Annotated in this window: 53 protein-coding genes and 1 pseudogene (2 of these 54 running past the window's edge); 9 read left to right on the top strand and 45 right to left on the bottom strand. The window is 69.6% G+C overall.

Annotated elements, in window-relative coordinates:
• From uvrC to ACTWP6_RS00490, 5 genes are all read right to left on the bottom strand, one after another.
• Positions 1–590 carry the 5' portion of an excinuclease ABC subunit UvrC gene (uvrC, locus tag ACTWP6_RS00510; protein WP_443186555.1) on the bottom strand. The gene continues 1486 nt to the left of window position 1, outside the view, so only the first 590 of its 2076 coding nucleotides appear in the window; the start codon lies at positions 588–590; its stop codon lies beyond the left edge, outside the window.
• Positions 591–658: 68 nt separating this feature from the next.
• Entirely contained in the window at positions 659–1141 is a 483-nt protein-coding gene (locus ACTWP6_RS00505; RefSeq protein ID WP_260752157.1) for a PH domain-containing protein, read from the bottom strand.
• Complete coding sequence (ribH, locus tag ACTWP6_RS00500; RefSeq protein ID WP_260752155.1) at positions 1138–1620, bottom strand: 6,7-dimethyl-8-ribityllumazine synthase; 483 nt, start codon at positions 1618–1620, stop codon at positions 1138–1140. Before ribH ends, ACTWP6_RS00505 begins: the two co-directional genes overlap by 4 nt.
• The gene (locus tag ACTWP6_RS00495; RefSeq protein WP_260752154.1) at positions 1617–2888 is read right to left on the bottom strand and encodes a bifunctional 3,4-dihydroxy-2-butanone-4-phosphate synthase/GTP cyclohydrolase II; all 1272 of its coding nucleotides are present in this window, start codon (positions 2886–2888) and stop codon (positions 1617–1619) included. Before ACTWP6_RS00495 ends, ribH begins: the two co-directional genes overlap by 4 nt.
• Before the next feature lie 110 nt (positions 2889–2998).
• Positions 2999–3610 carry a riboflavin synthase gene (locus tag ACTWP6_RS00490; protein WP_260752153.1) on the bottom strand — a complete coding sequence of 204 codons (612 nt, stop codon included), beginning with the start codon at positions 3608–3610 and terminating at the stop codon, positions 2999–3001.
• Positions 3611–3917: 307 nt separating this feature from the next.
• Here ACTWP6_RS00490 and ACTWP6_RS00485 point away from each other — a divergent pair, with 307 nt between their 5' ends.
• On the top strand, positions 3918–4622 hold the full coding sequence (locus ACTWP6_RS00485; protein ID WP_260752151.1) for an LppX_LprAFG lipoprotein: 705 nt from the start codon (positions 3918–3920) through the stop codon (positions 4620–4622).
• Entirely contained in the window at positions 4622–6208 is a 1587-nt protein-coding gene (locus tag ACTWP6_RS00480; RefSeq protein WP_443186554.1) for an MFS transporter, read from the top strand. The genes ACTWP6_RS00485 and ACTWP6_RS00480 overlap by 1 nt, the downstream gene beginning before the upstream one ends.
• Here the strand turns inward: ACTWP6_RS00480 and ACTWP6_RS00475 are convergent.
• From ACTWP6_RS00475 to ACTWP6_RS00435, 9 genes are all read right to left on the bottom strand, one after another.
• Positions 6175–6321, bottom strand: a complete 147-nt coding sequence (locus ACTWP6_RS00475; protein ID WP_260752142.1) for a hypothetical protein — start codon at positions 6319–6321, stop codon at positions 6175–6177. The two genes, ACTWP6_RS00480 and ACTWP6_RS00475, sit on opposite strands and share 34 nt — an antisense overlap.
• 178 nt (positions 6322–6499) lie before the next feature.
• Positions 6500–7501 carry a bifunctional diaminohydroxyphosphoribosylaminopyrimidine deaminase/5-amino-6-(5-phosphoribosylamino)uracil reductase RibD gene (gene ribD / locus ACTWP6_RS00470; RefSeq protein WP_443186553.1) on the bottom strand — a complete coding sequence of 334 codons (1002 nt, stop codon included), beginning with the start codon at positions 7499–7501 and terminating at the stop codon, positions 6500–6502.
• Positions 7498–8202 carry a ribulose-phosphate 3-epimerase gene (gene rpe, locus ACTWP6_RS00465; protein ID WP_260752138.1) on the bottom strand — a complete coding sequence of 235 codons (705 nt, stop codon included), beginning with the start codon at positions 8200–8202 and terminating at the stop codon, positions 7498–7500. The genes ribD and rpe overlap by 4 nt, the downstream gene beginning before the upstream one ends.
• A 20-nt stretch (positions 8203–8222) precedes the next feature.
• Entirely contained in the window at positions 8223–9572 is a 1350-nt protein-coding gene (locus ACTWP6_RS00460) for an RsmB/NOP family class I SAM-dependent RNA methyltransferase (RefSeq protein WP_443186552.1), read from the bottom strand.
• Positions 9569–10501, bottom strand: a complete 933-nt coding sequence (gene fmt, locus ACTWP6_RS00455; protein ID WP_443186551.1) for a methionyl-tRNA formyltransferase — start codon at positions 10499–10501, stop codon at positions 9569–9571. The genes ACTWP6_RS00460 and fmt overlap by 4 nt, the downstream gene beginning before the upstream one ends.
• A gap of 19 nt (positions 10502–10520) precedes the next feature.
• Positions 10521–11063 (bottom strand): LemA family protein, encoded by a 543-nt coding sequence (locus tag ACTWP6_RS00450; protein WP_443186550.1) that lies wholly within the window; start codon positions 11061–11063, stop codon positions 10521–10523.
• On the bottom strand, positions 11057–12883 hold the full coding sequence (locus ACTWP6_RS00445; protein ID WP_443186549.1) for a DUF2207 domain-containing protein: 1827 nt from the start codon (positions 12881–12883) through the stop codon (positions 11057–11059). Before ACTWP6_RS00445 ends, ACTWP6_RS00450 begins: the two co-directional genes overlap by 7 nt.
• A gap of 5 nt (positions 12884–12888) precedes the next feature.
• Positions 12889–14835, bottom strand: coding sequence for a primosomal protein N' (locus tag ACTWP6_RS00440; RefSeq protein ID WP_443186651.1), 1947 nt, complete (start codon positions 14833–14835; stop codon positions 12889–12891).
• 50 nt (positions 14836–14885) lie between these two features.
• Complete coding sequence (locus tag ACTWP6_RS00435; protein WP_260752130.1) at positions 14886–15596, bottom strand: lysoplasmalogenase; 711 nt, start codon at positions 15594–15596, stop codon at positions 14886–14888.
• Between the two features lie 24 nt (positions 15597–15620).
• Here ACTWP6_RS00435 and ACTWP6_RS00430 point away from each other — a divergent pair, with 24 nt between their 5' ends.
• Positions 15621–16868: a hypothetical protein gene (locus ACTWP6_RS00430; protein ID WP_443186548.1), complete on the top strand. Its 1248-nt coding sequence runs from the start codon at positions 15621–15623 to the stop codon at positions 16866–16868.
• 4 nt (positions 16869–16872) lie between these two features.
• On the opposite strand, the gene ACTWP6_RS00425 is transcribed toward ACTWP6_RS00430, so the two are convergent.
• The 6 genes from ACTWP6_RS00425 to ACTWP6_RS00400 are packed head-to-tail and all read right to left on the bottom strand — an operon-like array spanning position 16873 to position 23623.
• Positions 16873–19047 carry a hypothetical protein gene (locus ACTWP6_RS00425; RefSeq protein ID WP_443186547.1) on the bottom strand — a complete coding sequence of 725 codons (2175 nt, stop codon included), beginning with the start codon at positions 19045–19047 and terminating at the stop codon, positions 16873–16875.
• A 17-nt stretch (positions 19048–19064) separates the two neighbouring features.
• Positions 19065–20348, bottom strand: a complete 1284-nt coding sequence (locus ACTWP6_RS00420) for a glycosyltransferase family 2 protein (RefSeq protein ID WP_443186546.1) — start codon at positions 20346–20348, stop codon at positions 19065–19067.
• Positions 20345–21142, bottom strand: coding sequence for a glycoside hydrolase family 16 protein (locus ACTWP6_RS00415; protein WP_443186545.1), 798 nt, complete (start codon positions 21140–21142; stop codon positions 20345–20347). Before ACTWP6_RS00415 ends, ACTWP6_RS00420 begins: the two co-directional genes overlap by 4 nt.
• 23 nt (positions 21143–21165) lie before the next feature.
• A complete protein-coding gene (locus ACTWP6_RS00410; protein WP_260752119.1) occupies positions 21166–21840 on the bottom strand; it encodes a hypothetical protein in 675 nt (224 codons plus the stop codon).
• Positions 21840–22796 carry a glycosyltransferase family 2 protein gene (locus ACTWP6_RS00405; RefSeq protein WP_443186544.1) on the bottom strand — a complete coding sequence of 319 codons (957 nt, stop codon included), beginning with the start codon at positions 22794–22796 and terminating at the stop codon, positions 21840–21842. Before ACTWP6_RS00405 ends, ACTWP6_RS00410 begins: the two co-directional genes overlap by 1 nt.
• The gene (locus ACTWP6_RS00400) at positions 22793–23623 is read right to left on the bottom strand and encodes a glycosyltransferase family 2 protein (protein ID WP_443186543.1); all 831 of its coding nucleotides are present in this window, start codon (positions 23621–23623) and stop codon (positions 22793–22795) included. The genes ACTWP6_RS00405 and ACTWP6_RS00400 overlap by 4 nt, the downstream gene beginning before the upstream one ends.
• Positions 23624–23904: 281 nt before the next feature.
• Here ACTWP6_RS00400 and ACTWP6_RS00395 point away from each other — a divergent pair, with 281 nt between their 5' ends.
• Complete coding sequence (locus tag ACTWP6_RS00395) at positions 23905–27738, top strand: alpha/beta fold hydrolase (protein WP_443186542.1); 3834 nt, start codon at positions 23905–23907, stop codon at positions 27736–27738.
• Between the two features lie 79 nt (positions 27739–27817).
• On the opposite strand, the gene ACTWP6_RS00390 is transcribed toward ACTWP6_RS00395, so the two are convergent.
• The gene (locus ACTWP6_RS00390) at positions 27818–28684 is read right to left on the bottom strand and encodes a sugar phosphate isomerase/epimerase family protein (protein ID WP_260752114.1); all 867 of its coding nucleotides are present in this window, start codon (positions 28682–28684) and stop codon (positions 27818–27820) included.
• A gap of 94 nt (positions 28685–28778) precedes the next feature.
• On the opposite strand from ACTWP6_RS00390, the gene ACTWP6_RS00385 reads away from it, so the two are divergent.
• Positions 28779–29696: an alpha/beta hydrolase gene (locus tag ACTWP6_RS00385; RefSeq protein ID WP_443186541.1), complete on the top strand. Its 918-nt coding sequence runs from the start codon at positions 28779–28781 to the stop codon at positions 29694–29696.
• Between the two features lie 60 nt (positions 29697–29756).
• Complete coding sequence (locus ACTWP6_RS00380) at positions 29757–31247, top strand: flavin-containing monooxygenase (protein ID WP_260752112.1); 1491 nt, start codon at positions 29757–29759, stop codon at positions 31245–31247.
• A 76-nt stretch (positions 31248–31323) separates the two neighbouring features.
• On the opposite strand, the gene metK is transcribed toward ACTWP6_RS00380, so the two are convergent.
• The 12 genes from metK to pyrR all read right to left on the bottom strand — a co-directional run bounded on the left by metK (position 31324) and on the right by pyrR (position 44351).
• Positions 31324–32532 (bottom strand): methionine adenosyltransferase, encoded by a 1209-nt coding sequence (metK, locus tag ACTWP6_RS00375; RefSeq protein WP_443186540.1) that lies wholly within the window; start codon positions 32530–32532, stop codon positions 31324–31326.
• A gap of 159 nt (positions 32533–32691) precedes the next feature.
• The gene (coaBC, locus tag ACTWP6_RS00370; protein WP_443186539.1) at positions 32692–33939 is read right to left on the bottom strand and encodes a bifunctional phosphopantothenoylcysteine decarboxylase/phosphopantothenate--cysteine ligase CoaBC; all 1248 of its coding nucleotides are present in this window, start codon (positions 33937–33939) and stop codon (positions 32692–32694) included.
• Positions 33940–33957: 18 nt separating this feature from the next.
• On the bottom strand, positions 33958–34269 hold the full coding sequence (rpoZ, locus tag ACTWP6_RS00365; RefSeq protein WP_443186650.1) for a DNA-directed RNA polymerase subunit omega: 312 nt from the start codon (positions 34267–34269) through the stop codon (positions 33958–33960).
• A 25-nt stretch (positions 34270–34294) separates the two neighbouring features.
• Positions 34295–34900, bottom strand: coding sequence for a guanylate kinase (gmk, locus tag ACTWP6_RS00360; protein WP_443186538.1), 606 nt, complete (start codon positions 34898–34900; stop codon positions 34295–34297).
• Between the two features lie 6 nt (positions 34901–34906).
• Positions 34907–35224, bottom strand: a complete 318-nt coding sequence (gene mihF, locus ACTWP6_RS00355) for an integration host factor, actinobacterial type (RefSeq protein ID WP_003932123.1) — start codon at positions 35222–35224, stop codon at positions 34907–34909.
• A gap of 382 nt (positions 35225–35606) precedes the next feature.
• Complete coding sequence (gene pyrF, locus ACTWP6_RS00350; protein WP_443186537.1) at positions 35607–36428, bottom strand: orotidine-5'-phosphate decarboxylase; 822 nt, start codon at positions 36426–36428, stop codon at positions 35607–35609.
• Positions 36425–39763: a carbamoyl-phosphate synthase large subunit gene (carB, locus tag ACTWP6_RS00345; RefSeq protein WP_443186536.1), complete on the bottom strand. Its 3339-nt coding sequence runs from the start codon at positions 39761–39763 to the stop codon at positions 36425–36427. The genes pyrF and carB overlap by 4 nt, the downstream gene beginning before the upstream one ends.
• A gap of 107 nt (positions 39764–39870) precedes the next feature.
• A complete protein-coding gene (carA, locus tag ACTWP6_RS00340; protein ID WP_443186535.1) occupies positions 39871–40995 on the bottom strand; it encodes a glutamine-hydrolyzing carbamoyl-phosphate synthase small subunit in 1125 nt (374 codons plus the stop codon).
• Positions 40992–41534, bottom strand: a complete 543-nt coding sequence (locus ACTWP6_RS00335; protein WP_443186534.1) for a PH-like domain-containing protein — start codon at positions 41532–41534, stop codon at positions 40992–40994. The genes carA and ACTWP6_RS00335 overlap by 4 nt, the downstream gene beginning before the upstream one ends.
• Positions 41531–42820 carry a dihydroorotase gene (locus tag ACTWP6_RS00330; protein ID WP_443186533.1) on the bottom strand — a complete coding sequence of 430 codons (1290 nt, stop codon included), beginning with the start codon at positions 42818–42820 and terminating at the stop codon, positions 41531–41533. Before ACTWP6_RS00330 ends, ACTWP6_RS00335 begins: the two co-directional genes overlap by 4 nt.
• A complete protein-coding gene (locus ACTWP6_RS00325; protein WP_260752086.1) occupies positions 42817–43773 on the bottom strand; it encodes an aspartate carbamoyltransferase catalytic subunit in 957 nt (318 codons plus the stop codon). Before ACTWP6_RS00325 ends, ACTWP6_RS00330 begins: the two co-directional genes overlap by 4 nt.
• A complete protein-coding gene (gene pyrR / locus ACTWP6_RS00320) occupies positions 43770–44351 on the bottom strand; it encodes a bifunctional pyr operon transcriptional regulator/uracil phosphoribosyltransferase PyrR (protein WP_396884537.1) in 582 nt (193 codons plus the stop codon). The genes ACTWP6_RS00325 and pyrR overlap by 4 nt, the downstream gene beginning before the upstream one ends.
• A 117-nt stretch (positions 44352–44468) precedes the next feature.
• On the opposite strand from pyrR, the gene ACTWP6_RS00315 reads away from it, so the two are divergent.
• Both ACTWP6_RS00315 and ACTWP6_RS00310 read left to right on the top strand, forming a co-directional pair.
• Positions 44469–45674 carry a serine hydrolase domain-containing protein gene (locus ACTWP6_RS00315; RefSeq protein WP_443186532.1) on the top strand — a complete coding sequence of 402 codons (1206 nt, stop codon included), beginning with the start codon at positions 44469–44471 and terminating at the stop codon, positions 45672–45674.
• Between the two features lie 50 nt (positions 45675–45724).
• Entirely contained in the window at positions 45725–47020 is a 1296-nt protein-coding gene (locus tag ACTWP6_RS00310) for an HNH endonuclease (protein WP_443186531.1), read from the top strand.
• A 12-nt stretch (positions 47021–47032) separates the two neighbouring features.
• On the opposite strand, the gene ACTWP6_RS00305 is transcribed toward ACTWP6_RS00310, so the two are convergent.
• The 5 genes from ACTWP6_RS00305 to ACTWP6_RS00285 form a co-directional block, all read right to left on the bottom strand.
• On the bottom strand, positions 47033–47779 hold the full coding sequence (locus tag ACTWP6_RS00305) for an HpcH/HpaI aldolase/citrate lyase family protein (protein WP_260752082.1): 747 nt from the start codon (positions 47777–47779) through the stop codon (positions 47033–47035).
• 67 nt (positions 47780–47846) lie between these two features.
• The gene (locus tag ACTWP6_RS00300; protein WP_260752081.1) at positions 47847–48392 is read right to left on the bottom strand and encodes a hypothetical protein; all 546 of its coding nucleotides are present in this window, start codon (positions 48390–48392) and stop codon (positions 47847–47849) included.
• Positions 48393–48884 carry a transcription antitermination factor NusB gene (gene nusB / locus ACTWP6_RS00295; RefSeq protein WP_260752080.1) on the bottom strand — a complete coding sequence of 164 codons (492 nt, stop codon included), beginning with the start codon at positions 48882–48884 and terminating at the stop codon, positions 48393–48395.
• 29 nt (positions 48885–48913) lie between these two features.
• Positions 48914–49477 carry an elongation factor P gene (gene efp, locus ACTWP6_RS00290; protein WP_260752079.1) on the bottom strand — a complete coding sequence of 188 codons (564 nt, stop codon included), beginning with the start codon at positions 49475–49477 and terminating at the stop codon, positions 48914–48916.
• A 20-nt stretch (positions 49478–49497) separates the two neighbouring features.
• On the bottom strand, positions 49498–50580 hold the full coding sequence (locus tag ACTWP6_RS00285) for a M24 family metallopeptidase (protein WP_260752077.1): 1083 nt from the start codon (positions 50578–50580) through the stop codon (positions 49498–49500).
• Between the two features lie 33 nt (positions 50581–50613).
• On the opposite strand from ACTWP6_RS00285, the gene ACTWP6_RS00280 reads away from it, so the two are divergent.
• Positions 50614–51210 (top strand): B-4DMT family transporter, encoded by a 597-nt coding sequence (locus ACTWP6_RS00280; protein WP_260752076.1) that lies wholly within the window; start codon positions 50614–50616, stop codon positions 51208–51210.
• On the opposite strand, the gene aroB is transcribed toward ACTWP6_RS00280, so the two are convergent.
• The 7 genes and pseudogenes from aroB to ruvX form a co-directional block, all read right to left on the bottom strand.
• A complete protein-coding gene (aroB, locus tag ACTWP6_RS00275; RefSeq protein ID WP_443186530.1) occupies positions 51207–52286 on the bottom strand; it encodes a 3-dehydroquinate synthase in 1080 nt (359 codons plus the stop codon). The genes ACTWP6_RS00280 and aroB overlap by 4 nt on opposite strands.
• A gap of 149 nt (positions 52287–52435) precedes the next feature.
• Positions 52436–52945 (bottom strand): annotated as a pseudogene (locus ACTWP6_RS00270) (shikimate kinase); the annotation flags it as partial.
• On the bottom strand, positions 52945–54159 hold the full coding sequence (gene aroC / locus ACTWP6_RS00265) for a chorismate synthase (protein WP_260752074.1): 1215 nt from the start codon (positions 54157–54159) through the stop codon (positions 52945–52947). The gene aroC and the pseudogene ACTWP6_RS00270, both read right to left, overlap by 1 nt.
• An 82-nt stretch (positions 54160–54241) precedes the next feature.
• Positions 54242–54694 (bottom strand): prepilin peptidase, encoded by a 453-nt coding sequence (locus ACTWP6_RS00260; RefSeq protein WP_443186529.1) that lies wholly within the window; start codon positions 54692–54694, stop codon positions 54242–54244.
• A 9-nt stretch (positions 54695–54703) separates the two neighbouring features.
• Positions 54704–55513 carry a shikimate dehydrogenase gene (locus ACTWP6_RS00255; RefSeq protein WP_443186528.1) on the bottom strand — a complete coding sequence of 270 codons (810 nt, stop codon included), beginning with the start codon at positions 55511–55513 and terminating at the stop codon, positions 54704–54706.
• 4 nt (positions 55514–55517) lie between these two features.
• Complete coding sequence (locus ACTWP6_RS00250; protein ID WP_260752070.1) at positions 55518–56765, bottom strand: endolytic transglycosylase MltG; 1248 nt, start codon at positions 56763–56765, stop codon at positions 55518–55520.
• Positions 56758–57174, bottom strand: partial view of a Holliday junction resolvase RuvX gene (ruvX, locus tag ACTWP6_RS00245; protein ID WP_260752069.1) — the 3' portion only. 111 nt of this gene lie beyond the right edge of the window; only the last 417 of its 528 coding nucleotides appear in the window; the start codon falls outside the window, past its right edge; the stop codon is at positions 56758–56760. Before ruvX ends, ACTWP6_RS00250 begins: the two co-directional genes overlap by 8 nt.

Raw genomic sequence — 57174 nt, 5'->3', positions numbered from 1 at the left:
AGCACGATGCGCCGATGTTCCTCGGCGCTGACCCTGCCCACGCACGGCGCGGAGCACTTGTCGATGTACCCGAGCAGACAGGGCCGGTCAATCTGACTGTGCCGCTTGAACACTCCGTTCGAGCAGGTGCGGGCCGGGAACACCCGGGTCAGCAGGTCGAGGGTCTCGCGGATGGCCCACGCATGCGAGTAGGGCCCGAAGTAACGCACACCCTTGCGGCGCGGACCGCGGTACACCTGCAGCCGCGGATACTCCTCATTGAGGGTGACCGCCAGCACCGGGTAGGACTTGTCGTCGCGGTAGCGGATGTTGAACCGCGGGTCGAACTCCTTGATCCAGTTGTATTCGAGCTGGAGCGCCTCGACCTCTGTGCTGACGACCGTCCACTCCACGCTGGCCGCGGTCATCACCATCTGCCGGGTCCGCGGAGCCAGGCTCGACAGATCGGCGAAATAGGAGTTCAGGCGGCTGCGCAGGCTCTTGGCCTTGCCGACATAGATGACCCGGCCGCGCGGGTCGCGGAATCGGTAAACCCCCGGTTCGTCAGGTATCGACCCGGGAGCGGGTCGGTACGTCGCTGGATCGGGCACGCCCCCAGGTTACTGCCGGGTCCTGACGCGTCGACGCCATCACCATGGCCGGAACCGCGGCGGCGCCGTCACGCGCGGTGGGTGTCGATGCCGGGTTGCCGACTCTGGTAGCGCCGCAGCAGCGTGCGCACCCGGTCCATGGCCTCGACCGCACGTCCCTTGTCCACCGCCTGGATCGCCATCACGGGCACGTACTCGTCGTCGGGCAGGTCCAGCCGTGCCCAGCGGGCTCCCTGGTGGAACGACACGTCGACCACCTGATCCCACGAAAACAGCCGGTACCCGAACAGGTTTCGCACCGCCACGCCGGCCGGGCCGACGCGCAGCCGGGGTCGCGCGAACAGAGACACGAAGCAGGCGATGACGACGCCGACCATCGCGATCGCGACCTGGTCGTAGGTGCGGAAGAACACCCCCGTGGACCCGACCTTGAGCAGCGCGCCGACCACGATGTGCGCGGCGACGATCACCGCTGCCGCACCGTAGGCGAAATACGGGGTCAGATGGGGCTTGACGACCAGGTCCCAGCGATCGCCGCCGTGGGTGTTCATGAACCCGGTCTCAGCTGACGCAGCGTCAGCGCGGTCGACAATGCGGCGGCGGCCGCCTGGGCGCCCTTGTCCTCGGCAGAGTCCGGCAACCCGGCCCGGTCCAGCGCCTGGTGTTCGGTGTTGGTGGTGAGCACCCCGTTGGCGACGGGGGTGCAGGTGTCCAGCGAGACCCGGGTCAGGCCCTGGGTCACCGCATCACAGACGTAGTCGAAATGCGGTGTCTCGCCGCGGATCACCACACCCAGCGCGACCACCGCGTCGTGGTCGCGGGCCAGTGCCTGCGCTACCACCGGGATCTCGATCGCGCCGAGCACCCGGACCACGGTCGGGTTGTCGATCCCTGCGTCGGCGGCCACCTTGCGGGCGCCGTCGAGCAGCGCGTCGCAGATCGTCTCGTGCCAGGTGCTCGCGACGATGCCGAGCTTGACGTCCTTGGCGTCGAGCGCGGGCATGTCGGGGACGCCGTGGGCCGGACTCATACCGCGCCGCCGAACTCGCCGGGGACGGCCTCGTCGAAGTCCTCCAAGCCCACCAGGTCGTGACCCATGCGGTCACGTTTGGTCATCAGGTAGCGGATGTTCTCGGCATTCGCGCGGACCGGCAGCGGCACCCGCTCGATGATGTGCAGGCCGTACCCGTCCAGCCCGACGCGCTTGGCCGGGTTGTTGGTCAGCAACCGCATCGACCGGACGCCGAGATCGACCAGGATCTGCGCGCCGGTGCCGTAGTCGCGGGCGTCTGCGGGCAGACCGAGCTTGAGGTTGGCGTCGACCGTGTCGTCGCCGGCGTCCTGCAGCTGGTACGCCTGCAGCTTGTGCATCAGGCCGATGCCGCGGCCCTCGTGCCCGCGCATGTACAGCACCACGCCCCGGCCCTCACGGGCGACCATCGCCAGCGCGGCGTCGAGCTGCGGGCCGCAGTCGCACCGCCGGGACCCGAACACGTCACCGGTGAGGCACTCGGAGTGCACCCGCACCAGCACGTCGTGGCCGTCGCTGTGCGGGCCGGAGATCTCTCCCTTGACCAGCGCGACGTGTTCGACATCCTCGTAGATGCTGGTGTAGCCGACGGCGCGGAACTCACCGTGCCGGGTCGGGATTCGGGCCTCGGCGACGCGCTCGATGTGCTTTTCGTGCTTACGCCGCCACTCGATCAGGTCCGCGATGGAGATCAGCGCCAGGTCGTGCTCATCGGCGAAGATGCGCAACTCGTCGGTCTGCGCCATCGCGCCTTCGTCCTTCTGGCTGACGATCTCACAGATCGCGCCCGCGGGCTGCAGACCGGCCAGCCGGGCCAGGTCGACGGCGGCCTCGGTGTGTCCGGGCCTGCGCAGCACCCCACCGTCCTTGGCGCGCAGCGGGACGACGTGGCCGGGTTTGGTGAAATCCTCGGCGACGGCGTCCGGATCGGCCAGCAGGCGCATGGTCGTGGCCCGGTCCATCGCCGAGATGCCGGTCCCCACACCCTTTTTCGCATCGACGGTAACGGTGTAGGCGGTGCCGTGCTTGTCCTGGTTGACCGCGTACATGGGCAGCAGTCCGAGTCGATCGCAGATCTCGCCGTCGAGGGGAACGCACAGATAGCCGGACGTGTAGCGGACCATGAACGCCACCAGTTCCGGAGTCGCCTTCTCGGCGGCGAAGATCAGGTCACCTTCGTTCTCACGGTCCTCGTCGTCGATGACGACCACGGCCTTGCCCGCTGCGATGTCGGCCACCGCGCGCTCGACCGAATCCAGCCTCGTCATCCTCACCACCCTTGCCGGTTCCCAGGTCGGAACCACGTGCCGTTGCCTCTCAGTATGAACCACCGGGCGGCGCCGGTTATTGCCCGCCGGTCCACCGGGCGGGACACCCGTCATTCGCCGGTGGGCGCGTCCTTCTTCTCCAGCAGTCGCTCCACGTATTTGGCGATGACATCGACCTCGAGGTTCACGTGTGCGCCGACCTCGGCGTGACCCAGTGTGGTCATGCCGAGCGTGGTGGGGATCAGGGATACCTCGAACCAGTCGTGGCCCAGGCCGGACACCGTCAGCGACACCCCGTCGACGGTGATGGAACCCTTGTGCACGACATAGCGGGCCAGCGCGGCCGGCAGCGCGATCCGCACCACCGTCCAGTGTTCGGACGGTGTCCGGGAGATGATGTGGCCGGTGCCGTCGACGTGGCCCTGGACGATGTGGCCACCGAGCCTGCTACTCACCGCCGCGGCCCGCTCCAGGTTGACCTTCGCGCCCACGTCGGCGGCGCGCAGGCTCGACCGCTGCAGTGTCTCGTCCATCACATCGGCGGTGAACGAACCGTCGGCGAGCACGTCGACGACCGTCAGACACACCCCGTTGACCGCGATCGAGTCGCCGTGCCCGGCATCCGATGTCACGACGGGGCCGCGGATGACCAGGCGGGCGGAATCGCCCAGGTCTTCTTTTCCGACGATCTCGCCCAGTTCTTCGACGATTCCGGTGAACATTCCGACCAGCCTAGACCCGGCCCGCAGGGGGATCCGTGGCGTGACCGACGGTCGGCCGTCCCTCGAGCTCCCGTCTGGTGGACCTGCTCGACGATCGCTGAAAGTTTCGCCCTCGATCACCGCGGACGTATCGAGATGCAGCTCGGCCCTACGGATACCGGTGGCTGCAGGTACTACGCCCCGGTGAACCACCGATCATCTGAGCTTGCTCATTCTTTGCCGAAAACCCAGCTCAAGGACCAGTTTCGGCCAGTGCTCCCAGCAGCGGGTCGCGCGTTCGCATCGGCGGACCCTCTACGATGCAGGCATGCAGACCCGCCTGTTGGCGATCTTCGCCGCCCTTTTCGCCGCCGTCGCACTGCTCGCCGGGTGTTCCGGATCGTCCTCGCAGGACTCCGGTAAGGAACTGCCCGACGCGGCGACCCTGCTGGAACAGTCGAGCGAGACAACCAAGAGTCAGTCCAGCGCCCACCTGAAGCTGAGCGTGCAGGGTCAGATCCCCGATCTGCCGGTCGAGTCGCTCGACGGCGAGCTCACGCAGTCCCCCGCGGTCGCGGCGAAGGGCACGGCGAACATCATCTTCCTGGGCCAGCGGCTCAACGACGTCGAGTTCGTCGTCTCCGACGGTGACCTCTACGCCGCGATCACCGCCGGCGGGGCGCTGTCGAACTTCGGTCCGGCTTCCGACATCTACGACGTGGCCGCCATTCTGAACCCCGACGTCGGCCTGGCCAACGTGCTGAGCAATTTCTCCAACCCCACCTCCGACGGCCGCGAGACGGTCGAGGGCGTGCAGACCATCCGGGTCACCGGCGAGGTCAGCGCCGACGCGGTCAACAAGATCGCACCTCAGATCGCGGCCACCGGGCCCGTGCCGGGCACCGCGTGGATCACCGAGGACGGCGACCACGAGCTGATGCAGGCCCGGCTGGAGCCCAGTCCCGGCAACAGCGTCACGATGACGCTGTCGAACTGGGGTGAGCCGGTGACCGTCGACAAACCCGCGGTGTGATGCATCGCACCCCCGCCGCGGAGACCGATACGCGCCCGGCAGCCCCGGGAGCCACCAACCGCGGCATCGCGATCAGCGCGGGCAGCCTCGCGGTCGTCCTCGGTGCGCTCGACACCTACGTGGTCGTCACGATCATGGTCGACATCATGCGTGATGTCGGCATCGGCGTGAACGAGATCCAGCGCGTCACCCCGATCATCACCGGCTACCTGCTCGGTTACATCGCTGCCATGCCGCTGCTGGGCCGGGCCTCGGACCGGTTCGGCCGCAAGATCCTGATGCAGGCCAGCCTGGCCGGTTTCGCGCTGGGGTCGGTGGTCACCGCGATGTCGACCGATCTGGTGGTACTCGTGGTCGGTCGCGTGATCCAGGGCACCGCGAGCGGCGCGCTGCTGCCGGTCACCCTCGCGCTGGCCGCCGACCTGTGGGCCGCGCGCAACCGCGCGGCGGTGCTCGGCGGGGTCGGCGCGGCACAGGAACTCGGCAGTGTCCTGGGCCCGATCTACGGCATCTCGCTGGTGTGGCTGTTCAACCACTGGCAGGCGGTGTTCTGGGTCAATGTGCCGCTGGCGGCGGTCGCGATGGTGATGATCCACTTCAGCCTGCCGAGCCGGTCGGCGACCGAGGAACCGCAGAAAGTCGACGTGGTCGGCGGTCTGCTGCTGGCCGTCGCGCTGGGCCTGGCGGTGATCGGGCTCTACAACCCCAAGCCGGACGGCAAAGAGGTGCTTCCTAGCTGGGGCGCGCCGGTGCTGATCGCTGCGGCGTTGGCGGCCGTGGCCTTCTTCGTGTGGGAGAAGTTCGCCCGCACCCGGCTGCTGGATCCCCGTGGTGTCCGGTTCCGGCCGTTCCTCGCCGCGCTGGGCGCCTCGCTGGCCGCCGGGGCCGCGCTGATGGTGACGCTGGTCAACGTCGAGCTGTTCGGCCAGGGCGTGCTGGGGCAGGACCAGAACCAGGCCGCATTCCTGTTGTTGCGGTTCCTGATCGCGCTGCCCATCGGTGCGCTGCTGGGCGGATGGCTGGCCACCCGCATCGGCGACCGGATCATCGCGTTCGCCGGTCTGCTCATCGCCGCCGGTGGCTACCTGTTGATTTCGAAATGGCCCGCAAACCTGCTGGCCGCCCGACATGATCTCGGCTTCGTCGACCTGCCGGTGCTGGACACCGACCTGGCGATCGCCGGGCTTGGCCTCGGCCTGGTCATCGGGCCGCTGACCTCGGCGACCCTACGGGTGGTTCCGGCCGCCCAGCACGGCATCGCCTCGGCGGCCGTGGTGGTGGCCCGGATGATCGGCATGCTGATCGGGATCGCGGCACTGTCGGCGTGGGGCCTGTACCGCTTCAACCAGCACCTCGCCGGGCTGCCTGCCAGCACCGGCGGCAACTCGCTGGCCGAGCGGCTGGCCGCCGAGGCCAACCGGGTGCGGGAAGCCTACGTGCTGCAGTACGGCGAGATCTTCACCATCACCGCGGTGGTGTGCGTGGTTGGCGCGGTCCTGGGCTTACTCATCGCGACCAAAGACGAACATGCCGTGGAGCCGGCGGACGAGGCTCAGCAGCGCTCGAGTCCGGGGCCCATCAGCTGAGGCTCGTCCGCCTGTTCGGCGTCACCGGAGGTCAGGCCCCGCCAGGCATCACGGAGGACGCAGGTGAGGGTGTCGACAGGGTTGGTGGTGAGCCAGTCCTGCAGTGCAGTCATGGTCGTTTCCTTTGCTCGTGCTTTCATGCGCAACTCATCGGTGAAAGCGCGAATTCCCGGCCCAGTCTACCGAGGCGCAGCGGATGCGGGCCGCTCCCGCACCCGCGCGGCGTGTGAGGCCGGGCACGGAAACACCGCGTGAACGAATGCACACGATCGGATAACGGGGCTTGCGGCGTTACACCGGGATGAGGCTCAGCAACACGTCGGGCCCCACCGCGGTCATCCCGTCGAACCGCCAGCGCTGCGCCTGGGCGATGCTCAGCACGCCGACGTCGTCGACCGCGGCGACCGGGCCGCCGAGCAGGATCGGCGCCACATACGCCAGGATCCGGTCGATCACGCCGGCGCGCAGGAACGCCCCGGCCAGCGTGGGGCCGCCCTCGACGAGCACGTCGGTGCGATCGGACAACGCCTTGATCACCTCGTGCGGGTCACGGGTACGGATCACCATCGTCCGCGAATCATCGTTGAGAACTGTTGCATCGGGCGATATCTCACGCTCCCCCACGACGACGCGCAGGGGCTGGTGGTCGGCCAGACTGCCATCGGGCAACCGGGCGGTCAGCGCCGGATCGTCGACGAACACCGTGCCGGTTCCGACCACGATCGCGTCGGCAGCGGCGCGGCGGCGGTGCACATCCGCGCGCGCGGCCTCGCTGGTGATCCACTGGCTGGTGCCATCGGCGGCAGCGCTGCGCCCGTCCACGCTGGTTGCGAACTTCCATGTCACATGGGGCAATCCGGTGCGCTGCTTGTGCAACCACTCCCGCAGCGGTCCACCGGCGACGGCGGCGGACGACACCCCCGCGCTGACCCGCACCCCGGCCTCGGCGAGGCGGGCCGCACCGCCGGCGGCCACCGGATTCGGGTCGGCGACGGCGAAGGCGACCTCGGCGACCCCGGCCTCCAGAAGCGCGTCGACGCACGGCGGGGTGCGGCCGAGGTGATTGCAGGGTTCCAGCGTGACCACCGCGACACCGCCCGCGGCCCGTTGCCCCGCCCTGCGCAGCGCGACCACCTCGGCGTGCGGGCCGCCCGGCGGCGCGGTCGCGCCGACTCCGGCGATCGCCCCGTCGCGATCCAGAATGACCGCTCCCACAGGAGGATTCGGGTAGGTCCGGCCCTTGACTCGCTCGGACTGCTCGATGGCCGCGGCCATCGCGGCGTCGAGGTTCACAGCGTCAGATGTTTGGACGCCGACGCGGCCTGCCTGCGCAGCGCCCGGACCGCGGCCGCGGGATCCTCGGCGCTGTAGACCGCCGACCCCGCCACGAAGCAGTCCACACCGGCCTCCGCGGCGGCCTCGATGGTGTCGGCGTTGATGCCGCCATCGATCTCGACCAGGACGGTCAGCTCCCCCGCGTCGACCAGCCGTCGCGCGGTGCCGACCTTCGGCAGCACCTCGGCGATGAACTTCTGCCCACCGAAGCCCGGTTCGACCGACATCACCAGCAGCGTGTCGAAGTCACGCAGAATCTCCAGGTACGGTTCCAGCGACGTACCCGGCTTGATCGCCAGTCCCGCCTTGGCGCCCGCGGCGCGAATATCGCGGGCCACGGCGACCGGATCGTGAGTGGCCTCGGCGTGGATCGTGACGTTGTAGGCGCCGGCCTCGGCGTACGGCGGGGCCCAGCGCTGCGGGTTCTCGATCATCAAATGACAGTCCATCGGGATGCCGGTGACTTTGAGAAGGGACTCCACCACCGGCAGGCCGAGTGTCAGATTCGGCACGAAGTGGTTGTCCATCACGTCGACGTGCAGCCAGTCCGCGCCCTCGACGGCGGCGATCTCGTCGGCCAGCCGGGCGAAATCCGCGGAGAGGATCGACGGTGCGATGAGCGGCGACTTCGTGGCTTCTCGGGCGCGCGGTCCAGACATGAGGTGAAGCCTATCGGTGCTCAGTCGACCCGCAGCGCCGCGGCGAACATCGCGTCGGTGCCGTGCCGGTGCGGCCACAGCTGCACCGACTGACCGTCCCCGGTGTCGTCGGCGGGCTCGAACAGCTCCCGGGTGTTCAGCGCGGTCACCGGATGCCTGCGCAGCGCGTCGGCGACCACCCCGGCTGTCTCGGCCAGGTGCGGCGAGCAGGTCGCGTAGAGCACCACACCGCCTGGCCTGGTCAATCTGATCGCCGAGGCCAGCAGCTCGCGCTGCAGTTTGGCCAGCGGCGGAACGTCACCGGTCTTGCGCCGCCAGCGCGCCTCGGGCCTACGCCGCAGCGCGCCGAGACCGGTGCACGGGGCGTCGACCAGCACCCGGTCGAAACCCGGCGCCAGTCCCGGCTCACGACCGTCGGCGCGGACGACCTCCACCGGCAGGCCTGCGGTGTTCTGCTCGACCAGCTCGGCCCGTCGCAGCGCCGGCTCCACGGCGGTGACCGTCGCCCCGTCCGGCGCACCGAGTGCGGCCAGCAGCGCGGTCTTACCGCCCGGACCGGAACACAGGTCCAGCCAGCGTCCGCCGTCGGCGCCTTCCAGCGGCGCTAGGGTCAGTGCCCGGGCCACCAGCTGGCTGCCCTCGTCCTGCACCAGTGCGCGGCCCTCGCGCATCGCCGCGATCTGGCCCGGATCGCCGTCGCCGAGGTAAACCGCGTACGGCGAGTACTTCCCGACCGTCCCGCCGACCTGCTCGGCGAGGTCGGCAGCGGTCAGCTCCCCCGGGCGCACGGCCAGATGCACCGCCGGGCGGGCGTCGTCGCTGGCGAGCAGCGCAGCCAGCTCGCCGGCGCGGGCGCCGAGGGCGTCGGCGAACGCCTGCGCGATCCACCGCGGGTGGGCGTGCACGAACGCCAGGTGCCCGACGGGATCGCTCGTCGCCGACGGGGCGAGTTCCTCGACCCAGGACGCTTCGTCGCGCCGCGCGATGGTCCGGAGCACGCCGTTGACGAATCCTGCTCGCGCAGAATCGAATTCGATACCCGCTTGATCCACCGTGGTCGACACCGCGGCGTGGTCGTCGACCCGGGTGCGCAGCAGCTGATAGCTGCCCAGGCGCAGCAGGTCCAGCAGCACCGGATCGATCTTGTCCACCGGGCGGCCCGCCGCGGCGGCGATGACGGCGTCGAGCAGGCCGCGGGTGCGGCAGGTCCCGTAGGCCAGCTCGGTGGCGAACGCCGCGTCCCGCCCCGTGATCGCCCGGTCACGCAGGATGGCAGGCAGTGCCAGGTTGGCGTAGGCGTCGCGCTCGGAGACCGCGCGCAAGACGTCGAACGCGGCCCGCCGGGCGGGATCGAGAGGAGTGCGCTTCATCGGGCCCAGCCGTTCTCGTCGAGCCGGGCCCCGCGGGCCCAGTCGGCCGCGATCATCGGTTTCTTACCGGGCGGTTGCACCGTCCCGAGCAGCACCGGCACCGAACCGGTTCCGATGTGCACGTGTTTCTTGTCGGCGCGGATCTGCCCCGGCGCAAGACCTTCTGGCCCGTCCGCGGGGACGGTCACCGGACCGACCTTGACGCGCTGCTCACCGATCATGGTCCACGCGCCCGGGTTCGGGGTGACCGAACGGATTCGCCGGTCGACGACGTGTGCGGGCAGCTCCCAGCGGATCCGGGCGTCCTCGACGGTGACCTTGGGCGCGACGCTGACGCCGTCGGCGGGCTGCGGCACGGCGGTCAGGGTGCCGTCCTCGATGCCGTCCATGGTCGCCTCGAGCAGCCCGGCGCCGGACTCGGCGAGCCGCCCGAGGAGGTCCCCGGCGGTGTCGGTGGACCGGATCGTCTCGGTGACCACGCCGAACACCGGACCGGAATCCAGGCTCTTCTCGATCTGGAACGTCGTCGCGCCGGTCACCTCGTCGCCGGCGGCGAGCGCGGCCTGCACCGGCGCGGCCCCTCGCCATGCCGGCAACACCGAGAAGTGCAGGTTGACCCAGCCGTGCGCGGGGACCGCGAGCAGCGCGTCGCCCAGCATCGCGCCGTAGGCCACCACCGCAGCGCAGTCCGGGGACAGCGCGGCGAGTTCGGTGACGAACTCCTCGGAATTCGGTCGGGCGGGCTTGAGCACCGGGATGCCGTACTCGGCGGCCCGCACCGCCACGGGTGACGGTGCCGGGCGGCCGCGGCGTCCTGCGACTGCGTCCGGCCGGGTCACCACGGCGATCACCTCGTGCCGCGGCGAGTCGATGAGCCGCTGCAGGGACGGCAGGGCGGGTTCCGGTGTGCCGGCGAAGACGAGACGCACCGCGCCAGTCTAGGGAGGCTCAGACGGTGCGCGGCGTCTGGTAGTACTCCTTCTCGGTCACTCCCGCCAGCGGCGCCACGAACATCCACGGGATCGTGGTGAGCTGCCTGTTGAGGGTCGCGACGGCGTCGTTGTAGTACTGCCGTGCGAACGCCAGTTTGTCCTCGGTGTCGGCGAGGTTGCGCTGCAGATCCAGGAAGTTGTTCGAGGAGTTCAGTTGCGGATGGTCGCGCCCCAGCGCCAGCAGCGGCGCCAGCGCGGAGTCCAGTCGGGTCTCGGCGGCGCTGCGCTCGGCGACCGAGGTCCCGTCGGTGGCCGAGGTCAGCGCGGCCCTGGCGTCGGTGACGTGATCGAGGATCGCCTTCTCGTGCGCGGCGAAGGTCTGCACGGTGTGCACCAGGCCCGGGATCAGCGAGGCCCGCCTGGTCAATTCGACGTCGATGCCGGCGAGCGCTTCGGCAACCCGGACATCCGCGGAACGAATCCTGTTGTATCCCATCACGAACCCGGCCAGCACCAGTAGCGCGAGCACCAGCACGATGACCAGCAGCACGCTCACCATGAACCGCCTCCTCCTCCACCACCACCGCCGCCACCGCCGCCACTGCTGCTGGAGCCGCCCCCGCCCGAGGAGGACGAGGACGACGCCTGCGAGGCGGTGTACGCGCTGATCGACGACGACAACGCCGACTCGAAGCTGTCGAAATGCGCTCCGTCGCCCCCACTGTGCCCCGAGCCGCTCGACGAGGACGTCGTCGTCACGTACCAATCGGGTTGCGGGGCGATCGATCCCGTGTACGCCTGGTACTTCTTGGCCCACAGCGCGGCGACGCCGGCGGCGACCGCGAACGGGACGTAGGCGACGTAGAGGTCCTTGCGCGCGGCGAAGTCGAAGCGCGTCTCGGCCGAGTCGGTGGCCAGCATCCGGTAGAAACCTCCGACGCGCGACCACAGTTCGCGTCCGGCGGCGGTGCGTCGGGTACCGACACCGTCGCGCCAGGACGCCACCGAGAACAGGAAGAACGCCGCGAACGGCAGCGCCCACATGGTCGCGGGGAATCCCCAGCGGAAGAACCCGCAGACCATCAGGATGAAGGCCGCGGCGTTGGCCGCGCGTAACCACAGCTCTTTCTTGCGGGCCACGAGCAGCCCCGACTCAAGCGCCCACTTCTCCACCGCCTTGGCCATGTCGGCCTTGGCCTTGTCGAGCCGCTTGCCGGCGGATGCGGTCTTGGCGGCCTTGAACGTGGATCCGCGGTTGCGCACCTTGAGCCGGGTGGCCACCGCGAGGCTCACCGGGTCGATGCCGGCCCACTGGCGCGGCTCGCCGACACTCCGGATGGTCCACTCCTTGTCACCGACCTGCTCCAGGCTGATCACGCCGCGCTCGGCGAGATGGAACAGCGTGGCGGTCAGCCCGCTCTTCGGGACTGATTCGGTGCGGATGTACTCGGCCTGGACCGGACCCAACCCGGGCGGCGGGGCGTACTGCAACGGGAATCCGGGAGGCTTCTCCATTACTGAGCGCAGCCAGATCAGCGCGGCGGCGCCGAGCAGCGCGGTGAAGCCGGCCGTCCAGAGCACTCCGGCCACCGACTGGCCCAGCACCCGGTCCCACGTGTACGGCCACGGCAGGGCGGCCCTGGGCGGGGTCGGTACGTCGACCCCGGCGCGCACGGTGACCGGCGTGCGCGGGGGCAGCGATTCGGCCGTCATGCGCACCCGGTTGCCGTCGACGGTCAGCGCGTCACAGGCCCTGCCTACCCCGAACCCGACCGAGCACTGCGCTGTTCCGACGTCGCCGGGCAAGGTGACGGTGATGTCGGCGCGGTCGATGCGGTTGTTCCAGGCGGGGGCGACGACGTTCCAGAAAAAAACAGAGGGCGAGTTTGCGGAGCCTCCGGCCGAGCCGGCGAATTGCCGGCCGGCGCCGACATCGCCGGGGTCGAGCACCCCGGCGATGGTGTAGCGGATCTCGAAAACGTGGGTGCCGTCGCTGAGATAGCGGTCGGGGTCGCCGATCTTGGCGACCCGGAACCGTCCGGCGTCCTCCCAGAGCATCTGGTAGGGCACCGGTCGGCCGTCCAGCAGCACCGAGGTGACCTCGGGTTTCTGGCGCAGATGCGGGTCGTTCTGGTTGGCCACGTCCCAGTACCGGAAGATGCCGTGGCGGTCGGTGCTGTAGAACTCGGTGGTCAGGGTCTCGACGGCGGTCATGTCACCGGCGGCGTCGACCACGATGTCGACGTCGTAGTCGGCGATCACCACGGGGTCGTCGATTTCGGAGGCGCCGGAGCCGCCGTGGAACAGCACCGGCCACAGCACGCCGAACGCGATCAAGATCAACGGGATCAGCGCTTTGCCCAGGCGACCCGCTGACATGGGCATCACCCTATGTGCAATGGATCGATCTGGACGCGAACCGGCTCATGATCGTGGCGGGCGCTTTGCACCACGGTGGCGCGGCGCAGCGCGGCCGCCAGCGCAAGACCGCTGTCGCGGGGTACTCGCACCAGCATCCTGCTCACCGTCGCGTCGAGGGCCAGGCCGGCGGGGCGACGCGCACCCAGGGGCAGGTCGACCGGGCCGAGGACCTCGGCGGTATCGGGCAGCGTCGCGGCTTCGAGCAGCGCGGACACCGCCCGCGGATCTCCGTCGAGGGCGGCCATATGGGTGGCCGGAGGCAGTCCGACCTCGGTGCGCGAGTCCAGCTCGGACTCGGCATGGCCCACCGGATCCCACCGGATCAGCGCCTGCACGGTGGGGATCGCCGATTCGGCGACGACGGCCACCACGCCGCCGTCGGAGCGGCACCGCACGAGCGCGGCGGCGGCCATCCAGCGGCGCAGCGTGTCCTCGGCGGCGCGCAGGTCCTGACGGCCGAGCAGTGCCCAGCTGTCGAGCAGGAGCGCGGCGCCGTACCCGCCGTCGGCGATGGGTTCGACGCCGGGGGTCGCGACGACGACGGCGGCGCGGCCCGGCACCGCTGCCACGGTGTCGTCGCCGCCGGAGGTGACGACGGGCGCCCCGGGGAATGCGCGGCCGAGTTCCTCGGCGGTGCGGCGGGCACCGACGACGACGGCGCGCACCGCGTCGGAACCGCACCGTGTGCAGCGCAGCGCCGGCTCCTCCCGGCCACACCACCGGCACATCGCGCCGGGAGCATCCCGGCCGGGCAGCGACAGCGGCCCGGTGCAGTGCCGGCACCGTGCCACCGCGCGGCAGCGCGCGCACGCCACCGCGGGCACGTAGCCGCGGCGGGGCACCTGCACCAGCACGGGGGCATCGGCGGACAGCGCTGTGCGCGCCGCGTCCAGCGCCACGGTGGGCAGCCGGGCGGTGCGCGCGGCGGGATCGCGTTCGTGGGCGTAGGCACTGTCCTCCAGAGCGATCACGCGAGGGGCGTGTGCCCGCAGGGTCTGCCGGGTCGCGGTCAGGTCGTGCGCCCAGCCGCTGCGCACCAGCGCCTGCGCCTCGGCGGTGCGGGCGTGGCCGCCGATCATCGCCGCACAGCGCACCTGGTGGGCGCGCAGCATCGCGACCTCGCGGGCATGGGGGTACGGGGCACGCGGCTCGGCGAGCGAATCGTCACCGTCGTCCCAGAGCATGACCAGGCCCAGGTCGGCGACCGGGGCGAAAACCGCGCTGCGCGTGCCGATCACGAAGCGCGCATCGCCGCGCAGCACCGACAGCCACCGGCGGTACCGCTCGGCGGGGCCCAGGCCCGCCGACAGCGCCACCACCCTGGTGTCGTCGACGCGCTCGACCGCGGCGCCGTACAGCCGGTCGACGTCGCGCTGGTCCGGCACCACCGCGAGCACCCCGCGCCCGGCGTTGACCGTGACCGCGGCCGCCTCGGCCAGCCGGTGCGGCCAGGATTCGCCGGGCAGCGCCTGCCACACCGCTCGGGCGGCACGGCCGTGGCCGAGTGCCGCCAGGAATTGCTCGCCGCCGCTGTACGCCTGCCAGGCGGTGGTATCGACAGGCCTGGGTGAGAGGGGTTCGAGCGGTTCCCGGACTCGCTTCTCGGCGTTGGCGTGCCGTGGCGGGACGGCCAGCCGGAGCACGTCGGCGCGGGTGCCCGCATACCGGGCGGCGACCGCGTCGACCAGCCGGCGCACGTCATGGGTCAGCACGCATTCGGCCGACACCACCTTCTCGAGCCAGCCCAGCTTCCCGACATGGTCGGTGTCGGAACGCCTTTCGAGTACGAAGGCATCGACGAGCCTGCCGTGGAAACGGACCCGGACGCGCACCCCCGGCTGGGCGTCGTCGGACTGCTCGCCCGCCACCAGGTAGTCGAACTCGCGATCGAGGTGGGGCACCGTGAGCATCGGCAGAACACGAGCCACCGGCTCGTGTTCGGCGGCCTGCCGGACGGTGCTCACCCCGCAGGTGTAGCAGAGGGCACCGACGCGCGGCCGAACAGCAGTCCCGCGGTGATCAACACCAGCGACGCGGCATACACCCACCAGATCGGCACCGCCAGCGCCTCGGAGCCGAGCACGAACTTGTCGATGCCGATCATCGCGTCGGACACCGCAAAACACACCGCGCCCAGCGCCGTCCACGGGGTGGGCAGATCGGCCAGCAGCGCGGCGCACACCATCGCGCCGAGGACGGCGATGTACACCACCACGGGCACCGCCATTCCCTGTTCGAGTAGCCGCGGCCAGAACCACACCAGCAGCGCCGCGCAGGCCACCGCGACGACAGCGACGCCGGCCATCCTGCGGCGTGACGGATGCCGCAGCGGCCACAGTGCTGCCAGGAAGCACAGGTGGGCGATCAGGAACGCGGCCAGCCCGAGCACGAATGACGGTTCCCACCAGGGCATCGCGAGCAGGTAGTCCCCCGCGGCCGAGAACAGCAGGGCACCGACCAGCAGGCGCCTCTCCCGCCCGACCGGGTGGGTCAGCGCCGCACCGGCGAGCAACACCGCGGCCAGCGCTTTCACCGCGGGCTGCAGGCCGAACTGTCCGGTCAGCTCGGCCCCCGCGGCCACGCGGGTGGACGTGACGATGAGGAACACCCCGTAACCGGCCGCCACCGCGACGGCGGCCACCCACAGCGCGTGTGCGCGAGTCCTCGGCATGCGGAGAACCTACTATCTGACGCGATGGGCAGAATTCGGCGCCGCGTGCGACCAGCCAGTGTTCGCGTCGCAGCGCTCGATGTCGCACACAGTCGGCGACGGTCGGCGGTGGTGCTGGGGCCGGTGGCGCTCCCGTCGGCCGACGACCTCACCGCGCGACTTCTGGCGATGGCCGAAGCCGGTCCGGCGTCCAGGATCGGGTTGCTTCCGGACACCGCGGGCACCCGCTGGCGGTTCTGCCCGGACTCGCTGCGGCAGGCGGTCTCGACGACGGTCCGCGACCCGGTATCGGATCCGGTCGAGTTGCTGAGCACACTTCGGCAGGCGCACGGGGACGCGCTGCGGATCCTGGCCGCCGGTGACTACCTCGCGATCGACTTCAGCCACGGGCTCGGCGAGGTGCCGCTGCTCGACATCCTGGTCGCCGTGCTCCTCGGCGCTGTGGATCCCGGCGACGACGCGGTGTGGAATCCGTACCGCGGCGCGCTGTCGCCGTTGGTGCTGGCCGCGGTGCGCGCAGTCGGTCTGGCTCCCGGCCGTCTCGTGCCGCTGTGGCGTCAGCACCGGCGCAACGTCGCCGCGCCTGCCCCGCCGGCACCGCCGGATGCGCCGCCGGTGGCCCCGTCAGCGACCACCCGGGTCACCCTAATCGATGCGGAAACGGTGAAAGAGCTTCGGCGGCACCGTGATCGCGTCCTTCCAGGTGTCAGCATGTTCGCCGTCCAGACCTGCGCGCTGGCCGAGGCGTTCACCGCGGCCGGCTTCGACGTGGATCCGACGGTCACCGCGCCGTTCGACGTCCGGCGCTACCTGCCCGGGACACGCAGCACGCTGGCCTCGTTCTCGGCCGGACTGGATTTCACACTCGACCGGTCGGCCGGGCCGCGCGGTCTGCACGCCGAGATGACCGCGGCGGCGCAGATGGCGCGCCCTGTCGCCAACCTGGTCGCGGGCACGGTGAAGACGCGAATGGCGATGCGAGCGGGTCATCAGCAGGAGTGGGAGGTCCCCGCCCGCCCGCGGCTGCGTCTGCTGCATTCGAGCATCGGCACCGTACCCGGGCACCCGTGGTCGTTCAGCGATCCTGCCGACGCCCGGATCCTGGTCGCGAGCGACCCCGTGAGTCCGTGCGGGGTGACCGTCACCTCGGCGACGGTGATGGGGTCGCTGTGGCTGACCGCGGAGTTCCACGGCACCGTCTTCGATCCCGAGCGGATCGGCGCCGCTCTGGCTTCGGTGCCCGATCACGCGCGCGCCCTGCTCGGCCGATGAGCGGCTACTCGTAACCGTTGTCGTTGCCGGGAGCGTAGTACGGGTTCACGCTGCGGAAGACCACGGTCTGGCCTTGCTCGTACACCGTGCTCCACTTCGGGGATCGGCGCAGTGCGTCCTGGACGATGTCGACGGCTTCTGGGCGGAAGTCGCCGTAATAGCGGATCGCCTTGTTGGACTGCTCGCTGAAGATCACGTAGGCCATGTAGACGCCGTTGGTCACGTCGTCGCTGAGGGTCTTCAGATCCTCCTCGGTCGGGAACGACGCCTTCAGTTCGGCCAGCCGCGGATCCCGGCCGTCCCACAGGTCGTAGCTGACCGGCTCGTCGTAGTACGGGTTGAACTGGGTGAGCTCGGCGTAGTCGGCGTTGAGCCGGGTCGGCATGCCGCCGAGGCGCATCATCACGAACCGGGTGCGTTTGTCGGCGCCGGTGGTGATCGACTGCATCACGTCGACCTGCGCCCTGGTCTCGAAGATGAAGGGCCACAACGCGACATAGCCGTGCAGTCCGGCCAGGGCCGCCGTGGTGGCCGCTGCCACGGCCACCGTTTGCACGGCCCCTCGGCGCAGTCGTGTCCCGGTCGCGCCGACCGCCCCGACCACGGCCGGGGCGATCAGGATCGCGCAGCCGAGAAGCGAGTACAGGTACACCCGGAAGATCGCCTCGCCGCCGTAACTCTGTCCCAGCAGCAGACCGAACGAGCTGAACGCGACGATGCCCAGTGCGAGCACCGGACGTCGGTGGCGGCGCATCCAGACGGCGGTCGCCAGCGCGGTCAGCAACACGATCACCGACAGGCCGCGCACCACGGCGGAGGTGAAGTCCTTCGCGGGCAGCCCGGAACTCTGAACGTTGCTGCCGGCGTTGTCAAGTGGGCTGCCGCCGGACAGCAGACCGTAGGGCAGCACGGCCTCGAGGTTCAACAGCAGATAGCTCACGGCGATCGACACCATCGCGACCGAGATCCACCACGGCCGGGCCCTGCCGAACACGCAGAGCAGACATGCCGCGGCGACGGCCCAGAACGGGGTGAGCTGGTGGGTGGGCACCATCGCGGCGAACACCACGATGGCGAGCACCCCGCACCCCCGGCTGCCCGGCGACGCGAGCAGCAGGGTCATCATGCCGAAGGCCAGCACCACCGACCACGCCTGCGGCGAGAAATAGTCCTGGCCAACCCAGTTCGCGATCTCGACGATGAACGCCGCGGTGACGGCGGTGCGCCGGGAACGTCCGAGCACCCGGGCGGCGGTGTAGGCCGTCAATGCGATCAGGACGTGCATGACGGGGGCGAACACGTGGGCCACGGACAGCGCCGGTATCCCCGTGACCTCACAGAACCACGCCCAGGTGGTGAAGAACGCGGTCCACTGCGCGTAGATGTCGGTGCCGTCGGGGGCGATGCGTCCGTTGACCATGATGTAGTCGACGACGGCGAGGTGCTTGTAGGTCCAGTCGTAGAGCGGCACCTCTGTGGCCACCACCGTGGTCACCCGGGACACGACAATCGCCGACGCTACGGCGACCGCCGCGGGCAGCAGCTGCCGGTCGCGCACCGCCAGCAGCAGGGCCCAGGCACACAGCACGATGCTCACCGCCAGCAGCGGTCCGGACCCGGAGAACAGCAGACCGTAGTACCCGGCGTCGGCCCCGGGCAGACCGGGCACCGCGACCGCCCACACCACCAGCGCGGCGACGCTGAGCAGTAGGGAGAGATGGCGCCGCACAACGTTTCCGCGCGGCGCCGCTGCCGTCACGCCGCGCCGGCGCCATCCGCGGGCCGCCTCCAGCACCGAGGTGTGGTTGCGCCGGTACCAGTACGCGCTGCTGCTCGCGACGACCAGGACCTGCACCCACAGGATGCCGGCCGGTTCCCACCGGTAGGACCACATCGCCGTGATCGCCGCCAACGTCGCGATCGCCATCCCGAGCACGGGCACCGTGGACAGCAGCGCGCGCCGCGGAATCCGAACCCAGGTCAGCACGGCCGCGCCGGGGCCGATCGCGATGAACACCGCGAGCGCGATCGCTCGCAGCGGGCTCGGCAGGCCGGTCAAAGCGACCGCTCCCGCGACCGCGCCGACCGCGGCGAGGTCGGCCATCCGTATCGGCGTCACGGGGATGCGCCGCAGCACAAACGTTTCGGAGTTCCGCACGAAGGTGGTGGGTGCTGTCACGGGTTCGAGTGTGGCGGTCATCGGCGGCCTGCCATCGCGGTGTTGCGGGTCTGTTGACGCCTTCCCTGCCAGAGGGCCCGGGGTCCGCCGAGCACCGACAGCACCTCGATACGCCCCACCGAAGAGGGCACGGCGTCGGCGATCCCGTCGGACATCCGTGCCGGCGAGGTCATGATGGCGCCGTAGTCGGCGCCGGCACGCAGCGACGACCGGAAGCGTCGGCGCAGCACCTGCACCGCCAGGCGCCGGTGCGAGGCGTCCAGGCCCACCTTGGTCAGCCACGCGCCCAGCCCGAGGCCGTATCCGCGGGCCTGTTCGAGCAGGGCTTCGTTGTCGCTGCGATGCCGGTGCCACACGATCGCGGCAGGTTCGGTGGCCAGCGCATCACCGGCGGTGAGCACCCGGAAGAACAGGTCGAGGTCTTCACCGCCCTGTGACGCGGTGCCCGCGCCGAGCGCCTCGTCGAAACCGCCGAGTTCGAGCACCCTGTCCCGCTGCACGGCGAAGTTCGCACCCGTGCCGAATCGACCGACCTGGAACGGAAACAGCGGCTGGTCGGCCGGCGGCTCGGCCATGCTGAACACCCGCGGCTCCAGCGATCCGGCCCAGGTGACCCGCTGGTCGAAGTAGGCCTGGGCGGCGGTGCGCAATTCTCCGCTGGGCACCAGACCCGACACGCAGGAGACCTTCGGCGACCGCGCGAACCCGGCGGCGAGAGCGCGCAGCCAATACGGGTCCACGACGACGTCGTCGTCGGTGTAGGCGACCACCAGATGGTGCGCCCGGCGCAGTCCGGTGTTCCTGGCCACCGACAGTCCGGGAACGGGCTCCTCGACGTAACGCACCCGCGGATGACCGTTCCGTTCGACCACTCGCGCCGTGGCATCGGTACGCGGCGCGTTGTCGACGACCACCACCTCGAAATCCGGATAGTCGACGGCCAGAACAGAATCCAGTGCGTCTGCGAGCTGGTCGGGACGTTCCCTGGTGCACAGCACCACCGAGACCGCCGGGAGGGCGGCGGCGGTACCGGGGTCCTGCGGGGACGGGCACTGCGGAACGGGCAGACGCACCACGCCGTCGTCGATGGGGGCTTCGACGAAAGCGACCGGCCGGTTACGGTGCCGTACCAGCACCCGCGCCACGTGATAGCCGTCCGCGTGGTCGGGGGCGAACTTCACCGTGCCATCGTCGGCGGGTGTCAGCTCGTCGACATCGAGCATGCCCACCCATCGGGCCTGCGGCCACACCCGAGCGCCTTGCGGCGGCATCGCGGGTTGGAGTGTTCGCGGCGCGGTCATGGCACTGTCACCCGGACCCAGTCCACGAGCATGGTCGACGGATTGGGCGTGGAGGTGTCCGGCGGTCCGGGCCAGTCACCGCCGACGGCGACGTTGAGCAGCAGGAAGAACGGCGCATCGAACACCCACCGACTGCCTTCGGCCAGGTCGGTGGGTGTGACGCTGAACAGCGTGACGTCGTCGACGCCGGTGACGATGCGGCCGGGGGTGCGCTCCACCCAGTAGGTGTGGAACTCGCCGGCCATTGGGAACGGGACCGGCCCGGAGGCCGAAATCTGTTCGCCGCGAGCATGTCCGGCGCGCGGCAGGTGTACGCCGGTGTGGAATTCGGCGGCGTGGTTGAGGGTTTCGATCACGTCGATCTCCCCCGCGTCGGGCCAGCCGATCCGGTCGACGTCGCGGCCGAGGAGCCAGAACGCCGGATGCAGCCCGGTGCCGGCGGGCAGCTTGATCCGCGCCTCGGCGCGGCCGGTCGCGAACTCGACGCTGCCCTGCGTGGTGATCCGTGCCGATGTGATCCGATCCAGCCCGTCCCCGCGGGCGGTGATGGCCAGATGTCCGGCGCCGTCGAGGCTGACGTTCGCAGGACTGTCGGTGTAGGTCTGCATCTCGTTGTTGCCCCAGCCTCCACCGCCGGTCTGGCAGCGCCACTGCGGAGACGGTTTCGAACCGGCGGGGCCGTCGAAATCGTCGGCGAAGATGACCCGTGGCCCGCTCGGCTCGGCGTTGCCGACGGGCGCGGATGCCGAACAGCCGGTGAGCACCATCGCACCCGCCGCGAGTGCACCGCTCATCACCCAGCGAGAAGTTCTGTGCCTCACGCTGTTTCCTCGACCAGGTCGCAGACCTGCGGGTCCGTCGAACTGCTGGGCGGTGATCCTGCGAATCCCGTGGTGCCGACCGCGACCACCGCGACCAGGATGCCGTAGACGGCCATGCGCTGGGCACCACCGGAACCGAAGAACGAGTGCCCACCCATGTAGGTGACGTAGCCGACGACGCTGACCACACCCGAGAGCGCGGCGACCGCACGGCGTTCGAGCGAGAGCTCCGACGTGGAGCCGAGCGCGATGAACAGCGCGCTGACCGAGCCCAGCGTCATGAAGAGCACGATGAACGTCAGGTTCCACGCATAGTCCACGCGGTAGGTCACCACGCCGGAGGCCGCCATCCCCCACCCGGCGACGGCCAGCAGCAGTGCCGGGCCGCGATCGGCCACCCGTTGCACGAGCAGGCTCGCCGCGACGAACAGCACACCCAGGCCGGTCACCACCAGGCCGACGTTCATCGCCCGGTAGAGCTCACTGCACGGCCACTCCCCCGCCGGCCCACAGAACGCGACCCCGAGCGGTCCCAACGTGTCGTCGCGGTAGCCATAGTTGCCCCGCCACGTCGCGGACACCACCCATTCGGCGGCGAAGTACACCAGCGGCGCGAGCGCCACCCACGCCGTAATTCGCGAATTCCCCAGCCATGCACTGACTTTTGGCATCATTCCCCCGTCTGCGGTCCCACCGTCGCGGCCAGCCCCACGAGATAGCCCACCGAGGTGATCAGCAGGCCGGCGGCCAACGCCAACACCCGGGTGGGCTGCCGCCGGGCCCTCCACAACCCGGAGGGAAGTGTCTTGGTGGTGTACGCGCGCTCGCTGCGCAGCGCCGGGCCACGGCCGCAGAGCCGGCTCAGCGTCGCCTTGCTGCGCCCCTCATGAAAACAGCGCCGCGCGAAGTACCTCGCGGTGGCGCGGTCGGCGGGCACAGCATGCGAGACGGCGAACCCGGTGCGGCGGACGATGCGGGCCAGCGGATCTCGACGGACCAGTTCGATGCCCATCATTGTCTCTTCGCAGCCGGCGGGCACCGCACCGATGCGCCCGAGCCTGTCGGAGAAGCCGCCGATCCCGGTCAGTTCCGTCTTCCGGACGGCCATCGCCGCGCCGATGGGATTGCGGATCGCGGCCCCGTCGGGCGGCAATCCGCGGTAGTCGCATCCGACGACCCAGTCGAACTCCGGCGGGAACCACTGCGGCCGGCCTGCCTGCCAACTCGGATGCACCGCGCCTCCGAGCGCGGTGACCGTGGGATCGACGAAGGCCGAGCGCACCTCCTCCAGGGCGTCGTCGTGCAGGACGGCGTCGTCGTCGAGGAACACCACGACCTCTGCGGAGGCCGCGTGCATTCCGGTGTTCCTGGCACCCGACAGACCCTGCCGGAACTCGTTGGCCAGCACGAGAACCCGCGTGCCGTATGTGTCGTGCAGATCGCGATGCAGTACGTCGTTGCCGTCGACCACCAGGATCAGCTCGTCGTCACGGCGGAGCTGCCGCAGCGCCGCGGCGACCGCATGGTCGAGCAACCTCCTGCGGGCGCTGGTGTAGCAGCAGATGACCACGCTCATCGAGATCCGCTCCGGAAGTGCGTCTTCCAGCGGCAGGGGCTGTGCGGTCACCGCGACCAGCCGAGGACCGCCGCGACCCGGGCCGCGCGGTGTTCCCGACGCTCACGATTGATGGTGCGAAGCACGCGCAGGCCGTCGGTGACCGCGTTGAGGTTGCTGCGCCCGTGAATTCGCCTGCCCTCGAAGCTTCCCACCTCGTGGATGAGCCAGCCACTGCGCGCGGCCCGGACGTTGATCACGGTCTCGATCTCGAAGCCGTCGCCCCACTGCGGTTCGGTGGTGTCTGTCGCCGGCAGATCCAGGCAGTTCAGGTTGCGGCGCCAGAAGGCGTTGTAGCCGTAGCACAGATCGCTGAACTCGGTCTTGAACAGCCGGTTCACCAGCCAATTGAGCGCCTTGTTCCCCATCCGCCGGATCTGGGTGATGTCGTCGCTGCCGCCACCGCCGGAGAACCGGCTGCCCTTGGCGAGGTCGGCGCCGGCCATGAGCGCGTCAACGAAGCGCGGGATCTCGGCCGGATCTGTCGAACCGTCACCGTCGATCATCACCACGATGTCACCGGTGGCGGCTTGGAAACCACACGCCAGGGCGTTGCCCTTGCCGGCGCGGGTCTGCTCGATAACCGTGGCGTTCGGCCACAGCGCACGGGCGACGTCGGCGGTGCCGTCCTCGGACCCGCCGTCGATGACCACGATCTCGTCGACCGGCGGCATCCGCCGCGCGACGTAGGAGAGATTGCGCGCCTCGTTCCGCACGGGCAGGACCACGGTGACGGTAGGCTGCGCAGGTTCCGGGGTCGGCGTTGAAGGAATGTTTGCCAGAAATCGACCCAACTGAGCGTAAACACGCGTGTCTGACTCCGGAACGATTTCCGTCACTTTTTCGAAACTCCTTGTAGAGCCGTCTTTTCGGCGCATACCGCACCGGAGCGCACCTGAGGAAACGGGCCAGTGAGAGCACGGGTCTGTCAATTAACTGTGCGCCACCTTAGCGAAAATGCATGCAAATGTGGCCGCCCCCTCCCCGGGTATGACCAGCATCACAACTTTGGGTAGCCTAAGCAAACTTCGACCGCTTTAGTATCCTCACCGACAGCGAGTCTCCGACACCCTTCCGTCCCCGTTGACTCCCCTCTCTCCGACATACCTAGGACCCGACGATGCCGATGACCGGCCGTTTCCTCTCCCCCGGCCTCGGCATCGACATCGCCGCGGTGATGACCTCAAGCGCGGCCACGGGCGTACTCGGTTTCGTGTTCTGGACCGTGGCCGCCCGGGGATACGACGCCGCCGAGGTCGGGCGCGCGTCGGCCATCATCTCGTCGGCGACCCTGATCGCCATCCTGGCCAACTTCAGCCTCGGCAGTCTCTATGAGCGCTTCCTGCCACTGGCCGGCGGTCACACCCAGCAGGTGGTGCGCCGCGGCATCATGTTCGTCTCGTGCACCGGCCTGCTGTTCGGCACGGTGTTCGTCCTGGTCGGCCCCCGTGCCGCACTTTTCCCGAATTGGCCTGAGGCCGTGCTCTTCCCGGCGTTCGTTGTGGTGCTCGCGGTGTACGCGCTGCAGGACCAGATCCTGATCGGACTCAGCCGCGCCCGGATGATCGCGACCAAGAACATCGGACAGTCAACCGCGAAACTCGTCGTAGTGGCGGCGCTCATCCCGCTGGCGACCGGCGCGGCCATCGTGTGGTCGTGGGTGCTGCCGGCAGCGGCGATCACCGCGATCATCGCGCTGGTGGTGATCCGGCGCGAGACCGCGCAACGCCGAGGGACAGCCGCCCTGCCCCCGCGCCGCGAACTGATCCAGTTCTTCGCGAGCTCATATGCGATCAACGCGGTGGGCGTGACCGTTCCGCTGTTGGTGCCGCTGATCGTCGTCGCGCAGCTCGGCACCGAGATGAACGCGTACTTCTCGATGTGCTGGCTGGTGGTTAACACCCTCGGTGTGCTCGTCGGCGCGACCGCGGCACCGTTCATCGCCGCCGCCTCGACGCCGGGAGCCGACCTGCGCTCGTGCACACAGCGATTCGTCCTGATGTGCGGTGGCGCCGCGCTGGCCGGTTGTGCCGCGCTGCTGGTCGCCGCCCCGTTCATCCTCGGCATCCTGGGCCCGCAGTACGCCGAACACGGCACCACACTGATCCGGATGATGGCGCTCACCCTGCCGTCGGTGGCGTTGATGACCGTCTACACCGCGCTCGCGCGGCTTCAGCGCCGACTCCGTCTCGCCGTGGCCGCCCAGCTGCTACTCGGCATCGTGGTGGTCAGTGGGGTCATCCTGACCACCGGGCGGTGGGGCATCGACGCCGTCGGCTACACCTATCTCGCCGCCGAGCTGCTGAACACGCTGATCCTGCTGGTCCCCACATTGCTGCTGTTGCGCAAGGTCGCCGCCACCCCGCGCGGACAGGCTCTCGATCACGTCAGCCCGACCGCCCCACGCCCCGACCTCACCGAGTACGGCGCCATCGAACACGACTCGGTGGCCGCACGTTTCGCCGAGATCGCCGCGCAGAAGCGGGACGCCGTCGCTTTGCGCAGCGACAGCGGCGCCGTCAGCTATGGCGAACTGCACGCAGCGGCCGCCGCATGGACCGCGCAGCTGCGGGGGCGCGCCGACCCGGAGTCCGCGGTCGCACTGGTCGGTGACCTCACCCCCCAGACCGTCGCCGTCGTCATGGGCGGCTTCGCGTCGGGAGCGCCGCTGGTGCCCCTCGACACCGGCCTGCCGGTCGACCGGATGACCCACATCTTCGACACGCTCGAAAAGCAGGGCCTGCGTCCGGGCACCGTGGTGGTCAAGGACGGGCATCCGCTCAAACAACAGCTCGACGGCAACTTCTCAGTGTGGTCGACCGACCCGCCGACCGATCCGGCACCGGCCCCGACCGGGGTGCCGCACCTGGGCTTGCAGACCGTGACCAGCATCCAGTTCACCTCAGGCTCTTCCGGTGAGCCCAAGGCGGTGCTCCACGTCAACGGCACCTGGCTGAGCGACTGGGTGCTGCACCGGGATCGGTTCGGCATCGTCGACGGCGCCCGGGTCGCGCTGTGCATGCCGGTCAGTTTCGCCGCCGGTCTCAATGTGCTGATCGGGTCGCTGCTGTCGGGCGCCGAGGTGATCGCGATCGATCCGCGCAGCTGCACACCCGAGGCGGCGGCCGATCGCCTCGCCGACGCCGACATCGTCATGTGCACACCGTCTTTCCTGCAGTCGGTGGTCGAGATCGGCGGCACCCGCACCCTGGATCGCGTGCGCCGCATCGTCACCACCGGCGAACCGGTGTACGGCAACGTCATCCGGCGCGCCCGAGAGCTGGCGCCGAATGCGGTACTGACCAACTGGGCAGGCTCCTCGGAGACGCTCGGCATCGCGCACTTCGACATGTGGCCCGGCGATCCCATACCGGCCGGGGTGATCCCTGCCGGGGTCGCGGTACCGCACAAAAAGCTCGCCATCGACGATCAGGGCCGGCTGACCGTCACCTCGCAATATCTGGCAGCCGGCTATCTGGCACCGGCGAGCGCGACCACCACCTTCGTCGAAAACCCGGACTCCACCCGCACTTTCGTCACCAATGATCGTGCCCGCATCGACGACTCCGGGGTTCTGGTGGTGCTCGGCCGGATGGACGCGGCCCTCAAGATCCGCGGCTACCTGGTCGAACCGGCCGAGGTCGAGGCCGCGCTGCTGGACTGTCCCGGTATCCGGGAGGCACTGGTGCTGGCCGACACCACCTCCCAGACACCGACGTTGACGGCCTATGTCGCGCCGGCCCCGGGCACCCGCACCCCCGCGGTCGCCGACGTTCGGGCGCAGCTTCACGAGCGACTGCCGGCGTGGATGGTGCCCAGTCATGTGGTGATGCTGGAATCGCTGCCCCGCAACGAGCGTGGCAAGGTCGACCGCCGGTCGCTGCCGAGACCGGAGCGTGGACCGATCGTCCCCGCGACCCCGGGCCTGGAGACCGGCATCGCGGCCACCTGGGCCCATGTGCTGCGCCTGGACCAGGTCGGCCGCGACGAGAACTTCTACGCGCTGGGCGGAGATTCACTCAACGTCGCGCAGGTCATCGCCGCGGTCGGCGAGCGGCACGGGGTGCGGCTGACGGCCTCCGATCTGGCCGGCGCGCCGACGGTCGCGCAGTTCGCCGACATCGTGGCCGCACGGCGCGCGGGTCTACCGACCCCGGGCGCGAGCACACTCGCGCCGACCACGGTGCTGTTGCGCCCGCCGGGCGAGAACACTCAAGAGACGTTGTTCTGCTTCGCCGGGGCCGGCGCCTCGGCTCTGACGTTCGCGCCGCTGGCCGATCGCGTGGACCGCGAGACCGCCGTGGTGGCTTTCCAGGCTCAGGGTCTGGAGAACCGCGCGTTCCCCGACTGGACGGTGGGACGAGCGGCACGCCGCCACCTCGGCGACCTGCTCGCGCTCCAGCCCCAAGGTCCGTACCGGCTGGTCGGTCATTCGCTCGGAGCGTTCATCGCCATCGAGGTGGCCGACCGGTTGCGCGCGCTCGGTCATGAGGTCGAGCTGGTCACGATGCTCGATCCGTTCCTGCCGCCGCGCACCGTGCGCGCGGCCCGCAAGCACCTGCCCGGGGTGCGATCCACCCTGCTCGAACAGACACCGGCCGACCGGTCGGTGCTGTGGCGGCACCGGTTGTGGCTGCCGCTGGCCGGCATCGTCGAGGGCACCGCCGAACAGAAGGTCGTTGCGCTTCGCGAAGTCGGCGTCCGGGTCGGCCGGCTCCACCGGCCCAAGCCGTACACCGGGCGAACTCTGCTGGTACTCAGCACCTTCAACCTTGACGACGACCGCGTCTGGGCGCAATTGCTCACCGGCGAGCTGACCGTCGAACGTGTCCACTGCGACCACGATTCGGTGGTCCGCGACCCGCACGTGGCGCGCGTCGTCGACCTGATCTCGGCCGCGAAGGCTCAGAGTGCCGGGGCCGAAGCCAGTTCCACATCGCCCATCGCGCCGTGATGGGCGGATCCGGGTAGGTCGACGCGGCGCAGCGACAACGTAATCGCGCCCCGGCGCGGGCCGGACCTCATGCCCGTGGTCACGCCGACAGTGGGGTCCGTTCCGCATCCGCCAGGGCCACCACCGCGCGCGCCGTGCGCAACGCGGCACGGGCACGCACACCGGCGGGCGCGTTCCACTGCACAGGTGCCTCGACGCTGACCGGCACCGCCGGCAGCGCTCTCAACATCCCGACCACGTCGATGCAGCCCTCCCCGGGGAACAGCCGCGCGGTGCGGCCCTGGTGGCGCAGCTCGTCGATGGTGTCCGGCCGGGGCAGCGCCGCATCGCAGATCTGCACGTAGCGGATCCACCCGTCGGGCACCTTGCGGAGATCCTCCGGGGTGCTCAGCGCACGGTCATAGTGGATCGCGTCGATGAGCAGACCAGCGCCGCTGCCCGCGCCGCGGCGGACGATCATCACGGCTTCGTCGAGATCACGGACCTCCGTCCACGGCATCGGCTCCAGGTTCGGCGTGAGACCGAATTCCCCTGCGAACACGCTTAATTCGGCGAGATTATCGGCCGTGCGACCGCGGTCGGGATCGTTACCGGTGACCAGCACCTGCGTCGCGCCGAGGTGGGCGCCGGTCTCGAGGAAGGCTCCGAAGTCATCGCGGACCCTTGTGTCGGGGCGCAGCCGGAGCACTTCGACGTCGAGGACGAACAGGCCGCTGTCATCGAGCCGGCGCCGGGTCTCGCGGATCAGCGGGGTGATGCCCACGGTCGGGCGGATCGGTTCCTGCTCGGTGGCGCGGATCAGGCGCAGTCCGACACCGTCGTAGCCCGCCTCGGCGGCACAGGTAACCAGATCCGGTGGACTCAGTTCCAGCACGGTCAGCGGGGCGAGACAGACGGCCCTGGCCTGACCGGCGACCGGTTTACGACGGCTCGGCAAGAATTTCACGCACACTCCTCGCTTCCTGTGATCGCCCCATTCTCGGTGAGAAAGCGCGCCCGCGGGCGGCTACCCCAACCGGCTGCCGCGTACGGTGTCAGCCATGGCTGACCTGGATCCCGTGCTGCAGAAGGTGCTGGAGGCTGTGCCCTTCCAGCTGTCGACCGAGGGCGGCCCGGAACCGGCTCGGCAACGGTTCCGGGAACTGCCGCGTAGCCCGATCCTGCCAGAGGTCACCACCCACGACCGCACCGTCGACGGTCCCGCCGGGCCGATCCCGGTGCGCGTCTACCGTCCGCCGGCTGAGGACACCCCGCTGCCGGCGGTGGTGTTCATCCACGGCGGCGGATGGACGGTGGGCGACCTGGACACCTACGACGGACAGGCCCGGATGCACGCCGTGGGCGCAGGAGCGGTGGTGGTGTCGGTCGACTACCGGCTGGCGCCCGAACACCCGTATCCGGCGGCGGTCGACGACGCCTGGGCCGTGACCCGGTGGGTGGCCGAGAACGCCGGCGATCTGGACGCCGATCCGGCCCGGCTCGCGGTGGCCGGCGACTCCGCGGGCGGCAACCTCGCCGCCGTGGTCGCCCAGGCGGCGCGCGACGCCGGCATCGCGTTGCGCTTCCAGCTGCTGTGGTATCCGTCGACGACGTTCGACACCTCACTTCCGTCCTTCACCGAGAACGCCGAGGCGCCGATCCTGGACCTGGCGGCCTGCAAGGGGTTCACCCGGTGGTACATCGGTGACACCGACCTGTCGGAGCCCCCGGTCACTCTGGTGCCCGCCCGTGGCGAACTCGCCGGTCTGCCACCGGCTTACATCGCCGTCGCCGGCCTCGATCCGTTACGCGACGACGGGATGCGGTACGCCGAGCTCCTCACCGCCGCGGGGGTGGCGGTCGAGTTGGACCACGCGGAGTCACTGGTACACGGCTACCTGGGTTACGCGGGAATCGTCCCGGCCGCGACCGAGGCCACCGATCGCGGATTGGCCGCGCTGCGGGCGGCGCTGGGATAAAGCTCACCGAAGCGAACAGCCGCCTGCCCGTCCGGCGTTATGGTCGGCGCGGAGGTCATGATGACGACACCTGACTGTGAAACCGTGATCGTCGGGGCCGGATTCTCCGGCATCGGGACGGCGATCCGGCTGGACCGCTCCGGCATGCCCGACTACCTCGTCGTCGAGGCCGGCGACGAGCCCGGCGGCACGTGGTATTGGAACACCTATCCCGGCATCGCGGTCGACATCCCGTCGTTCTCCTACCAGTTCTCGTTCGAGCAGAGCACGGACTGGTCGCGCACCTACGCACCGGGTCACGAGCTCCAGGCCTACGCCGAGCACTGCGTCGACAAGTACGGGCTACGTCCCAAGATGCGCTTCGGCACGACGGTCCGCAGCGCGGATTTCGATGACGCCGAAGGGTTCTGGCGCCTCAGTCTGCTTTCGGCCGACGGGCCGGGCACCCTGACCGCCCGGTATCTGGTCAACGCCGCAGGCGCGTTGACCGTCCCGAATCTGCCCGACATTCCCGGCGTCGACACATTCGACGGCGTGACCATGCACACCGCGCGCTGGGACCACGATCAGGACCTGCGCGGTAAACGCGTCGCCGTCATCGGGACCGGCGCCTCGGCCGTGCAGGTGATCCCCGAGATCGCCCCGATCGTCGAGCAGCTCACCGTGTTTCAGCGCACCCCGATCTGGTGTTTCCCGAAGTTCGACGTCCCGTTGTCGAGGACGGCCAGGCTCATGATGCGGCTGCCGCTGGGCAGGACGGTGCAGCGGCTGCTCAGCCAGACCTACGTCGAGCTGACGTTCCCGCTCGCCGCGCAGTACTTCACGGTCAACCCGATGGCCAAGAGGATGGGCGCGGTGGGCGAGGCGTATCTGCGCAAGCAGGTCCACGACCCCGTCGTACGCGACAAACTCACGCCCCGCTACGCGGTCGGCTGCAAAAGGCCGGGCTTCCACAACACCTACCTCTCGACGTTCAACCGCGACAACGTCGAGCTGGTGACCGAGCCCATCGACAAGATCACCGGCTCGGGGGTCGCAACCACCGACGGCACGTCATACGACGTCGACGTGCAGATCCTGGCCACGGGGTTCAAGGTGCTCGACATCGACAACATTCCGCCCTATTCGGTGACCGGTCCGAATGGACGGTCGCTGGCCCGGTTCTGGGACGAGAACCGGCTGCAGGCCTACGAAGGCGTCACCGTTCCGGGCTTCCCGAACTTCTTCACCGTGTTCGGCCCCTACGGCTACGTCGGCTCGTCCTACTTCGCACTGATCGAGGCCCAAACCCGCCACATCGTGCGATGCCTGGACACCGCGCGGCGCCGGGGCGCCACGCGGGTCGAGGTGCGCCGCGAAGCCAACGACCGGTACTTCGCGGAGATGATGCGCAAACGGCACCGCCAGATCTTCTGGCAGGACACCTGCCGATTGGCCAACAGCTACTACTTCGACTCCCACGGCGATGTGCCGTTGCGGCCGGCCAGCACGCTCGAAGCGTACTGGCGCAGTCGACGATTCCCGATCGACGACTACGAATTCGCCTCCTGAGGCACGACAAACCGGACGTCTCAACAGAAAATCCCACACCCGTTGCGGGCCTGGGGTTTTCGTCGCTTGATCGTCGTCAGACGGCGTTCTTGAGGTCGTCGACCTTGTTGAGCTGCTCCCACGGCAACTCGATGTCGGTACGGCCGAAGTGCCCGTACGCCGCAGTCGGTGCGTAGATCGGGCGCAACAGGTCGAGGTCTCGGACGATAGCGCCGGGACGCAGGTCGAACACCTCGCCGATGGCCTTCTCGATCTTGACCGGGTCGACGGTCTCCGAGCCGAACGTCTCGACGAACAGACCCACGGGTGCGGCCTTGCCGATCGCGTAGGCGACCTGGACCTCGACACGCTCGGCCAGGCCCGCGGCGACGACGTTCCTGGCCACCCAGCGCATCGCGTACGCGGCCGAGCGGTCCACCTTCGACGGATCCTTGCCGGAGAACGCGCCGCCACCGTGACGGGCCCAGCCGCCATAGGTGTCGACGATGATCTTGCGGCCGGTCAAGCCGGCGTCGCCCATCGGGCCGCCGAGCACGAACTTGCCGGTCGGGTTGACCAGAATGCGCGGATTCGAGGTATCCAGCGTGTCGTGGCCTAATTCGGTCAGCACCGCGTCGATGACGTGCTGCTTGATCTCTGGAGCCAGCTGGCTCTCCAGATCGATGCCGTCGGCGTGCTGGGTGGACAGCACGACGGTGTCCAGGCGCACCGGGGTGGTGCCGGCGTATTGCACGGTGACCTGGGTCTTGCCGTCGGGACGCAGGTAGCCCAGGGTGCCGTTCTTGCGAACCTCGGTGAGCTTGCGCGACAACCGGTGCGCCAGCGCGATCGGCAGCGGCATCAGCTCGGGAGTGTCGGCGATCGCGTAGCCGAACATCAGTCCCTGGTCGCCGGCGCCCTGCGCGTCCAGCGGATCAGCGGCACCCTCCACCCGGGTCTCGTGGGCGGTGTCGACGCCCTGGGCGATGTCCGGAGACTGTGCACCGATACCGATGTTGACACCACAGGTGAGGCCGTCGAAACCCTTGTCGGAATGGTCGTAACCGATCTCGAGGATCCGCGACCGCACGGTGTTGGTGATGTCGGCGAACGCTTCCTTGGCGTTGGTCGTCACCTCGCCGACGACGTGGACCTGACCGGTTGTCACCAGCGTCTCCACCGCGACGCGGGACTTCGGATCGTCGGCGAGCAGCGCGTCGAGCACCGAGTCGCTGATGGCGTCGCAGATCTTGTCGGGGTGTCCCTCGGTCACCGACTCACTGGTAAACAGCCGAGCTTCACTCACGTCCGATTCCTTCCACTCAAGCGAACCTGAGATAGTTAGTCAGTCAACTTACCCGCGAGGGTCGCACCGCTCCGGGCGCCCCTAGCACCCAAGCGTGTCCCCCCGCTGCGCGCAACCTTTACACGCACGCTGACTGGTCTTACCAAAGCTTGTACGGCGTCACCCGCCACCGGAGTGCAGGAAAGCCGCGATCGCGTCCACAATACGGCTCGCGATGACGGTCTTCGAACCGTGCTCCAGCGCTGTCTCGGTTCCGTCGGCGGACAGCAGCCAACCATCGTTGTGGTCGACCTCGAAGGCCCGGTTCTCGCCGACCGCGTTGACGACCAGCAGATCGCAGCCTTTGCGCGCGAGTTTGGCGCGCGCATGGAACAGCACGTCGCCGTTCGCGTCGCCAGTCTCGGCGGCGAACCCGACGATGGCGGCCATGTTCGGCAGCTGCCCATCACGGCGGGAGCGGACCGCTCCGGCGAGCACGTCGTCGTTGCGGACCAGCTCGATGGCCGGGTCGCCCTCCTCGGAGGGGCCCTTCTTGATCTTGGTGGCGACCGGGTTGGCGGGCCGGAAGTCGGCGACCGCGGCGGCCATCACCAGCACGTTGGCGTCGGGGGCGTGCTTGGACACCGCGTCCCGCAGTTGTGTCGCCGACCCGATGTGCATCACGTGCACCCCGGCCGGGTCGATGAGCCCGGCGGTGTTTCCCGCGATCAGCGTCACCTCCGCGCCGCGCTGGGCCATCACCCGGGCCACGGCGTAACCCTGCTTGCCGGAGCTGCGGTTGCCGATGAAGCGCACGGGATCGATCGGCTCTCTGGTGCCGCCGGCGGTGACCAGCACCTTCACGCCGGCCAGGTCATAGGGCAGCGCGTCGCCGCGAGCCAGCAGCAGCTGGGCCAGCGTGCTGATTTCCTCGGCCTCGGGAAGGCGGCCGGGGCCGGTGTCGGCGCCGGTGAGACGCCCGGAGGCGGGTTCCATCACGATCGCCCCGCGGCGGCGCAGCGTCGCGACGTTCTCGACAGTCGCCGGGTGCAGCCACATCTCGGTGTGCATCGCCGGCGCGAACAGCACCGGACATCGCGCGGTGAGCAGCGTCGCGGTCAGCAGGTCGTCAGCGCGTCCGATCGCTGCGCGGGCGAGCAGGTCGGCAGTCGCCGGGGCCACAACGACGAGATCGGCGTCCTGACCGAAGCGGACGTGTGGCACCTCGTGGACGTCCTGGAACACCCCGGTGTGCACCGGGTTGCCGGAGAGTGCTTCGAAGGTGGCAGCACCGACGAAGCGCAGCGCCGATTCCGTGGGGACGACCCGGACACTGTGACCGGCCTCGGTGAGCTGACGGACCAGCGTGGCCGCCTTGTAAGCGGCGATGCCACCGGCTACGCCGACGATGATCCGCTTGCGCTCCACTACGAAAGGCCCGCCCGGTTACTCGTCCTCGGTGTGTTCGAGGAGGTCACCGTGGATCTCGCGCAGTGCGATCGACAGCGGCTTCTCCTGCAGGCCGGGCTCGACCAGCGGTCCGACGTACTCAAGGATGCCGTCGCCGAGCTGGTTGTAGTAGTCGTTGATCTGGCGCGCCCGCTTGGCTGCGTAGATCACCAGCGCGTACTTGCTCGACGCGCGGTCGAGCAATTCGTCGATGGGCGGGTTGGTGATGCCCAGGGGTGTGTCGTAGGCGCTGGCTGCCGACGGATCGATGTCGACCGCGGCGGACTGCGGGGTGCTCACGTAGAGGATCTCCTCAAAGTCTGGATGTCAGGGCCTAATCACGCCGTACCGGAGTGTGGGCCACCAGCAAGGATACCAATTCGGCGCATGCAGACTCCAATTGAGTGTTCACGACGACCGCGTCGAAGTCGCCCTGCGCGGCCAGTTCATCTCTGGCGGTCTGCAACCGGCGCGCCCTCACCTCGGGTGTCTCGGTGCCGCGACCCACCAGCCGGCTCTCCAGCACCTCCCAGCTGGGGGGCGCCAGGAATACCGTGACGGCCTCGGGCAGCGCCTGCTTGACCGCGCGCGCACCGGCGAGGTCGACCTCGATCAACACGGGCCGACCCGCAGCCGTGGCCTCGCGCACCGGTCCGGCAGGGGTGCCCGAGCGGTGCAGCCCGCCGTGGATCTCGGCCCATTCGAGAAGGGCACCCTCGTCGATGAGCTGCGCAAACTGCTCTGCCGTCACGAAGAAGTAGTCCACGCCCTCGACTTCACCGGGCCGCGGGGCCCGCGTGGTGACCGAGACGCTGAAGTACAGGTCCACGACCCGCTCACGCAGGCAGCGCACGATCGTGGACTTTCCGACGGCAGACGGGCCGGACAACACCAGGACCGTCGCCCTGGACGCGCTGTCCGGCCCTCCGCCCTCGCTCACAGCCTGTTAGGAGAAGTCGAACTTTTCCAGCAGGGCCTTGCGCTGACGGTCACCCAGCCCGCGCAGCCGGCGCGTCGGGGCGATCTCGAGTTCGGTCATGATCTCCTGCGCCTTGACCTTGCCCACCTTGGGCAAAGCCTCCAGCAGCGCCGAAACCTTCATCTTGCCCAGGACTTCGTCGGTCTCTGCGTCCTTGAGCACCTGCTTGAGGTTGGTGCCGCCGCGCTTGAGCCGGTCTTTGAGCTCGGCTCGTGCTCGACGTGCGGCAGCAGCCTTCTCCAACGCTGCCGCGCGCTGTTCGTCGGTCAACTGGGGAAGGGCCACGGGTTTCCTCCGTATCGTCCATCAACTGATTTGTCTGGGCCGGTGGTGGTGTGAACCAGAACCAGCCAGCGTGGACGACCGTACCCACGCCGACAGACGAAAGCTAACCCCACCCCCGGCTTGTCGCATCAAAACCCCAGCGTGTAGGGCGCTATTGGGCAGTCACCACCGGACTGCCGGGACGCTCGTCACGTACCCCCGAGCCAGCCTTACCGCACCAAACGACCTGCATATGGCCGGTATTTGCAGTCTCGGGCTGTTTGCCGACAGAAGTTCGTCACGGGCACCCGGCGGTGACGCGGCGTCCAGGCGCGAAACTCTGAGAATTTCGCTGGTCATCGCGTGTCGGGCGTGTCGCAGGGACTCTTGGCGAGAAGGCTCGCTATTTCGCCAGGTAGGCGACGGCGTCACGCATCCGCGCGGCGGCATCGCGCAGGCCTGTGATGTCCGGACCCGCCCGCAGCACCTCCCGCGAGACGGCGGGCAGCAGCTGGCCGGGAAGGGCGCCTCCCAGGCCGCCCAGCGCCTCGGGACGCCCGCCCTGGGCGCCGACGCCCGGCACGAGCACCGGACCGTCGAGCGCGCCCACATCGGGCGGTTCGGCCAGCGTCGCGCCGACCACCACTCCGACGGTGCCCGGGCCGGCCGTGCGATTGGCCTCGGCGGCCGCGTCGACGATCGACTGCGCGACGGTGCGCCCGCCGGCGTCCGCGCGCTGCACGCTCGCGCCCTCGGGATTGGACGTGGCGGCCAGCACGAAGACCCCGCGGCCGTGGGCGCGGGCGGTGTCCAACAGCGGCTGCAGGGAGCCGAAGCCCAGATACGGCGATGCCGTGACCGCATCGGCGGCCAGAGGTGAGTCGCCGGCCCATGCGGCCGCGTAGGCAGCCATGGTCGAGCCGATGTCGCCGCGCTTGGCGTCGGCGAGCACCAGCACGCCGGACCGGCGTAGCGCCGCGATCGTGGCCTCCAGCACGGCGTATCCGGCCGAGCCGTACGCCTCGAAGAACGCCACTTGCGGCTTGACCACCGCGAAGCCCTCGAACGCGGCCACGCACGTCTCGCTGAACGCCGCCAGCCCCGCGGCGTCGGTGGTCAGGCCCCAGGATCGGAGCAGCTCCGGATGCGGGTCGATGCCGAGGCACAGCGGTCCGCGGCGCGCCACCGAGGCCCTCAGGCGGTCACCGAACCCGCCCGCGGTCACGAGCCCAGCACCGAGTGCAACTCCTGCAACGACATCACGCCGATGTCCCCGCGGATCGCCGCCTCGATGCCTTGGACCGCGGCCGAGGCGCCCTGCACCGTCGTGACACACGGGATGTTCATCGACACCGCCGCCGAACGGATCTCGTAGCCGTCCACGCGGGGCCCGGAATTGCCGTACGGAGTGTTGATCACCATGTCGACCTCCCCGGCCCTGATCGCGTCGACCGCAGACCGCGCGGGCCGGTCCGGAGTCGGCTCCTCGAAGTGCTTGCGCACCTCGTCGCATGGAATCCCGTTGCGCCGCAACATCTCCGCAGTTCCCTCGGTGGCCAGAATGTGGAAGCCGAGGTCGGCCAGACGTTTGACCGGGAACACCAGTGAGCGCTTGTCGCGGTTGGCCACCGACACGAACACGGTGCCCTGCACCGGCAGCGAGCCGTACGCGGCGGCCTGACTCTTGGCGAACGCGCTGCCGAAGTCGTGGGCGATGCCCATCACCTCCCCGGTGGACTTCATCTCCGGGCCGAGCAGCGAATCGATCTGTGCACCGTCGGCTTTGCGGAACCGGTGGAACGGCAGCACGGCCTCTTTCACCGCCACCGGCGCGCTGCGCGCGGTGGTCGCGCCGTCGCCGGTGCGGGTCAGCACACCTTCCTCCCTCAACTCGGCGATGGTGGCGCCGAGCATCACCCGTGCGCACGCCTTGGCCAGCGGGACTGCGGTGGCCTTGGACACGAAGGGCACGGTGCGGCTCGCCCTGGGGTTGGCCTCCAGCACATAGAGCACGTCGTCCTTGAGCGCGTACTGCACGTTGAGCAGGCCCACCACGCCGATCCCGAACGCGATCGCCTCGGTGGCACGCCGGACCGCCTCGATGTCGCTGCGCCCCAGGGTCACCGGCGGCAACGCACAGGCAGAGTCGCCGGAGTGGATACCGGCCTCCTCGATGTGCTCCATCACCCCGCCGATGTACACCTCGGTGCCGTCGCAGAGCGCGTCCACGTCGATCTCGATGGCGTCTTCGAGGAAGCGGTCGACCAACACCGGGTGCTCGGGAGAGAGCTGGGTGGCCCGGGTGATGTAGCCCTCCAGTGTCTTCTCGTCGTAGACGATCTCCATGCCGCGGCCGCCGAGAACATAGGACGGCCGGACCAGTACCGGATAGCCGATCTCGGCGGCGATGCGGCGGGCCTGATCGAAGCTGGTGGCCATGCCGAACCGCGGCGCGGGCAGTCCCGCGGTGGTCAGCACCTCTCCGAAGCGGCCACGGTCCTCGGCGAGGTCGATGGCCTCGGGCGGGGTGCCCACGATCGGGACCCCAGCCTTCTCCAGGCGTTCGGCGAGCCCGAGCGGAGTCTGCCCGCCGAGTTGGACTATCACTCCGGCCACTCCGGGCCCGCCGACGCCGGATTTCTGCTCGGCGTGGTAGATCTCCAGCACGTCCTCGAACGTCAGCGGTTCGAAGTAGAGCCGGTCCGCGGTGTCGTAGTCGGTGGACACCGTCTCCGGGTTGCAGTTGATCATCACGGTCTCGAAGCCCGCATCGCTGAGCGTGGTCGCCGCGTGCACGCAGCTGTAGTCGAATTCGATGCCCTGCCCGATGCGGTTGGGCCCCGAGCCGAGGATGAGCACCTTCGGCCGATCGGTCTGCGGGGCGACCTCGGTCTCGGCGGCCGGGTCCAGCTCGTAACTGCTGTAGTGATACGGCGTCTTGGCCTCGAATTCGGCGGCGCAGGTGTCGACGGTCTTGTACACGGGGTGGATCCCGAGGCGTTGCCGCAGCGCGCGCACCCCCATCTCCCCTGCCAGTTCCGGACGCAGCGCGGCGATCTGGCGGTCCGACAGGCCGTGATGCTTGCTGCGGCGCAGCAGCTCGGCGCCCAGCACCGGCGCGTCGATCAGTTCGGCGCGCAGGCGCACCAGCCCGCTGATCTGGTCGACGAACCACGGATCCACCCCGGACGCGGCCGCGACCTGCTCGACGGTGGCGCCCAGCCGCAGCGCGTACTCGATGTCGTACAGCCGGCCGTCGGTCGGCGTGCGCAGCCGCTGAAGAACCGCGTCGACGTCGCCCTCGGGGTCGGGACCTGTCCAGAAGCCGGTGCGGGTGCTCTCCAGCGAGCGCATCACCTTGCCGAGCGCCTCGATGAAGTTGCGGCCCAGCGACATCGCCTCACCGACCGATTTCATCGTGGTGGTCAGGGTGGCGTCGGCGCCGGGGAACTTCTCGAACGCGAACCGGGGCGCCTTGACCACGACGTAGTCGAGCGTCGGCTCGAAGGAGGCCGGCGTCTCCTTGGTGATGTCGTTGACGATCTCGTCGAGCGTGTAGCCGATCGCGAGCTTGGCTGCGATCTTGGCGATCGGGAACCCGGTCGCCTTGGAAGCCAGCGCCGACGACCGCGACACCCGCGGGTTCATCTCGATGACGATGAGGCGGCCGTCTTGCGGGTTCACCGCGAACTGGATGTTGCAGCCGCCGGTGTCCACGCCGACCTCGCGCAGGATCTCGATGCCGAGCGTGCGCATGGTCTGGTATTCGCGATCGGTCAACGTCATGGCCGGCGCGACGGTCACCGAGTCCCCGGTGTGCACGCCCATCGGGTCGAAGTTCTCGATCGAGCACACCACCACGACGTTGTCGTGGCTGTCGCGCATCAGCTCGAGTTCGTATTCCTTCCATCCATAGATGGACTCTTCGATCAGCACGTTCGCCGACGGCGACGCGGCCAGGCCGTCACCGGCCATCCGCTCGACCTCCTCGGCCGAGTAGGCCATGCCCGAGCCCAGGCCGCCCATCGTGAAGCTGGGCCGCACCACCACGGGCAGGCCGAGCTCGGCGACCGTTTCGCGCACCTCGTCCATGGTGAAACAGACGCGGCTGCGGGCGGATTCACCGCCGACCTTGGTGACGATGTCCTTGAACTTCTGCCGGTCCTCGCCGCGCTGGATCGCGTCGAAGTTGGCACCGATGAGCTCGACGCCGTAGCGGTCCAGCGCGCCGCTCTCGTACAGCTTCACCGCGGTGTTCAGCGCGGTCTGCCCGCCGAGAGTGGGCAGCAGCGCGTCGATCTTGTTGCCGCGCTCGGCCTGCTGGGCGATCACCTTCTCGACGAACTCGGCGGTGATCGGCTCCACGTAGGTGTGGTCGGCGTACTCGGGGTCGGTCATGATCGTGGCCGGGTTCGAGTTGATCAGCGTGACCTGCAGGCCTTCGGCCCGCAGCACCCGGCACGCCTGTGTGCCGGAGTAGTCGAACTCGGCGGCCTGGCCGATCAGAATCGGGCCCGACCCGATGACCAGGACATGGTTGAGGTCGCAGCGACGCGGCATCTGTTACTTCTCCTCTTCGGCGCCGCGAGCGTGCGTGTCTGCACACGACACACCGCGGAAACTCGGACAAAAGCGCGCGCTCGCGCGCGTCGACAGCGCGGTATCTGTCACTGGTTCTCCGCCATGAGGTCGATGAACTGGTCGAACAGGTACTCCGCGTCGCGCGGGCCCGCGGCGGCCTCGGGGTGGTATTGGACGGAGAAGGCGCGGCCGTCGCGCAACCGGACTCCCTCCACCACACCGTCGTTGGCGCAGGTGTGGCTGACCTCGGCCTGACCGAACGGGGTGTCGAAGGTCTGGCCCGCTTCGCCTTCCAGCGCGAAGCCGTGGTTCTGGGCGGTGATCGACACCCGTCCGGTGGCATGGTCCATCACCGGGATGTTGATGCCGCGGTGGCCGAACACCATCTTGTAGGTGCCCAATCCGAGCGCCCGGCCCAGGATCTGGTTGCCGAAGCAGATGCCGAACAGAGGGATCCCGGCGTCGAGCACGTCGCGCGTGACAGCGACGACGCGGTCGGCGGTCGCCGGGTCACCCGGACCGTTGGACAGGAAGACACCGTCGGGCTTGAGTTCGGCGATGTGCTCGAAGGTGGCCGAGGACGGCAGCACCACACTGCGGATTCCACGCTTGGCGAAGTTGCGCGGGGTGTTGGTCTTGATCCCCAGGTCCAGCGCGGCGACGGTGAACCGTTGCGGCCCATCCGGTTCGACCACGTAGTCGGCGGCGGTGCTGACCTCACCGGCGAGGTCGGCGCCGAGCATGGACTCCTGCCCGCGGACCCGGGCCACCAGTTCGTCGACCGGAGCCTCGGCGGCGACACCGCTGAAGATCCCGGCCTTCATCGAGCCGCGGCTGCGCAGATGGCGCACCACCGCACGGGTGTCGATACCGCCGATCCCGACGATGCCCTGACGCGTCAGTTCCTCGTCGAGGGTGCCGGTGGCGCGCCAGTTCGACGCCCGCGGCGACGGGTCGCGCACGGCGTACCCGGCCACCCAGATCCTGTCGCCGCGGCTTTCGCTGTCGTCGTGGTTCCAGCCGGTGTTGCCGATCTGCGGTGCGGTGGCGACCACGATCTGGCGGTGGTAGCTCGGGTCGGTCAGGGTTTCCTGGTAACCCGACATACCGGTCGAGAACACGGCTTCACCGAGCGTCTCGCCGACCGCGCCGAAGGTGGTGCCGGTGAACACCCGGCCGTCCTCCAGCACCAGTAGGGCCTTGTTCGTCATGCGTTCTCCTCGGGAAACCATTTGGCGTAGTCACTGCGGTTGTCGGCGCGGAAGCCGGTGTCGATCTCGGTCCCCGACGGCAGTCGCCACCGGATCGCCAGGATGGCGTCGTGGGACTGGGCCTCCCCCCCGGTCGCCCCGCTCCTTCCCCCGAGGATCACCTTGCCGGCGAGGTTCTTCACCGTGCGGATCTCCGAGATCGCGTCGTCAGGCATCCAGATCGGCCCGGCGCCGGTGCGCTGCAACATGATTCCCTCGGGGTAGCGGGTGAGCACGGCCTTGGCGCGGAACCCGAGGTCGCCGGCGGCGACCCGGTCGTTCCAGTGCGGGGCCAGCGTGCTGCCGATGTAGAGGCCCTTGGTGGCCGGCACGAGTGCCGGGCCGACGGTCTCAGGCAGCGGCGGCAGGGTGCCGATCATCTCGGCCTGACGCTGCACGCGGCGCCGCCACCCGCGCATCATCGCCTGGATGAGCACCGCGATCAGCAACGCCAGGATCGCCGCCATCACCAGCGAGGCGACCAGCGTCGGGGTGTTCATCCGTTCACCTTCCCGTCGCGGGCGGTGATCTTGCCCCGCAGCAACGTCGCCGTGACCACTGCGGGCAACTCCATGTCCAGGTAGGGCGTGTTGTCCGACCGGCTGGCCAGATCCGGACCCTTGACCGTCCACCTCGCCGCGGGGTCGACCACGGTCAGGTTGGCCGGCTCCCCTACCTCCAACGGCCTGCCCTGATCCGGCAGCCCGACGATCCGGGCCGGCGCCTCACTCATCACCCGGGCCACGTCACGCCAGGTGATCAGACCGGGGTCGACCATCGTCTCGACGACGACGGACAGCGCGGTCTGCAGGCCGAGCATGCCGGGCCGCGCGTTGGCGAACTCGCACATCTTCTCGTGTTCGGCGTGGGGCGCGTGATCGGTTGCCACACAGTCGATCACCCCCTCGGCGAGGGCCTGACGCAGCGCGACCGCGTCACTGGCCTCACGCAGCGGCGGGTTCACCCGGTTGCGGCCGTCGTAGGTCTGCAGCCGCGTGTCGTCGAGCAGCAGATGGTGCGGGGTGACCTCGGCGGTGATCGCGATGCCCTGTTCTTTGGCCCACCGCACCAGCTCCACGCTGCCCGCCGTGGACGCGTGGCAGATGTGCACCCGGGCGCCGGCGTCGCGGGCGAGCAGCGCGTCACGGGCCACGATCGATTCCTCGGCCGCGCGCGGCCAGCCGGCCAGCCCCAGCCGGGCGGCGTTGGGACCCTCATGGGCGACGGCGCCGACGGTCAGGCGCGGCTCTTCGGCGTGCTGGGCGATCAGCACGCCCAGACCCGACGCGTACTCCAGCGCGCGCCGCATCACCAGCGGATCGTCGACACACACACCGTCGTCGGAGAACATCCGCACCCCTCCGGCGCCGGCGGCCATCAGCCCCATCTCGGTGAGCTGCTTGCCACCCAGGCCGACGGTGACCGCGCCCACCGGGTGCACGTCGACCAGACCGACCTGCTGGCCGCGGTGCCACACGTGGTCGGTGACCACCACCGAGTCGGCCACCGGATCGGTGTTGGCCATCGCGAACACCGCGGTGTATCCCCCGAGAGCCGCTGCGGCCGAACCGGTTTCGATGTCCTCGGCGTACTCGCGGCCGGGTTCACGCAGGTGGGTGTGCAGGTCTACGAAGCCCGGCAGCAGGATCTGCCCGTCGCAGTCGATGAGTTCGTCGGCGGTCAGGTCCTGACCGATGTCCGCGATCTGCCCGTCGCGCACCAGCACGTCGACCGGCTCACCCTCGCCGTAGAGACGCACCGACTTGAGTACCACCGGCGGAGTCATGCGCTGATCGCTTCCTGCTCGGATCCGACGAGCAGGTGGAACAGCACCGCCATCCGGACGTGGACACCATTGGAAACCTGTTGCAGCACCGCCGATTGCGACGAGTCCGCCACCGAGTACGCGATCTCCATACCGCGCAGCATCGGCCCGGGGTGCAGCACGACGGCGTGCCCGGCCAGCCGGGACTGGCGCTTCTCGGACAAGCCGTAGCGCACCGAGTACTCCCGCGAGGAGGGGAAGAAAGCGCCGTTCATCCGCTCGGCCTGCACCCGGAGCATCAGCACGGCGTCGGCCAGGGGCAGCTCGGCGTCGAGGTCATGGGACACCGTCACCGGCCAGTCGGCGACGCCCACCGGCAGCAGGGTCGGCGGCGCGACGAGCACGACCTCGGCGCCGAGGGTGTGCAGCAGCGCCACATTGGACCGGGCGACGCGGCTGTGCAGCACATCCCCGACGATCACGACCCGCCGGCCTTCGACGGAGCCGAGCCGCTGCCGGATGGTCAGCGCATCCAGCAGCGCCTGGGTGGGGTGTTCGTGAGTTCCGTCACCGGCATTGATGATGGAGGGGCTCTCCGAGGGGTCGTCCGCCACCAGCGTCCAGGCGGCCAGTTGCTGGGCCGCGCCCGAGGCGGGGTGACGGATGATCAGCGCGTCGGCGCCGGCGGCGCGCAGGGTCAGCGCGGTGTCGCGCAGCGATTCCCCTTTGGCCACAGACGATCCCGAGGCGCTGACGTTGATCACGTCCGCGCTCATCCACTTGCCCGCGACCTCGAACGACACTCTGGTGCGGGTGGAGTTCTCGTAGAACATCGTGATGATGGTGCGGCCCCGCAGGGTGGGTAGCTTCTTGACCTCGCGCCCCACCAGCGCTTCGGCGAACCGGTCGGCGTTGTCGAGGATCGCGGTCGCGTCGTCGCGGCTCAGATCGGCCGCGGTCAGCAGGTGCTTCACCTGGCAGGCCCTCCATAGGGTGCGATGCGGACGCCGTCGTGTCCGTCGTCCTCGGTGAGGCGGACCTTGACGTTCTCGGCGCGCGATGTCGGAACGTTCTTGCCGACGTAGTCGGCGCGGATCGGCAGCTCGCGGTGACCACGGTCGACGAGCACCGCCAGCTGGACCGATTTGGGCCGGCCCAGGTCGCGCAGCGCGTCGAGCGCCGAGCGCACCGACCGACCGGAGTACAGCACGTCATCGACGAGCACCACCAGCGCTCCGTCGATCCCGCCGTCGGGGATGGAGGTCTCCGCGAGCGCGCGGGGCGGCTTGGTCATCAGATCGTCGCGGTAGAGCGTGATGTCGAGCGCCCCGTGTGCCACCTCGACGCCACTGAACTCGGCGATGTTGCGGGCCAGCCGGGTGGCGAGAGTCACACCGCGGGTCGGGATCCCGAGGAGAACGACCCGCGGGCCGTCGGGACCGTCGAGCGCGGTCTTCTCGATGATCTGGTGGGCGATACGGGCAATGGTGCGGCTGACGTCCGCTGCGGACATCAGCTCCCGGTCGTGACCGGAATGGTCGGGTGCGCCCACGAGGAGCCGGACCTCCTTCTCCGCCTCACGGGACGGATCGTTAAAGGATGTCGGAAACTTCGGCGAGCTTAGCACCGACGGAAGGTGGCGACGTATTCGGCAGGTAGCCTCGGCCGGATGAATCTCGACCGCAACAAGGCCTCCATCGTCGATGCGATCGACGCAGGACTGCTGGCGGGCGCAGTCACGCTCGTGTGGCACGCCGGCGAGGTGCGCCAGGTAAACGAGCTGGGTTACCGAGACGTCGAGGCCCGGCTACCGATGCAGCGCGACACGATCTTTCGCATCGCGTCGATGACGAAGCCAGTGACGGTGGCCGCCGCGATGTCGATGATCGAAGAAGGCAAGCTGCGGCTCACCGACCGGGTCGCGACGTGGCTGCCGGAGCTCGCCGACATGCGGGCGCTCGTCGAGCCCCGCGGACGCCTCGACCGCACCGTGCCCGCGCAGCGCCACATCACCGTCGAGGACCTGATGACCCACCGCAGTGGGCTCGCGTACATGTTCTCAGTGCTCGGCCCGCTGTCGGACGCGTACCGCAAGCTGCCGACCCGCCAGGATCAAGACCGCTGGCTGGCCGAACTTTCGGCGCTGCCGCTGGCGCACCAGCCCGGCGAGCGCCTGACCTACAGCCACGCCACCGACGTGCTGGGCATCGCGCTGTCGCGGATCGAGGGCAAACCGCTCAGCGAGGTACTCACCGAACGGATCCTGGGCCCATTGGGCATGTCGGACACCGGTTTTCACGTCGGCACTACCGGCAGGCGCCGTGCGGCCACGATGTACCAACTGGACAACGACAACACGCTGCGCCACGACGTGATGGGGCCGCCGCCGATCGTGGATCCCCCGTTCTGCACGGGCGGCGCCGGGCTGTTCTCAACCGTGGACGACTACCTGCGCTTCGCCAGGATGCTGCTCGCCGGCGGGGAGCTCGACGGGGTCCGGGTGCTGTCCGAGGAGTCGGTCGAGTTGATGCGCACCGACCGGCTGACCGACGAGCAGAAGCGCCAGGACTTCCTCGGTGCGCCGTTCTGGATCGGCCGCGGCTTCGGGTTGAACCTCTCGGTGGTGACCGACCCCGCAAGGTCACGGCAGTTGTTCGGCCCCGGCGGCCTCGGCACGTTCTCCTGGCCCGGCGCCTACGGCACGTGGTGGCAGGCCGATCCGTCGGCGGATGTGATCCTGATCTATCTGATCCAGAACATGCCGAATCTGACCGCGGACGCGGCCGCTGCGGTCGCCGGGAACACCTCGCTGGCGAAGCTGCAGAGCGCACAGCCGAAGTTCGTACGCAGCACGTATCAAGCGCTGGGCCTCTGAGCGAGCCTCTCCAACGCTAAATGTCGGACGGGCAGGGTAGCGTCGGGTTTATGTTCGAAAGTGTGTTCGATGTCGATTTCGATGTTGATGAGGGGGCGTCGCAGGCCGAGTTGCGGGCGGTGGTCGAGCGGTGTGAAGCGCTGAAGTCGGCCGCGGCCGCCGCCCAGGCCCGCGCGACCGCGTTGTGGGCGGCCAAACGCCGCGCCGCCGAGGACGCCGCCGGGATCCGCGCCGATCGGCGCGGGAAAGGGTTGGCCTCCGAGATCGCGTTGGCCCGCCGTGATGCCCCGGTGTGCGGGGGACGCCATCTCGGGTTCGCCCAGGCCCTGGTCGAGGAGATGCCCTACACGTTGGCCGCGCTGGCGTGCGGGGCGCTCTCGGAATGGCGGGCCACCCTGATCGTGCGGGAATCCGCCTGCCTGAGTGTGCAACATCGTCGCCAACTCGATGAAGAACTGTGTGCCGATCCGTCGCGGTTGACGGGGTGGGGCAACAAGCGCGTGGAGGCCGAGGCCAAGAAGATCACCGCCCGCCTGGACGCCGCCGCGGTGGTGGCACGTTCAGACAAGGCCGCCGCCGATTGTGCGGTGTCCTGTCGGCCCGCCCCCAACACCATGGTCTACGTCACGGTGCGGCTGCCGCTGGCCCAAGGGGTCGGGCTGTATGCGGCGTGCAAACGCGCCGCCGACACCAGCGGGGACGGGCGCCCGCGCGGGCAGGTGATGGCCGAGACGATCTATGAACGGGTCACCGGGCATCCCGCTGCCGGGCCGGTGCCGATCGCACTGAATCTGGTGATGGCCGACACCACCCTGGCCGGTGATGACGACGAGCTGGGCTGGCTGGACGGGTACGGCCCGGTCCCGGCCGGGTTCTGCCGGGCCCTGACCGCCGATGCGGTTGCTGATGCCCAACCCAAAGCCACCCTGCGCCGGCTCTACCGCCATCCCGACAGTGGGCAGTTGGTGGCGATGGAATCGGCCGCCCGGATCTTCCCGAAAGGACTGGCGCAGCTGCTCGAGCGCCGCGACCGCACCTGCCGGACCCCGTACTGCAACGCCGTGATCCGCCACCACGACCACGCCACACCCGATCGAGCCGGCGGGCCGACCAGCGCACGCAACGGCCTCGGCATGTGCGAGGCCTGCAATTACGCCAAAGAAGCCCCCGGCTGGCAGGTCAACACCACCGACACCGACGGGGAGCACACCGCCGAATTCACCACCCCCACCGGGGCGATCTATCGCACCAGCGCACCCCAACTACCCGGCCCACCGGTCCGCCGCCGCCTCAGCCTCCTCGAAGGCAAACTCACCATCGACCTCATCACCTTCGACGCCGCCTGATCGTGTAAATCCCTAGGCGACACCGAGTTTCGCCGCGAGGTCCAGCACGGCCTCCGCTCGGGCGCGGGTGGGTCCCACGCTGCCGTCATACGGAGCGGTCGGCGCATCGAGGCGTTTCATGGTCGAACGGGCTTCGTCGATCTCCAATGCGGACGGACTGAGCAGTGCATTGATGGTCTTGGCATGACCGGCGTCCAGACAGAGCCGACCAGTCATCCCGGCAGCCTTCGCAACGTCGGTGTCGCGGGCGAGGTGCCGTGCCTGGTCACGCAGGGTGGGTCCGTCGATCGGGGCGGGCAGCCCTGCCGCCCGACTGGCGACAACCAACCGGACACGCGGATAAGCGAGCACCAGCGGGTCGCCGGACATCCCGGTGTCGCGCCGAAAGTCGCCGATTCCGAACGCGATTCGTGAACTGCGGCGTGCGATCCCGAGCGCCGACTCGATGCCGAGCGCGGATTCGATCAGAGCGACCAGCGGCACCCCGGCGGTCAACCGGGCAGCGGTGGCCGAGAGTTCGTCGGCCGATTCAGTCTTGGCGAGCATCACGCCGTCCAATCCGGGCGCCGATCCGACCGCAACGGCCTGCCGCCCGGAGCGCTTCTCGGCCGCCGGCAATCCGTCCTCAAGGTCGAGCACCACGACGTCTGCCGCGCCGGTCGTCTGATGTGCGACATCCGGCCCGCCCGGTTGCAGCAGCCACGTCCTGGCCAGAGACCAGTGCGGTCGGCGGACGCCCAAAGCGGAGGAAACCGTCATCCGATCACTGTCTGCCCGCGGCCGCCGCCGGGAAAGGTTGCGCACATTTTGTTCAGGCGCGGGCCGATCACAGCGACTGGGACAGCACCCGGCCGAACTGCAGCAGCCGCTGCATCTGCGCGAGCCCGCCATTGTCGACGGACTTCACGAAACGGAACGATTCGCAGTAGATGTCGGTCTCGGTGGCCGACTTCTGCCGCGACCTGGTAATCAGCTGCGTGTACAGCCGCAGCTTCACCTCTGCCAACCGTCGCGTGCCGTCGCCGAGCACCTCGTACTCGGTGGACAGCACCTGGTCGGTCAGCGTGGACAGCAGGATCGTGCGGACCGAGGACAGCAGGATGCGGCGCGGTTCGTCGCCGCTGTCGTGCGCGGCGGCATCGTCGTCGGCGCGCCACATGATGAGGCGGCGGCCGTCGGTGGCCAGCACCTCCTGCCAGAGCGCCTCACCCCACCTCTCCTCGGTGAAGCCTCGCGACATCACGAAAGACCTGATCGACGTCGGCTCGACGACGGACCGGATTTGATCCAGCGCCAAATCGGGGTCGCGCAGATACACCCGGGCCGCATCCTGCACGCTGGTGTACGGGGCCCAGTCCTGGGGCGCGCCCATCTACGTACCGCTACCGCCGTCGTGCCCGCCCTGCACCGCGGCCGCCGCGGCGCGGATCTGCGGTGTCACCAGCATCACCTGCCCGAGCACACCGTTGACAAAGCCGGGCGAGTCGTCGGTGGAGAGCTGCTTGGCCAGTTCCACCGCCTCGTCGACGGCCACCGGCTCCGGTACGTCCTCGGCATGCAGCAGTTCCCACACCGCCACCCGCAGGATGGCCCGGTCAACGGCCGGCAACCGGTCCAGCGTCCAGCCCTGCAGGTGCGACGAGATCAGGTCGTCGATGTGTGCGGCGTGCTCGGTGACCCCCCGGGCCACCGTGACGGTGTACGGGTTGAGCGGTGCGACGTCGTCGGTCTGCTTCTCGGCCAACGCATTTCGGGCCTCAGCAACCTCCGCTGCGGAGATGCCACGGGCCTCGGCCTCGAAGAGGAGATCGACGGCGCGTTTACGGGCCTGGTGCCGCCCCCGGTCGCCCCTTCGGTCAGGCATCCCGTCGCTCCGCTTCGCTCGCCCAGGTGTCAGGCATTGACCCTTCCCAGATAGCTACCGTCGCGCGAATCCACCTTGAGCTTGTCGCCGGTGTTGATGAACAACGGCACCTGGATCTCGGCGCCGGTCTCCAGCGTCGCCGGCTTGGTGCCGGCGCTGGACCGGTCGCCCTGCAGACCGGGCTCGGTGTGGGCGACCACGAGCTCGACCGTCACCGGCAGCTCCAAATACAGCGGCGTCCCGTCATGAAACGCGATCTGCACCGGCATGCTCTCCAGCAGGAATCCGGCAGCACGTCCGACCAGAGCCTCGGGCAGCGGGTGCTGCTCGTAGTCCTCGGAGTCCATGAACACGAAGTCCGAACCGTCGCGGTACAGGTAGGTGGCGTCGCGGCGGTCCACTGTCGCGGTCTCCACCTTGACCCCGGCGTTGTAGGTCTTGTCGACGACCTTGCCGGACACCACGTTCTTCAGCTTGGTGCGCACGAAGGCCGGGCCCTTACCCGGCTTGACATGCTGAAATTCGACGATCTGCCACAGCTGGCCGTCGATCTGAAGGACGAGCCCGTTCTTGAAGTCGGCGGTCGATGCCACGCGGTTGTACTCCTAGCTTTCTAGATGATCACCAGTTCCTTGGGGAACGTGGTGAGTAGTTCGGGGCGCTTGTTGACCACGAGCGTGTCCTCGATGCGGACACCGCCGCGGTCGGGCAGGTAGACGCCGGGCTCCACGGTCACCGCAGAGCCAGCAAGCAGTGTACCGGCGGCGGCGGCATTGATTCCCGGCGCTTCATGGATCTGCAGGCCCACCCCGTGGCCGAGGCCGTGACCGAAGTTCTCGCCATACCCGGCGTCGACGATGACCTGCCGCGATGCCGCGTCGACGTCCTTGAGGGCCACCCCAGGTTCCAACGCGTCCGTGCCGGCCCGCTGCGCGGCCGCGACGAGGTCGTAGACGTCGCGTTGCCAGTCCGCGACCGGTGCCAGCACGAAGGTGCGGGTCATGTCGGAGTGATAACCGGCCACCAGCGCACCGAAGTCGATCTTGACGAAATCCCCCGCGGCCAGCACCGCGTCGGTGGGCCGGTGATGCGGGACAGCTGAGTTCGCCCCGGTCGCGACGATGGTCTCGAACGACGCGCCGTCGGCGCCGTGCGAGAGCATCAGCGCCTCCAACTCGTTACGGACCTCCTTCTCGGTGCGGCCGGCGCGCAACCCGCCGCGGGCCAGCAGGTCGTGCAGCGCGGCGTCGGCCGCCTCGCATGCCAGCCGCAGCAGCGCGATCTCGCCGGCGTCCTTGACCTCCCGCAGACTCTCGACGGTGCCCGCCGCGCGGACGAACTCGCAGCCCTCCGCGGCCGCCTTGGTCAGTGCCGAGAACGCGTCGACGGTCACGACGTGACTCTCGAACCCGAGCCTGCGCACTCCCGCCGCGGCTGCCCGCGCCGCCAGATGAGGTCCGCAGGCCCGCTCGATGGCGACCTCGGCGTCGGGCGCCTGGTGCGCCGCCTGGGTTCGATACCGCCCGTCGGTGGCCAACACCGGCGTTTCGTCCTCGGCGAGCACCAGCAGGGCTGCATTGGAACCGGTGAAACCCGACAGGTAGCGCACGTTGACCAGGTCGGATACCAGCATGGCGTCCAGTCCGTCCTCGGCCAGGCGTCGACGCAGGCGGTCGCGGCGCTGAGAAATCGTCACAGCCGGTGACGCTACTCGCTAAGGTGAGGCCCCATGAGTAAGTGGTTGCTGCGCGGACTGGTGTTCGCGGCCCTGATGGTCATCGTCCGACTGCTGCAGGGTGCGTTGATCAACGCGTGGGAGACCAAGGCCGGTCTCATCAGCGCCGTCCTGGTCGCGGCGTACGCGATCGTGGTGCTGGTGTGGGGATACGCCGATGGCCGTAACGACGCCCGCAGGAATCCGGACCCGGACCGGCGTGCTGATCTGGCGATGACGTGGCTGCTGGCCGGTCTGTTCGCCGGTGTGGTCAGCGGCGCGGTGGCCTGGTTCATCGGGCTGTTCTACAAGACCCTGTACGTCGAGGGCCTGATCAACGAGCTGACCACATTCGCCGCGTTCACAGCGCTGCTGGTGTTCCTGTCGGCGATCATCGGGGTGTCGCTCGGTCGCTGGCTCGTCGACCGCAAGACACCCGACCAGCCCCGGCGCCGCGAAGGTGCCGATGACGACCGCGCCGACACCGACGTCTTCGCGGCGGTACGCGACGACCGCGACTACGAGACCCAGACGGCGGGCACCGAAACCGAGCAGCAGACCTCGCCGGTGGCGCTCGCCGAGGACGACTCCACCCGCCGCGAGCAGAACTAGCTGCGCGCCACCTCGGCGTACGCCGCGGCCAGCAGGGCCGGGTCGGGACCTTCCAGCCGTCCCGGCTTGCCCAGTCCGTCGAGCACCACGAACCGCAGCACACCGGCGCGGGTCTTCTTGTCGCCCAGCATCGACTCCATCAACTGCGGCAACGCGTCGGCGTCGTAGGTGACCGGCAGACCCAGCGAGGTCAGTATCGCGCGGTGCCGTTCGGCCGTGGCGTCGTCGAGCCGCCCGGCCAGCCGACCCAATTCGGCGGCGAACACCAGCCCAACCGACACGGCGGCGCCGTGGCGCCACTGGAAGCGCTCGCGACGCTCGATCGCGTGCGCGAGCGTGTGGCCGTAGTTCAGGATCTCGCGCAATTGCGATTCCTTCTCGTCGGCGGCCACCACCTCGGCCTTGACCACGACTGCCCGACGGATCAGCTCCGGCAGCACCGGTCCGGTCGGGTCGAGCGCCGCCTGCGGATCCGCCTCGATCAGGTCGAGGATCACCGGATCGGCGATGAATCCCGCCTTCACGATCTCGGCCATGCCGGCCACGATCTCGTTGCGGGGCAACGATTCCAGGGTGGCCAGGTCGATCAGCACAGCCGCCGGCTGGTGGAACGCGCCGACGAGGTTCTTGCCCGCGTCGGTGTTGATACCGGCCTTGCCACCCACGGCGGCATCGACCATGCCGAGCAACGTGGTCGGGATGTGCACGATGTCGATGCCGCGCAACCAGGTGGCCGCGGCGAAGCCGGCCACGTCGGTGGCCGCTCCCCCGCCCAGGCTCACGATCGCGTCCTTGCGGCCGACGCCGATCCTGCCGAGCACCTCCCAGATGAACCCGACGACGGGCAGTTCCTTGCCGCCCTCGGCATCCGGGAGCTCGATGCGGTGCGCGTCGATCCCCTTGTCGGCCAGGTGTGCCCGGACCACCTCGGCGGTCTGGGTGAGGGTGGGCTGATGCAGGATCGCCACCTTGTGCCGGCCGTCGAGGATCCGCTCCAGGTCGCCGAGCAGCCCGGTCCCGATGATCACCGGGTAGGGCGGGTCGGTCCGTACCTCGACCGTTACCGGCTCTGTCACTGATCGTCCTTTCGCGCGCACGGCGAACCCGTGCTCTTCTTGGCCGCGACCGCGGCGGGACTGGGCGGCGCCTGCGTCGACGGGGACGCCGTCAACGACAGCGGGGCCCGGCGCCACACCGACCGCCTGCGGCGCCGCTCCGGTTTGGCGTTCGGGTTCTCCAGCCGGGTGACGATGTGGCGCACCACGGCGCCCGGGTTGCGGTGGTTGGTGTTGACCCGCATGGTCGCGACCTGTCGGTACAGCGGAACCCGTTGCGCCATGAGCGCTTTGAACTTCTCGGCGCGATCGGGGCCGGCCAGCAGCGGACGGACGTTCGAGCCCCCGGTACGGCGCACGCCCTCGGCGGCGCTGATCTCCAGGTAGACCACGGTGTGACCGCGCAGCGCCTCACGGACGCCCGCGGTGGTCACAGCCCCGCCGCCCAGCGACAGCACCCCGTCGTGATCGGCCAGTGCGTCGCGGATCACCTTCTCCTCGATACGGCGGAACTCCGCCTCGCCGTCGGTGGCGAAGATGTCGGCGATGGTGCGGCCGGTGCTCTTCTCGATCGCGGCGTCGGTGTCGAGCAGCGGCACGTCCAACGCCTTGGCCAGCCGCCGCCCGATCGTGGACTTGCCCGAACCGGGCAAACCGACGAGCACCGCCTTCGGGGTCATCAGCCCGAGGCCCTTGCCCCGCCGGTCGACGGTTCGCGGGCCGCGACGGTGCGAAGGTAACTGTCGATGTTGGCCCTGGTCTCGGCCAGCGAGTCACCGCCGAACTTCTCCAGCGCGGCGCGGGCGAGCACCAGCGCGACCATCGTCTCGACGACGACACCTGCGGCCGGCACCGCGCACACATCGGAGCGCTGGTGGATCGCGACGGCCTCGTCTCCGGTCGTCATGTCGACGGTGGCCAGCGCCCGCGGCACGGTGGAGATCGGCTTCATCGCCGCCCTGACCCGCACCGGCAGCCCGTTCGTCATCCCGCCCTCGAGTCCGCCGGCCCGGTTGGTGGACCGCATCACGCCGTCGGGACCGGGATAGATCTCGTCGTGGGCGACGCTGCCGCGGCGACGGGCGGTCTCGAAGCCGTCACCGATCTCGACGCCCTTGATCGCCTGGATGCCCATCACCGCACCGGCGAGCTGGCTGTCGAGACGATTCTCGCCGCTGGTGAACGAGCCCAGGCCGACCGGCAGTCCGTGCGCCACCACCTCGACCACCCCGCCCAGGGTGTCGCCGTCGCGTTTGGCGGCCTCGATCTCCTCGATCATCAGCGCCTCGCTGGCCGGATCGAACGCACGCACCGGGCTGGCGTCCACCGCGGCCAGATCGGCGGCCTGCGGGGGCGGGCCGTCGTAGGGCTTCGACGCCCCGATCGAGATGACGTGCGAAACGATCTCGACACCGAGCGCCTGCTGCAGGAACGCGCGGGCGACGGTACCCGCGGCCACCCGGGCCGCGGTCTCACGTGCGCTGGCGCGTTCGAGCACCGGGCGGGCGTCGTCGAAGCCGTATTTGAGCATGCCCGCGTAGTCGGCATGGCCCGGACGCGGCCGGGTCAGCGGAGCGTTCCGCGCAGCGCTGTCGGCCAGCACCTCGGGGTCGACCGGGTCGGCGGCCATGACGGCCTCCCACTTCGGCCACTCCGTGTTGCCGATCTCGATGGCGATCGGACCGCCCAGCGTGACACCGTGACGCAGCCCGGCCAGCATGGTGACCTGATCCTGTTCGAACTTCATCCGGGCCCCGCGGCCGTAGCCGAGGCGGCGGCGGGCGAGCTGGCCCGAGATGTCCCCGGAAGTCACCTGGACGCCGGCGACCATACCTTCGACCATGGCCACCAGCGCGCGGCCGTGGGATTCACCTGCAGTCGTCCATCGCAACACGCGGCCCATTTTCGCATGACGGACCCTCAGTCCCGAAAACCGGCGAGGAAGCGGTCGATCTCATCCTCGGCCCGCGCCGGCGTCATATACCCCGGGTATGTAAAGCGACGGTCAGCACTGCCCCGGTGGCCAGGCACATCGATGGCCCGTGCGGCACCGTGGGCGCACTACCCGCCAGCCGCAGACACATCGCCGCCATCGCGGTCAGCAGTGACGCGCCGACGGCGGCCAGCACCCACACGTCGGCGCCGAACGCGCCGGTCAGTGCGCCCAGGCCGGCCGCGAGCTTGACGTCCCCGGCGCCCATGGCCGCAGGCGCGACCAGGTGCACGCCCGCGTAGACGCTGAACAGCGCGGCCGCACCGAGCGTCGCGGCCGCACCGTGTCCGGTCACCACCGCCGCCACCAGGATCACCGCGGCCCCCGGAACGGTCAGCAGGTTCGGCAAGCGGTGATATCGAAAGTCGAACGCGCTCAGCGCAATCAGCCAGACCGATACCGCCACCGCGGCGGCCGTCGACCACAACTCCCCCATCACCTCAGGCTAGGGCCGGGAAAGCGCCGCTCTCATCGCCTCTTTAGGAGCCGGCAGACCCGTGAACTGCTCCACCTGGGTGAAGGCCTGGTTCAGCAGCATCTCCAGTCCGCCGATGATCTGCCCGCCCGCGGCCTGCACGGCCGCCGCCAGCGGGGTGGGCCACGGGTCATAGATCGCGTCCAGCAGCACGGGTGCGGTCGCGAACGCTTCGGCGTACGGCGCGACCGCGTCGGCCGGCACCGTGTTCACCACCACCTCGACTCCGGGCACCGCGCCGCTGAGCAGGTGGCGGTCCAGGTCGACCCACTCGGCGCTCGCACCGCAGCGCTGCGCGAGTTCGACCAGCGCGGCGGCCTTCTCGGCGTTGCGCGCCACCACCGACACCGACCGGGCGCCCAGCGTCACGAGCCCGACGACCGCCGCGGGGGCGGTGCCGCCCGAGCCGATCACCATCGCGCGATCCGGGACGTCGACACCGGTCAGCGCGCCGGCCACCCCGTCCACGTCGGTGTTGTCGGCACGCCAGCCGTCCGCGGTGCGCACCAGCGTGTTCGCCGAGCCGACGAGCCTGGCCCGGTCGGAAGCGTGATCGGCGAAGCGCAGCGCCGCGAACTTGCCGGGCATCGTCACCGACACCCCGACCCAGTCGGGGCCGAACCCGGCCACCAGAGCGGGCAGTTGCTCGCCCGTGCACTCGATGCGGTCGTAGGTCCAGTCTGTCAGGCCCAGCGCACGGTAGGCCGCCAGATGCAGCTGCGGGGAACGCGAATGCGCGATGGGCGACCCGAGCACGGCCGCACGTCGGGCACCGCTCACAACGTCACCTTGCCGAGTCGAGGACGCCGTTGCGCTGCGCGATCTCGATGTTGGCCAGGTGCTGCTCGTACTCACGGGTGAACAGCGTGGTGCCGCGCATGTCGACGGTTACGAAGTACAGCCAGTCCCCCGGCTCGGGCCGCTCGGCGGCCTGCAGCGCAGGTAGACCGGGCGAGCAGATCGGGGTGGCCGGCAGACCGGGCCGCACATAGGTGTTCCAGTCGGTGGCCTGGGCACGGTCGGCGTCGGTGGTGGCGACCTCGATGCGGTCCAGCGGATAGTTCACCGTGGAGTCGAACTCCAGTGTGCGGTTCACGTCGAGCCGGTTGTAGATCACCCGCGCCACCTTGGAGAAGTCCTCCGGGGTGGCCTCCCGCTGCACCAGCGAACCGACCGTCAGCACCTCATAGGGCGACAGGTTCGCCGCGGCGGCGGCGTCGAGAAGACCGCCCGCCTCGTACTGGGCGGTGCTCGCCGTGATCAGCGTCGCCAGGATGTCCTGCGGCTGCGCCGACGGATCGATGTTCCAGGAACCGGGCGCGATCAGGCCTTCCAGCCTGCGGTGATCCGAGCCGAGCGCGTCGACGACACGGGTCGCCCACTGCGGCACCCCGAGTTCGGTGGGGCCGGCGCCGCCGGCGACGTTCTTCAGTTCGTCGGCGGACACGCAGCGGCGGTCGCCGTCGAGGTTCACGCAGGACGCCTTGGCGATCAGCGTGAGGATGCCTTCGGTGACCGCGTTGGTCTTCACGTCGCGCACGTCGTCGAGCTGACGGCCCTCCGGGATCACCAGCTTGCCGACGCGGTTGCCCGGGTCGGCCAGCCGCGCCACGGCGTCGGCGGCCGGTATCTCGGTGCGCACCTTGTAGAACCCGGGCTGGATCGCCGAGATCGCCGCGTTCCCGTCGGCGGCCTCGACGAAGACCTTCACGTTGGCCACGACGTTGTTGTCATGCAGCGTCTGCCCGATCGCGGTGGTGGAGTCTCCGTCGTGCACCTCGATGACGACGTCGTTGACGCCGCCCCCGGCGAAGTCGTCGCCGGCGCCGCCGAACATCGAGTGCCACATCCGCGAGCCGAGGAACACTGCGGCGACCACGATGAGCACGAGCATCGTCAGCGCGGAGACGACGGCCACCCGCCGCCTGCGCTTGAGGCGCTCCTGACGGGCCCGTTCTCGCCGCGTCATCCGCTGCCGGGGCGGTCCCACCGCCAGCGGCTCGGCTCGATCACTCCGCCAGTCGTCAGTCATCCGAGACCTCTCCGTGTGCAGGCAACGCTGCCCGCCGCTGGTCCAGCCAGTTCTGAAGGATCCCCACCGCCGCGGCCTGATCGATCACCGATCGCTGGCCGCGGGCACGAACACCTGCCTCCCGCAGGGCACGCTGCGCCGTCACCGTTGTGAAACGCTCGTCGCTCAGCCGCACCGGGACCGGCACGACACGCCCGGCCAGCGCGTCGGCGACCGCCACGGCGTCCTGCGCCGAGGAACCGGCCCGGTCGGCCAGCGTGCGCGGCAGACCGACAACGACCTCGACGATCTGATACTCGTCGACCAGCGCCGCCAACCGGCGCAGATGCCGGGTGCCGCGCTTGTCGCGGGGAACGGTCTCGACGGGTGTGGCCAGGATCGCGTCCGGGTCGCTGACCGCGACCCCGAT

The organism is Mycobacterium sp. 4D054 (assembly GCF_052245755.1).
Lineage (GTDB): Bacteria > Actinomycetota > Actinomycetes > Mycobacteriales > Mycobacteriaceae > Mycobacterium.
The sequence above is the reverse complement of the archived record's forward strand: the minus strand, read 5'-3'. Positions and strand labels throughout refer to the sequence as shown.

Coding starts and splice junctions, on each gene's coding strand:
- ACTWP6_RS00505 (WP_260752157.1), bottom strand. CDS start 1,141: ATGAACACCCACGGCGGCGATCGCTGGGACCTGGTCGTCAAGCCCCAT.
- ribH (WP_260752155.1), bottom strand. CDS start 1,620: ATGAGTCCGGCCCACGGCGTCCCCGACATGCCCGCGCTCGACGCCAAG.
- ACTWP6_RS00495 (WP_260752154.1), bottom strand. CDS start 2,888: ATGACGAGGCTGGATTCGGTCGAGCGCGCGGTGGCCGACATCGCAGCG.
- ACTWP6_RS00490 (WP_260752153.1), bottom strand. CDS start 3,610: ATGTTCACCGGAATCGTCGAAGAACTGGGCGAGATCGTCGGAAAAGAA.
- ACTWP6_RS00485 (WP_260752151.1), top strand. CDS start 3,918: ATGCAGACCCGCCTGTTGGCGATCTTCGCCGCCCTTTTCGCCGCCGTC.
- ACTWP6_RS00480 (WP_443186554.1), top strand. CDS start 4,622: ATGCATCGCACCCCCGCCGCGGAGACCGATACGCGCCCGGCAGCCCCG.
- ACTWP6_RS00475 (WP_260752142.1), bottom strand. CDS start 6,321: ATGACTGCACTGCAGGACTGGCTCACCACCAACCCTGTCGACACCCTC.
- rpe (WP_260752138.1), bottom strand. CDS start 8,202: ATGTCTGGACCGCGCGCCCGAGAAGCCACGAAGTCGCCGCTCATCGCA.
- ACTWP6_RS00460 (WP_443186552.1), bottom strand. CDS start 9,572: ATGAAGCGCACTCCTCTCGATCCCGCCCGGCGGGCCGCGTTCGACGTC.
- ACTWP6_RS00450 (WP_443186550.1), bottom strand. CDS start 11,063: ATGGTGAGCGTGCTGCTGGTCATCGTGCTGGTGCTCGCGCTACTGGTG.
- ACTWP6_RS00445 (WP_443186549.1), bottom strand. CDS start 12,883: ATGTCAGCGGGTCGCCTGGGCAAAGCGCTGATCCCGTTGATCTTGATC.
- ACTWP6_RS00440 (WP_443186651.1), bottom strand. CDS start 14,835: ATGCTCACGGTGCCCCACCTCGATCGCGAGTTCGACTACCTGGTGGCG.
- ACTWP6_RS00435 (WP_260752130.1), bottom strand. CDS start 15,596: ATGCCGAGGACTCGCGCACACGCGCTGTGGGTGGCCGCCGTCGCGGTG.
- ACTWP6_RS00430 (WP_443186548.1), top strand. CDS start 15,621: ATGGGCAGAATTCGGCGCCGCGTGCGACCAGCCAGTGTTCGCGTCGCA.
- ACTWP6_RS00420 (WP_443186546.1), bottom strand. CDS start 20,348: ATGACCGCGCCGCGAACACTCCAACCCGCGATGCCGCCGCAAGGCGCT.
- ACTWP6_RS00415 (WP_443186545.1), bottom strand. CDS start 21,142: ATGAGCGGTGCACTCGCGGCGGGTGCGATGGTGCTCACCGGCTGTTCG.
- ACTWP6_RS00410 (WP_260752119.1), bottom strand. CDS start 21,840: ATGCCAAAAGTCAGTGCATGGCTGGGGAATTCGCGAATTACGGCGTGG.
- ACTWP6_RS00395 (WP_443186542.1), top strand. CDS start 23,905: ATGCCGATGACCGGCCGTTTCCTCTCCCCCGGCCTCGGCATCGACATC.
- ACTWP6_RS00385 (WP_443186541.1), top strand. CDS start 28,779: ATGGCTGACCTGGATCCCGTGCTGCAGAAGGTGCTGGAGGCTGTGCCC.
- ACTWP6_RS00380 (WP_260752112.1), top strand. CDS start 29,757: ATGACGACACCTGACTGTGAAACCGTGATCGTCGGGGCCGGATTCTCC.
- carB (WP_443186536.1), bottom strand. CDS start 39,763: ATGCCGCGTCGCTGCGACCTCAACCATGTCCTGGTCATCGGGTCGGGC.
- carA (WP_443186535.1), bottom strand. CDS start 40,995: ATGACGAACAAGGCCCTACTGGTGCTGGAGGACGGCCGGGTGTTCACC.
- ACTWP6_RS00335 (WP_443186534.1), bottom strand. CDS start 41,534: ATGAACACCCCGACGCTGGTCGCCTCGCTGGTGATGGCGGCGATCCTG.
- ACTWP6_RS00330 (WP_443186533.1), bottom strand. CDS start 42,820: ATGACTCCGCCGGTGGTACTCAAGTCGGTGCGTCTCTACGGCGAGGGT.
- ACTWP6_RS00315 (WP_443186532.1), top strand. CDS start 44,469: ATGAATCTCGACCGCAACAAGGCCTCCATCGTCGATGCGATCGACGCA.
- ACTWP6_RS00310 (WP_443186531.1), top strand. CDS start 45,725: ATGTTCGAAAGTGTGTTCGATGTCGATTTCGATGTTGATGAGGGGGCG.
- ACTWP6_RS00305 (WP_260752082.1), bottom strand. CDS start 47,779: ATGACGGTTTCCTCCGCTTTGGGCGTCCGCCGACCGCACTGGTCTCTG.
- ACTWP6_RS00300 (WP_260752081.1), bottom strand. CDS start 48,392: ATGGGCGCGCCCCAGGACTGGGCCCCGTACACCAGCGTGCAGGATGCG.
- nusB (WP_260752080.1), bottom strand. CDS start 48,884: ATGCCTGACCGAAGGGGCGACCGGGGGCGGCACCAGGCCCGTAAACGC.
- ACTWP6_RS00280 (WP_260752076.1), top strand. CDS start 50,614: ATGAGTAAGTGGTTGCTGCGCGGACTGGTGTTCGCGGCCCTGATGGTC.
- ACTWP6_RS00260 (WP_443186529.1), bottom strand. CDS start 54,694: ATGGGGGAGTTGTGGTCGACGGCCGCCGCGGTGGCGGTATCGGTCTGG.
- ACTWP6_RS00250 (WP_260752070.1), bottom strand. CDS start 56,765: ATGACTGACGACTGGCGGAGTGATCGAGCCGAGCCGCTGGCGGTGGGA.